Consider the following 57671-nt stretch of genomic DNA (forward strand, 5'->3'; position numbering starts at 1 on the left):
AGGGAATAATTAAGACTCTTGAGTTGCACTTACATAATATCTGGTACGAACATTATGAAGTTAGGCTTTTAAAATCACTTTCATTTCTGCAGCGACTCTATCCACTTTTCCTAAGCCTATAATAACTTGCAGACCACCTTTACCCATTGGAACCACTGCAATGGCACCAAGAGATTTAAGTTTGTCGCTATCAGCAAGGCTTGAATCTTTCACGGTTAAACGTAGACGTGTAATACAGTTATCTACTTCTAGGATATTTTCTGAACCACCAATTGCTTCGATATACGCAGTGGCAACATCAGTAATGTTTTCTTCTACAGAATCATCTTTATTCATGTCTTCACCACGACCCGGAGTTAGGAAGTTGAACTTCTTAATCGCAAATCTAAATATAGTGTAGTAAAGAACAAAGAATACAAGACCTTGTGGAATAAGCATGTACCACTTAACCGCCAATGGATTCTGAGTTGATAAAGCGAAATCAACAAGACCTGCTGAGAAACCAAAACCTGCCATCCAATGCATACTTGCAGCGATGTATAAAGAAATACCCGTTAAGATTGCATGAATTAAATATAACCATGGAGCAAGGAACATAAAGCTGAATTCTAGAGGTTCTGTAATACCGGTAAAGAATGACGCCATTGCTGCTGCAAGCATGATAGAGAAAACAGCGGCTTTATTGCGTTCTTCTGCACAATGGTAAATAGCCAGAGCTGCACCTGGCAGACCAAACATCATGATAGGGAAGAAACCCGCTTGGTACATACCCGTTTGACCGATAACCGCAGTACCATCAGCAATAGACTGTGCACCACCTAAGAAATTTGGAATGTCGTTAATACCAACAACATCAAACCAAAATACAGGGTAAAGGGCATGGTGCATACCAACTGTAAGCATTAAACGGTTAAAGAAACCGAACAGACCAGCACCAACTGCACCCATTGATTGAAGTTGAGTACCGAAAGAGATTAGGGCGTCAAAAATGGCAGGCCATACGTATAAAAGAACGAATGATAATGCCATACCAGCAATCGATGTCAGGATAGGAACAAGACGTTTACCACTAAAGAAAGCTAATGCTTTTGGTAGTTCAACCGTTGAGTATTTGTTGTAAATTTCAGCAGAAATAATACCGACAATAATACCAACAAATTGGTTGTTGATTTTTGCGAATGCAGAAGGAACTTGATCCAATGGAATGCTTTCAAGTTGAGCAACAACCGCTGGAGATAAAAGGGTAGTAACAACAGTAAAGCAAATAAAACCCGCAAGTGCCGCTGAACCATTTTTGTCTTTACTTAAACCAAACGCAACACCAATCGCAAATAGCATTGGCATTACATCGATAATAGCGCCACCTGATTTAATTAGAAATGCAGCAAGTACGCTATTTGCGCCCCAGCCTGTTGGGTCCATCCAGTAACCAACACCCATTAAGATTGCAGCAGCAGGTAGCGTAGCGACGGGAACCATCAGCGCCTTACCTACTTTCTGCATATAACCAAGTACATTCATATTGTATTCCTTAAAGTAAAATTTCGTATTTTTTAATTTAAGGTAAGAATACAGAGGGCAAGATTAAGGAAAGGTTGTGTCAACATTAACTATTGTTAATGTTGACAGTAAGTTCTGCAATGTGTGAGTTAGATCTTGTTTATTTGCGCTGTAAATTAACCGGGGTGACCATCAACTCGTTTTTTACATAACATCGGGGCAAAGTGCCAAACAAAGAGACCAAATGCAAAGGCCCATAATACGGCTGCAATATTGATCATGTTCATCATATATTCAGGGAAAACAATTACACCAACAGATCGAATAACAGCAGCAAGGACAATAGCTGAGAAGGCCGGCCACATAACAGGACCTTTATATATTTCACGGCCAGTATGACCCATTGTCACACGTGCGATCATAGCTAAAATAACGCCTCCTAGTGCCCCAATAGCAAATAAATGAATGGCGGTATGAGAAATAAATCCATCGTCTGCGAACCCACGGATCAGTAGGCTTACAGGAATGCATAAATACCCCGCATGAAGTGACCATACTAACGGTTCACTGAGTGTTTTATTACTCTTCCAACGACCCATTCTAATTAACTGTGCAAAACCGGCTACAATCATTAAATAAGGACTGATCTCTTCCGCTGTTAATGGGAAAAAACTAAGGATAAATAGCATTGCAAGCGGGATATTACATAATGCTTCTAACCATAAAATAGGTTGTGCTTTTTCAAACTGAAAGCGACGTGCAGTAAAGAAAGGGATAACACGTGCCCCCATTACCGAAATCAGTAAGGTAAACCACCACAACATAGATTCCCAAACGGCCGCAGAAGTAAACGGCGGTAATCCTTTAATCGTGGCATAGCTAGCAAAATTGGCAGCAATAGCGACAATAAATAAAGGAATAAAGAAGAAATTACGAACGCCTTTTGTTTTAATAACACGGAATCCAACTTCATACGCGATAGCAGCAAGGAATAAGGCTTCAATACTAGAAATGATCCAAAGTGGTGTTGGTGTCCAAAAAAGAATTCTTGGTAATAACCATAACAACACAATAAAACCGAGTCGTTTATCAGAGGTTCCTTTAACACCAGTCCAGTTTTGAACTGCGCTCAACACGAACCCTGCAACAATTGCCATTGAAAACCCAAATAGCATTTCATGGACATGCCACCATAAAGCAGGAACGGTTAGCTGGCTCGGTTGACCTGTCTGAAATGCCCATACCCATACAGATACCGCAATAATTGCGTAAATGCTACCCAGTAAAAAGAAAGGGCGAAAGCCTAAACGTAAGAGTGGTGGGATTTTTTCTTCAACGGCTTTATCAGTAATATTCATGATTAATGATTCCAAAATTAGGGATACAGAAGAAGTATAACGTAAAGGGCAATTAATAACATGTATTTTTTATGCATGTTATGTTTTTAGTGACAGTCTATATGTGGTTACTTTCTTGTTTGTGACTTAATTGTTAAAAAATAGAACCTTTACTCGACAATTTAACCATCTTAGTTAAGATAACGGCATAAAATGATAAATTGGATAAAATATGAGTCAGGAAATTTATTTTGGAACAGAGAAAAAGTTCAGCTTTAAACGCAGTGCTTTGAATGCTGTTACGCGCTTACATCATATGCTTATTCCAGATCATGCAAAGAAAATGGGACGAAAATTACTATTAACACCAGTAAGAACAAAACCTAAAAATGCAGAACCTTCAGGGCTAATAAAAAGTAAGTTGAACTCACCAGAAGGAGAGCTTAGCTTGTATCAGTTGGGGTCAGGTCCTGTATGGGTGTTAGCTCATGGTTGGTCTGGTAATTCAAGTCAATATTACCCATTGATGGAGTACATTGCCTCTAAAGGTTTTACTGCCGTAGCTTTTGACCACTCTGCTCACGGTCAAAGTGAAGGCAAACATGCGCATTTACCAGCCTTTATTGAAGGACTAAATGCGGTACTTGATGAGCAATATGAAGTCGCGGGTGTTATCTCTCACAGTATGGGCACCGCTGCTGTTTTAGAGTGTCACCATATTAAATTAGATGACACACCTTTGCTTTTGATCGCTCCAGTATTGAATTACACCGAAAACTTATTCAACAGTATTGAACGTTCGGGCTATTCAATTAAGTTATTTAAAGCGATTGTTGGTGATATTGAACATCAATATCAACGAACTATCGACAGTTTTAATCCATACCAGCGATTACAACAACGCACAAGCCAGACTATTATTGTGCATGATAAAGAAGATCGATTTACGAGCTTTGATTTATCAAAATCTGCTTCTGAGCACATTGAAAATGTCACGTTATACCCAACAGAAAATCAAGGGCATGGACGAGTGATGGCAAGTGATGCGGTTATGAAAGCGTTCGATGTTTTAAATCGTATTTAATTAATACATTAAAGGCGATGCATAGAAAGTACCGTGCATCGCCGTATTTTTATCTAAATAACCATCTTTTAAGAAAAATTCTATCTACAATAAGAACGAATGAAGTAGATAGTACAACCGTCCCAAAAACTATCAAAAAATCTTTTGCTGCTAATGTTATGCCCATCATCCCTGTAATATTCAACATCACTACTACACACAATAAATGGCACACATAAATACTAAGTACATGTCTACTTAATTTAAACGTCAGCGGGTGGTTCCCTATATTAGGTCTAGATAACAACAATAAAAATAGACCGATACCTATCAATGGTGTGCCTGTTAAGAAATCATGTTGATTAAAAGGAACATGATAAGTGGTTAGCCAATACGCCTCACTAAAATGAATAACTATACCTGCCAGCAAGAGTAGTAAGGACTTTGTTGAAGATAAAGTGACATTACGCTTTCTCAGCTCAAAGCCAATCACTACCATCAACGTACTAAAGAAAGGGCCATTACGAGTAAAAAAGGGCGTCCATACCTCAGTTAATGTTTGATAACTTCCGCCCATAACGCCATAAGTATACAAGATAACCGCAACCGGAATAAGCAAAGACGATTTATTCAAATGAATGAATAATGCGATAATCGCAACCGCGATAACCAATGCAGGGATAAACCACAAATGTACCATACCGCCTTCCATTAAGGCATTTAGAGGGTTTTGAGTTAACCAATTCCAGTAACCCGTACGCTCAGCTAAGTACCCATCTGTTGCTACCCGTTGCCAATTAAATGGCATTGCTAGACATAATAGGCTCCAAACTAGCCAGATTTTGATTAATGGTGATGAGTATTTCTTAAGTGTATTGAACGGTGATATTGATAACTTAGGTTGGATCAAGTAACCAGACAGAATAAAAAAGAAGGGAACAGCAAAACGGGTCAGTTGATTAAAAGCATAACCAAAAACGGGAACATCATCGACTAATAAATAGGTCATGAAGATTTGAGAGTGCAGAGCAATAATTGCGAATAGAGCAAATAACCTTCCAAGTTCTAAGCTCGCGATTTTATGAGAGTTTTTCATTAAAAGAACATCCTTGAATTTTTGCGTAATCTACCAAGTACTTTTAACTAAATATATGCGTTAGATTAATTCGTTGAGATTTTGATACTGGTTGTTTTCATAAATGAGAGAGCTTTCACATAAAACCGTTGACCTTCCCCCTAGTGGAAGCCTTATTATCTGACTAATTCATTATTGTTGGATGTTATTTGTGTTTACTTCTTTTTCTAAATGGTTAGTAACAAGCGTTACACTGATGGCATTAGTGCTATCTAGTGTTGCTTACAGCTATCCAATGAAAATGGAAGGAATGACGATGAATACGCAGATGAATACAGCTCAAGATTCTGATGCTATGTATGACTGCATGCCTGAGCACCATTCAACGCAAAGCAATACATCAGACAATGACCCAAACAATTATATACAATGTGATACGTCATCAATGTCGATGGATAGCGGCTACCCTTGCTCTGAACAAGGCGATAGCTGTTGTAAAACCATTTGTGTTGTGTCTGTTTATGCTTTACCTATCGGGCTTACGGCCCATACTAATGCAACTGCATCCGTGATTGTATATGCTCAATATAATGAGCAAACACGTTCATTTACCTCTTCTTCGCTTTACCGCCCTCCAATCGCGTAATTTCAATTAAATCAATTCTCTAAATAAGATATTTAACGCTTATTTATCGGTTTAATCATGGCTGTGATCCGTCTTCATGCATCACGTCATTATTGGAATAATTCCATGAAAAATACATTACGTACACGCTCTAAAAAGGTGTGGTTAGCTTCAATGATCTCGCTAGTACTTTCAGGTCAAGCCTTGGCAGAAAGTCAATTGACGCAGCTTATCGAACAAGCGTTGTCTTCAGATGCAAGTCGAGATCAAATATACGCGCAATCACAAGCATTACGCTCCATTGGTATTGCAAGTTCAACGCTTGCTGATCCTACTCTTAAAGTCGGATTTGGTGGGCTACCAGTAGACAGTTTTAAGTTTGATGACGATCCAATGACCAATATTTCTGTCGGATTAATGCAGAAGTTTGGGCGAGGCTCAAGTTTAGATTTACAACAAAAGCAAACTGGGCAGCAAGCGGATGTATTGGCGATGCAAATTCAAGTTCGTGAACTCGATGTAGCAAATACAATCACCCAACTGTGGATAGAGCTAGGCTTCTTACAAAAAGCAGAGGCGATTTTGCATGAAAACCGTCAGCTATTGTCTGAAATGGAAAGATACATTAATACCAATTACGCCATTGGTAAAAGCGAAAGTCAGGATCTTCTTCAAGCACAGCTTCAGCTAACTCGACTCGATGAGAAGTTGCAAACAAATCGTCAATTACAAGGACGAATTTATGCGCAGCTTAGCGAATGGCTACCTAACTTAGCGGATCAAAAATCAAAAGAAATAACACCACTAGAGTGGTCTACCTTAGAGCGACTATTAGCGAGTAAATCACCTCAAGAAACTGAATTTTATGACTTATTAAATTCAAACCCAACCGTAAAAATGAGTGAACTCACGATCACAGCAACAAAAACAAAAGTAGATATTGCCAATGAATCTTACTCTCCTCAATTTGGTGTTGAGGTTATGTACGGTTATCGTCAAGCGAATGGAATGGGGGGGCAACCCGCCTCTGATTTAGTCAGCGCTTATTTAACGATGGACATCCCTCTGTTTACCGATAAACGTCAAGATCAAAATTATGCGGCTGCACAATATCAAGTGGGTTCTGCGAAGTCACAACGTGATGTGCTATTACGACAATTGAACGCCAAAGTGAATTCATTGTTGGTGGATAAAGTTAATTTTGAACAACGTCTTTCTCGTTACAACAATACGTTATTGCCTCAAGCAAAAGAAAGAACCAAAGCGGTAGAACGAGGTTATGAAAATAATACGGCACAATTTAATGATGTGATTTCCGCAGCCAATGATGAGCTGAGTATTGAGTTAGAGAAACAGCGTTTATTCAGTGATTTAAGTAAAACATACAGTAACTTAGCTTTTTATTTAAATGGCTTTGATTATGCCGTATCTGCACCAAAAATAACCCCGTCTGAGCATTAAGGAAGAGAATATGAAACCAGTTAAAATAGCATTACTTTCAGTTGTTATTGGCGGTGTTGTTGGTGCAGCGAGCATGAATTTATACTCGGGGCATACGATGAGCGCAATGGCGATGACGGCTCAAGAAAATAGCGCATCATCAAGCAGTGAGCCTTTGTATTGGGTTGCCCCTATGGATGCCAATTATCGCAGAGATCAGCCGGGTAAATCACCTATGGGTATGGATTTAGTGCCTGTTTATGCCGACGATGCACAAGGTGAGAAGTCACCAGCGGGCACCGTAACAATAGATCCAAGCGTGGTGAACAATTTAGGCGTAAAAAGTGCTTTTGTTGAGAAAACGATCCTGTCTCCAAATATAGATACTGTGGGTTATATCGCGTTTGATGAAAGTAAGTTGTGGCAAGTAAACGTACGTGTAGCAGGCTGGGTTGAAAAGCTAAATATCAATGCCATAGGTGAAAAGGTAAATAAGGGCGATGTGTTATTTACTCTTTACTCTCCTGAATTGGTGAAAGCACAAGAAGAGCTACTAAACGCGTATCGAACAGGTCGAAAAGGACTGGTCAAAGGCGCAAGAGAACGTTTGCAGTCATTGGGTGTGGATAAAGCTCAAGTTAATTCTATTGTTAGAAGCGGTAAAGCAAATAAAAACATAGAGATAAAAGCGATTTCAAGCGGTGTCATTGCGAGTTTAAATATTCGAGAAGGTGGCTATTTATCACCCTCTCAAATCGTTATTAGTGCAGGACCTTTAGAAAATGTATGGGTAGATGCTGAAGTTTTTGAACGTCAGGCTCACTGGTTATCTTCTGGTAATAAAGCGGTGATGACGTTAGATGCGGTCCCTGGGAAACGATGGGAAGGTGAAGTGGATTACGTTTATCCGATTTTGGATCCAAAAACACGAACCATGCGCATGCGTTTAAAATTCGATAACCAAGATGGTGTATTGAAACCAAATATGTTCGCTAATATAACCATTCACCCTAAAACAAAAGAAGAAGTATTAACGATACCTCGTCAAGCGGTCATCCGTTCAAATGGCATGGCCCGAGTGGTATTGGATGAAGGAAATGGGAAGTATCGCTCAGCCCGAGTTATTGCCGGTCGTGAAGCAGGCAATAAAGTAGAAATAGTTAAGGGATTGAAAGAAAACGATAAAGTAGTCACGTCAGCGCAATTCTTATTGGATTCTGAATCAAGCAAGACGGCAGAATTAAGCCGAATTAATGGTCCCGAAAACAGTGTTTGGATTTCTGGCAATATTACTATGCTAATGGCTGATTTTGGCATGGTTACCTTTGATCATAAAGCCGTCTCACAATGGGATTGGAAAGCGGGTGAAATTAATTTTTCGGTTGAGAAAGAGATTGATTTGGCTTCTTTTCGTGAAGGTGAAGCGGTTCAGTTTTTAGTTCAAAAAGTGAATGATGAATATCAATTGATTGAGATTGAAAAAGAAGGGGCGTTATTATGATCCCCGCCATTATTCGTTGGTCGATTAAAAATCGATTTTTAGTTCTCGTTGCGACTTTTGCTTTAGTTGTTGCAGGAATTTACAGTGTAAAGAATACACCAGTCGATGCTTTGCCTGATCTTTCAGATGTTCAAGTGATCATTAAAACCAGCTACCCAGGTCAAGCGCCTCAAGTGGTGGAAGATCAGGTGACTTACCCGTTAACTACCGCAATGCTTGCGGTTCCGGGGGCTGAAACGGTTCGTGGTTTTTCATTCTTTGGTGATTCCTATGTTTATATCATTTTTAATGATGATACCGACATGTACTGGGCGCGTTCGAGGGTGTTGGAGTATTTAAGCCAAGTTGCGCCTAGATTACCCGCAGAGGCAAAACCCACATTAGGGCCCGATGCGACAGGGGTTGGTTGGGTATACAGTTATGTATTACAAGATAAAACCGGTAAGCACGATTTAGCCGAATTACGCAGCTTGCAAGATTGGTTTTTAAAATATGAACTGCAAACGGTCGATGGCGTATCAGAAGTTGCTACGGTAGGTGGAATGGTGAAGCAATATCAGGTGGAAATTGATCCTGATAAATTGCGAGCTTATAACCTAACACTACAACAAATTAATAAAGCCATTAAAGAGGGGAATCAAGAGGCGGGCGCTTCGGTTATCGAAGTCGCGGAAGCTGAACACATGGTTCGTACATCGGGTTACTTAAGCAGTATTGAAGACATAAAATCATTGCCGCTAAAAGTAACCGATAAGGGAACGCCTTTATTGCTTGGTGATATTGCTGATATTAATCTTGGACCACAAATGCGCCGTGGTATCTCTGAATTTAATGGAGAAGGCGAAGCGGTTGGTGGCGTGATTGTCATGCGCTTTGGTGAAAATGCCAGTAACGTCATTTCGAATGTAAAAGAAAAATTGGCTCAATTACAAAAAGGCTTACCAGAAGGCGTTGAAATTAAAGCAACTTATGACCGCTCTAAACTTATTGACCATGCAGTAACAAATTTATGGGAGAAATTGGCTGAAGAGTTTATCGTCGTTGCCATTGTTTGTGCTTTATTCTTATTTCATATTCGTTCTTCGTTGGTTATTGCATTAAGTCTGCCTGTTGGGATCCTTTGTGCGTTCATTGTTATGCATTGGCAAGGAATTAATGCCAACATCATGTCATTAGGTGGTATCGCAATTGCCATTGGTGCAATGGTTGATGGTGCTATCGTAATGATAGAAAACGTTCATAAACACATAGAAAAAACACCATTAACGGACGAAAACCGTTGGCAGGTAATAGGTAAAGCGGCAGAAGAAGTTGGACCTCCACTCTTTTTCTCATTACTTATCATTACCTTAAGCTTTGTTCCTGTATTTGCATTAGAAGGCCAAGAAGGGAAGATGTTCTCCCCATTAGCCTTCACAAAAACCTTTGCAATGGCGGCTTCTGCTGGCCTAGCAATTACCTTAGTACCTGTATTAATGGGCTATTTTGTTCGAGGTAAAATATTGCCTGAGAACAAAAATCCAATAAACAAAACGCTAGTGGCACTTTACCGACCATTACTGAATTTGAGTTTACGCTTTCCAAAAACGATACTTTTGGTTGCCGTGGTCTTAATGGGATCGTCATATTATCCAATCTCTAAAATGGGCAGTGAGTTTATCCCACCATTGGATGAGGGCGACTTAATGTACATGCCAACAACCTATCCAGGAATCTCAATTGGTAAGGCGCGAGAGTTACTACAGCAAACCAATAAACTGATTAAAACCGTTCCAGAAGTCGATACCGTGTGGGGAAAAGTGGGGCGAGCAGAAACAGCAACCGATCCAGCACCATTAACAATGATAGAGACGGTTATTCAGTTCAAGCCTAAAGATGAATGGCGTGACGGTGTAACTACTGAGTCAATTAAAAAAGAGCTAGACCAATTGATTCAATTCCCTGGAATAACGAATGCGTGGGTGATGCCAATCAAAACGCGTATCGATATGCTAGCAACAGGAATTAAAACCCCAATAGGGATAAAGATAGCAGGGCCAGATCTTAACGTAATAGAAAAGATCGGCGCAGAGTTAGAACCTATTTTAAATAACGTTAAAGGAACCACCTCGGTTTATGCAGAGCGAGTCGCTGGTGGGCGTTATATAAATATCGATATAAAACGTCGCCAAGCCGCTAGATATGGCTTAAATATTAAAGACATTCAACAAGTTATATCAACAGCTGTGGGTGGAATGAATGTAGGAGAAACCATTGAAGGGTTGGAGCGTTACCCAATTAATGTTCGTTATCCACAATCGTATCGTGATTCTGTTGTTAAGTTGCAGAACTTGCCATTGATAACGGCGAACGGTGCTCGAATTGCTTTAGCTGATGTCGCTGATATTCGTTATGAAGATGGTCCACCAATGATAAAAACAGAAAATGCACGACCTAATGGTTGGGTGTTTGTAGATATTGATGGTCGAGATCTAGGCTCTTATGTGCATGAGGCTCAACAAGCTGTGCATGATCAATTGGATTTACCCGCGGGCTATTCCCTTGGTTGGTCTGGTCAATACGAATACATGGAACGAGCAAAAGAGAAATTAACGACGGTTATTCCTGTAACCATCGCGATTATTATGCTGCTTTTGTATTTAAGTTTTAAACGAGTTGGTGAAGTGTTAATCATCATGGGGACATTGCCGTTAGCTATGGTTGGCGGTCTGTGGCTAATGCACATCTTAAACTTTAATTTCTCGATTGCCGTTGGTGTTGGGTTTATTGCTTTATCCGGTGTTGCGGTTGAGATAGGTGTGATCATGTTGGTGTATTTGAATCAAGCATGGGATGAAAAACAAGCCACAGCAAAAGAAAACCACAATTCGGTAACGCAACAAGATTTAACGTTAGCCATTGGTGAGGGCGCAGGGTTACGTGTTCGTCCTGTCATGATGACAGTACTGACAGTGATTATCGGTTTAATTCCAATTATGTATGGCTCGGGTACGGGATCAGAAGTAATGCAGCGTATTGCAGCCCCAATGATTGGCGGGATGGCGTCGGCATTATTATTGACCCTAGTCGTTATCCCTGCGGTATTCAAATTATGGAAACAGCGTTTGTGTAAAGATTTTTCAGAATGAAATTTATATATAAATACGTTAAATAAATAAGAATATTAGTGATTTATGCCTGTAGTGGAATAAGTCACGTAATAAATAATTAAACAAAAAAGGAAATAAAAATGAAAAAAACAGTATTAGCAATAGCACTATCATTGGTAGCGAGTTCTGCAATGGCAGAAATGGACCACAGTAAAATGGATCACGGTTCAATGGATATGAAAGGAATGGACATGAGTAAGATGGATCATTCCAAAATGAATATGAAAGACATGGATATGAGCAAGATGGAAGGCATGTCTATGGACGATATGAATGCGGTAGGAATGCCAGCAACCGGCATGAAAGCAAATAAAGTCGTTCATGTCATTTTATCTGATGATATGAAAATTACCTTTAAAAAAGAAGTCGATATTGAACCTAATGATATCGTTCAATTTGTGATTATGAATACAGGTAAAATCGATCATGAGTTCTCAATTGGTAATGAAACCGAGCAATTAGAACACCGTGAAATGATGAAGAAAATGACATCAGGTCATGCACATGACAGTGGTAGCACAGTCACAGTTCAACCAGGTAAGGCAAAGCAAATTACGTGGCATTTCCATGGTGATAATAACGTAGAGTTTGCGTGTAATATTCCAGGGCATGCAGAAGCAGGGATGGTGAAGAAAATAACGTTATAAAAGACTGTTTTTAAGATAACAAAGCGGTAAGGTGGGTGGCCTTACCGCTTTTTTTATTGTGCCATCAAATTATAATTTGAAGAATGACAATTGTTGTTTTTGTTCTTCTGCTAATCTTGATAACTCAGAGCTTGCACTTGCACTTTGGCTAATGCCCGTGACGTTTTGATTCACAAGCTCAGACATATTAACGACATTGCGGTTAATATCTTGAGTTACTTGAGATTGCTCTTCAGCCGCAGTTGCAACTTGAGTGTTCATATCATTAATCGCATTGATAGATTCGGTAATACCAACAAGAGCATCACCTGCTTTTGCTGTTAGCTCTTTATTTAGCTCTAACATATCAAGGCTTGATTGCATGCTGTCGTTAGCTAAACCTGATTGCTCTTGAAGCGCTTCAATGATCGTTTGAATTTCTTGAGTTGATGATTGAGTACGAGCAGCAAGTAAGCGTACTTCATCAGCAACGACGGCAAAACCACGACCAGATTCACCCGCACGAGCAGCTTCGATAGCCGCATTGAGTGCAAGCAAGTTAGTTTGGTCTGAAACCCCACGAATCACTTCAACGACATTATTGATTTGTTCTGATTGCTCTTTTAGGCGATTAACAACAACAGCAGCATCAGTCAATGCTGAAGCCATTTTTTCGCTTGCTTCAGTACTTTGAGCAAAGATATCTAAACCTGCATGCGCTAATTCATTGGTTTCACGAGCTGTTTTATCAGCGGCAAGCGCATTATCACTTACGTTATCAGCAGTGCTTGATAGTTCATTGACTGCTGAAGCAACTTGTTCTATTTCGCTTAATTCTTTTTGCGAGTTTGATTCCGCTTCACTCATTACAGCGGCAAGTTCAGTAGACGCTGAAGCTACGCTTTCATTAATGTTACTTAACTCTTCAATGGTTGCTTGAAGCTGACGAGCCGTTGTATTGATGTCGTTACTCAGTTGAGCAATTTCATTATCACCATCGGCATCAGCTTGAACGGTTAAATCGCCTTCAGCTAAACGACGGATCAGTGATTGCAGCTTTTGGATAGGGTTTACGATTAACCCAGATAACCACCAAGCTGTAAGCAGTGAAATAATAAATACTGAAATGATAGTAATTGCTGCCGTATTTTTTACTTGAATGTTTCTTTCGTAGCTTTCATTCATTAGAACGTCAGAAAACTTATTTACCTGCTGAGATAGGTCATTAATGGTTTCTACCATATGGTTGCCTGTCTTGCGGTATTCAGCAATCATCGAGTCTTGAGTTACGTTGTTTGAAAGACCTTGTTCTTTACGTGTACTGAAATCGATCATTTTTTTTGTGAAATCAACGTAGGCAGAAACGCTAGCACGTACTTTTTTTGCATCACTACTGAATGTTTTTTTATCTTCGATTTCATTAAGTAATTTATCAATCGATTTTACTTCATTTTGCATTTGTACATAGTAGTTTTCTCGACGTGCCGAGTCATAAATCGCGTATACGGCACCAATACGTAATGGATACACTTGGTCATCAATTTTTGCTAGTTGATCTTTATAGAAAACAAATGAGGTTGTGTTATCTGCAATTGTGTCTTGTTCTTTTTCTAAAGTCGTTGCCGTATACCATAAAGAAGCAAAAAGAGCTAAAGCAGTAAACAGAACAGGGAGTAATATTTGTATACGAATAGATGTATTTTTAAGCGAAAATTGCATTTTCAACCTCTGGGATTTTGAGAAAAGTATAGTTAAGAACAACATCTCAATTAATATTTTGTCGAAATATAGACCTTTGTCACACTTCTGTCTAGGTCTGGTGCCTTTTTATTAAGAAATGTCAACTTTGTGGTTGATAAATGTACGATATTGATTAGTTTATCCTTGGTGGTCTTATTGTTGAAACAAATTTCTTGGTTTTTGGTGTAAAGTTGGAAAGTTTTTATTCATATGTAGGAAAGAAAGTGAAATCCAATAATGTTTTTTGTATGAGCAGGGTAAGTACATTGGAAGTGAATATCATAAATCATGAAATAAATGCTTTTCTAGCGAGTTATCGACTATTGAAAACCTTATTATTTGGATGAGAGATTTACATGAAAATACAGCAGGATTATGAAGACGTTTTTCTTATGATAATAGTTATTGAATGACTTGCTGTAAATGAAACTAAACAGGCCGAGTTTTTCATTCGTTTGAGGTGAGAAAGAAGAAATCCTCCCTAAACCAGTATAAATACGTAATGAGCGAAAGTGTGCAGTTCATTGTTATAAGTGTTTAAAAGGACAAGAGATTGACTGAAGTGTCTTTACTTTTTGTAATCATGACGACGTTCAGTTCTTTACGAAGGGATTTGTACGGTTGTCTAACTTGTGTACAGAAATGATTCCAATGTAAATCATCCGTCTTAGAACCGCATTTTTGTTCGGCCGCCATCTTTGATACAATCACGCGCTTGATTTTAGAAGGAGGGTTAAATGAAATTATTGTATTGGTTAGACGAGTGGTTGACTCACTCACGTTCAGAGCAACAAGCGCAACTACCGATGTCTGGGGGCGACTTACTTGATGATGTTTTTGTTAAGTATGAGTTTGTTGATTTGGATAAGCCATTACTGTTCACCTTTTCTCCTGCAGGGACCAATGTTCAGGAACAAGATATCAATGCTGATTTTGCCCCTTGGGGTTACCATTTAGCGCAAAAACAGCAGGTTAACATAATATCTTTCCAGCACTTGGGAAAAAGTAATTGGTTCCGCAACCGCAATTTAATCTTCTTTCTCGAACAATTAACCACTTTACTTGACCCCTTTACGTATCGTTTAGGATACGGATTGAGTCGTGGTGGTTTTGCTGTTGGTGCTTTTGCAAACTTACTAGAACTTGATCAAGTGTTGTTTTTCCACCCTGTTAGTACTAAAAATCAAGAGATTGCGCCTTGGGATGACAGATCAAGTACTGAGTTAGCACAGAAGTTTGATTGGTTAGGGGATTATCACGATCTTAATTTGGGTAAGGCAAAAGGCTACATTATTTATGACCCAACAAATAGGATAGATCGCTTACACGCCAAACGTTATCCTGAACTGACTCATCTAAGGGTCTTTGGTATGGGTCATGGTACCCACAGTACGTATTTGAATAAGTTTGGTTTTTACAAACAAGTTGCCGTGGATTTCATTCGTCACCAGAAAATTGATATTGCCCAATTTCGCCAACAAACGAAGACATTACGTTTTAAAGAAGATTATTATCAAAGGCTTAATAAGGCGAACTCTAGCTCTGAGCATCGTTTGGGATTGTTGAGTAAGGCACATAATATTCTTATCGATGAGAAGGAAGCACATGTGCAGGAACATCAGGCACAATTGGATGTACAGCCTCTTATCGATATTGCGCTTAAACATCAGGATGAACATCCACAGGATGCAATTCAACTGTTAGAAATGGCTTTGAAATTGGTTCCAGATGATCCTTTGGTAGAGCGTAAACTTAAGCAGCTGATTTAGGTTTTCACTGAGATTTCAATAATAATGGGTACCACTGTATTTGGTGGTGCCCTTATAGTTTTATTACTCAAGACTCAATTTTTACTGCTTCTGTTTTATTCTGAATTAATTTAACTCTTCAGCCATCTCTATTTCGTATATTTCATCAGCAATATCTTGTGTTTTACGCTCGATAATTGTTTGAGCATCCGCTAAGCCTTGATTATAAAACACAGGGCCAGTTTGTTTGATAATAAAATCTAACAAAAACTCACCATCAAACTGACCTAATTCCATATCGAGTTCTTGTTCAAAATAGCCTTGAAATTTGTGAATTAATTCATCTCGTTTATTTTTTGGTATCGTAATGGTGGTCATTCTCTGTCCTTAGTGGTTATGTTTTTTTTGAAGGTTATGAACGGCTTTATTGTACATTATCCACGCCATTATCCCTGCCATCGTATTACCCACTAATGCACCCATGAATACACCATGTAACCCAAACAAGGTTGAACCTAGCCATATCATCGGTAAGAAACAGGCAAAAAGTCGCAGTATAGAAATGGTTAACGCTCGCATTGAAACCCCAAGCGCATTACAAACAGACACCATCAACATACAGATACCCAAAGAACTGAGGCTGATCGGAACCCACATAAGATAGGCCTGAATAACGCTGATTACATTACTGTCAGTGCTTAATAGGTTTGCTAAGGGTTTGGCTACAATGAATAACAAGATAGCAAGGCCGATCTGCCACGTTAATACAAACTTAGCGGCAATACGGATCAGCTTTTGAATATCATCGAACTGTTTAGCGCCTAGCATCTTTCCGACCATTGGTGGAATCGACATGGTTAACGCAAGTACAACAACAATAGCAAAAAATTCGATACGAGAAGCCATTGCCCAACCAGCAACCGCCGCTGCGCCAAATCCTGCAATGATTTTAGTCGCCATCATTGAAGAGAGTGGTGGCAATAATTGGCTCATCATCGCGGGTGACATAACAGCATTCAATTCTTTAATCGATTGAGCGATTGGCAGATCATGCCAAGAAAAAGAAATCCAATGACGTTTGAAAATAGAAGGAAGAATAATACAAAAGCCAATACTGAAAGAAAGGATCGTTGCCCACGCCGCGCCGTTTAACCCGAGATCAAAATGAAAAATAAAAATAGGGTCTAAAATCATGTTTAATATACTGGTGATTACCATCATTAAACCGGGTAACTTGGTGTCTCCGTTTGCTCTACACACACTGTAAGCAAAGTAAATCATAGCACCAGTCCAACAGCTTGCTAACCAAACCGGCCAGTAGCTATCAATAACGGGGAAAACATCGGCTTGTGCTCCCAGCAACGAGAGAATAGGCCCACGAGAAAACCAAATAATCAAGCACATAGTGAATACCATTACGGCACCCAAAATTATGACTAATCCACCTAATTGTTTTGCTTTTTGAGGTTGTTGGGCGCCAAGAACTCGCGCAATAACGGCTGTCGTTGCTATGCCTAACCCAACTTGCAGACCAATAATTACCATTTGTAATGGCATGGTAAACCCTTGAGCGGCAAGAGGAAGAATACCTAGTTGTCCAATGAAGGCACTGTCGACTAATTGAAAGCTCATTAAAGAAAGTACACCAAACATCATTGGCCATGTCATTTGAAAAAGCTGTTTTGAAAGAGATGGGGTTGGCATGATTATGAGGTGCTCAGTAAGTATTGATTGGTCATTGTACTGATTATAGAGCAAGACACAAATTCAGAAAGAAGATAGTAGAAAAAAGCCCTTATTAGCGAATCGACTTCGGTTTAAATAAGGGCTAAGTTTATCTGTTATTTATAAAATCAAATACTTGGCAATAATGATTCAGGCATTAGTTGATTGTATGTAGCCTCTAGCAATAGGGCGTTTGCTTTGGCAATGTCTGGTGCGAAATAACGGTCTTTGTCATAAAAATCGACACGTTCACGCAGCATAGCTTTTGCTTGTTCTATTTTTTCTGAGCTTTTGTTTGGAGCTCTGAAATCTAACCCTTGAGCCGAAGCGAGCAGTTCGACGGCTAATATCCCGCGTGTATTTTCGGCCATATCCCCTAAACGACGGGCTGCAAAGGTTGCCATTGATACGTGATCTTCTTGGTTTGCAGACGTTGGTAAACTATCAACAGAAGCCGGGTGAGCAAGGCTTTTGTTTTCACTGGCTAATGCCGCTGCGGTGACTTGCGCGATCATGAAACCTGAGTTTACTCCGCCGTTATCCACTAAAAATGGCGGTAATTTACTTAACCCACTGTCAATGAGGAGTGCCATTCGACGTTCAGACAAACTGCCAATTTCTGCAATGGCTAACGCTAGATTATCCGCAGCCATTGCGACAGGCTCTGCATGAAAGTTACCGCCAGAGATAATGTCGCCATCTTCTGCGAAGACTAAAGGATTATCCGATACAGAGTTTGATTCTATCTCTAATGTATCGGCAGAGTTTCTGATCTGTTGTAAACACGCGCCCATCACTTGAGGCTGACAACGCAGTGAATAGGGGTCTTGTACTCGTTCACAGCATTGATGTGATAAACCAATCTCACTATTTTGTGCTAACAAATGACGATAGCCTAATGCAGCGTCCATTTGACTACGATGCCCACGAACACGGTGAATTCTTGGGTCAAACGGTTTACGGCTGCCTAATGCGGCCTCAACCGTCATTGCTCCACAGACCGTTGCGGCGGCATATAAATCTTCGGCAGCGAATAAGCCTTCTAGAGCAAACGCAGTAGAGGCTTGAGTTCCGTTCAGTAGTGCTAATCCTTCTTTTGGTGCGAGTGTTATTGGATCTAACTTTGCGATTTCTAAGGCTCTTTTACCTGAAATCACTTCGCCTTTATAACGGGCTTCACCTTCGCCCAATAAAACAGTACTCATGTGAGCTAAAGGGGCGAGATCGCCAGAGGCACCAACAGACCCCTTTTTAGGAATGCAGGGATAGACTTCAGAGTTAACTAATTGAATTAATGCATTTACCACCAGTGGGCGAATGCCTGAGTATCCGCGAGAAAGGCTGTTTACTTTCAGGGCAATCATTAACCGAACGGTTGCGTCGTCCATGAATTGACCAATACCCGCAGCATGCGACAGAACAATACTGCGTTGCAGTGTTTCTAGATCTTCTTCTGCAATACAGGTATTGGCGAGCAACCCAAACCCGGTATTAATGCCATAAACGGTTTTACCGTCTCGGATCACTTGAGCCACCACCTCGGCACTGGTGATCATATCGGGTAAAGCGTCTGGATGAAGTGAAAGTTGAGTAGGGTGACGGCTAACTTCACGTAACTGTTTTAGAGATAACTTGCCTGGAATAATTTCTAATGAATACATAGTTCGTTTCTCGTTATGGTTGTGATACCAACTCGTGCAGCTAGGTTGGTATTCTTTATAATTATTTTTAATGTAGGGTTTATTGCTACTTATTTTGGTTCAGATAGCATAGGTAAATCTAAGTTTTGTTCTTTAGCACAATTGATTGCGATGTCATAACCCGCATCCGCATGGCGCATAACCCCTGTTGCTGGGTCATTATGTAGGACTCGGTTAACTCGTTCTGCTGCATCATCGGTACCATCACAAACAATAACCATGCCTGAATGTTGAGAGAACCCCATGCCAACGCCACCCCCATGATGAAGTGATACCCAAGTCGCACCCGATGCGGTGTTAAGTAGGGCGTTTAGCAGTGGCCAATCGGATACGGCATCAGAGCCATCCATCATACCTTCTGTTTCACGGTTTGGACTGGCAACAGAACCTGAGTCAAGATGATCTCGACCAATGACAATCGGTGCTTTTAATTCTCCATTTTTTACCATTTCGTTGAAAGCTTTACCGAGACGAGCACGATCTTTTAAGCCAACCCAACAAATACGAGCCGGTAATCCTTGGAACTGGATACGTTCACGCGCCATATCAAGCCAATTGTGCAAATGCGGATTGTCAGGAATAAGCTCTTTTACTTTTTGATCGGTTTTGTAGATGTCTTCTGGATCGCCAGAAAGTGCCGCCCAACGGAAAGGCCCGATGCCTTCACAAAAAAGCGGACGAATATAAGCAGGCACAAATCCTGGGAAATCAAACGCATTAGCCACGCCTTCTTCTAATGCCATTTGACGAATGTTGTTACCATAATCTACCGTTGCTGATCCTGATTTCTGTAAATCAAGCATAGCTTGGACTTGAATCGCCATGGATTTTTTAGCTGCGATAACGACTGCAGGTTCGTCTTTTAAGCGCATTTCTGCCGCCTGTTCCATTGACCAACCTTGCGGTAAGTAGCCATTGAGGGGATCATGAGCGGACGTTTGGTCGGTGGTAATATCAGGTACAATACCGCGTTGAACGATATCGGCATACACATCGGCGGCATTACCTAATAAGCCAACAGACACGGGTGTACCAGACTGTTTTGATTCTTCTATTATTGCCAATGCTTCGTCTAATGTGGTGGCTTTGCGATCCACATAACCTGTGCGTAAGCGATAATCGATACGTGATTCATCACACTCAACAGCAAGCATTGAAAATCCAGCCATGGTTGCAGCGAGAGGTTGCGCGCCACCCATACCACCAAGGCCGCCAGTTAATACCCACCGACCTGCGGCTTTACCATCAAAGTGCTGACGAGCCATAGCAATGAACGTTTCGTAAGTGCCTTGAACAATGCCTTGAGAGCCAATGTAGATCCAACTGCCTGCCGTCATTTGGCCATACATCATCAAGCCTTGTTTATCGAGCTCGTTAAAGTGCTCCCAATTGGCCCAGTGAGGAACTAAATTGGAATTTGCAATGAGTACACGGGGCGCATTGGTGTGAGTTTTAAATACACCGACAGGTTTTCCTGATTGCACAAGCAAGGTTTCATCGTCTTCAAGGCGGGTTAGCACTTCTACAATTTTGTCGTAACATTGCCAATTTCTCGCTGCACGACCAATACCACCATATACCACTAACGCATGAGGGTGCTCAGCGACGTCTGGGTGTAAGTTATTCATTAACATACGAAGTGGGGCTTCGGTTAACCAAGACTTCGCCGTTAATGCAGTGCCTGTTGGTGCGATAATAGTCCGAGATTCATCTAGTCGAGGATTAGACGATGAGGTGTGTGTCATTGTTGCTCTCCTTGCTGTGATAGGCCGAGGCCATTATTTGTGGTTTTCATGCCACGGGCGATAGTCCAAGCTAACCTTGCGGCTAAGCGTGCGGTTTGATTATCAATGTCAAAGTTTGGGTTGTATTCGGCCAGTTCAGCCAAACGTAATTTAGATCGGCCTTTATGAGTTGAAGCCGATAAAATATCGACAATAAGCGATTCTATAATCTCGAATGGCACACCTCTTACCGCCGGCGCACTAACCCCTGGGGCGACTGAGGCAGGAAAAACATCAATGTCGATAGTGAGATAGAGGTAATCGTTGTTCGCGATAAAGTCAGTTAACGCCTGCTTAACGTGAGATAAATTAGAATGGGTTAATTCGGTATCATCAAAATAAAGCACACCAAGCTCGTCTGCTTTTTGATAAAGGGCTTGTGTATTACTGCCACGATTTAGCCCTAAACAGGCATAATTAAATGGCCAATCGTTAGCGTCACAATATTGAGCGATTTGATGAAATGGAGTACCAGAGCTACCAATACGTTGATGCGATAATTGATCTGACTTGTCATTCGATGTTGGCGGATTTCTTAGATCAAAATGGGCATCAAAATTAATGATCCCAATGCGTGGAGGGTTATCCTTTTCAGGCGTTCTCTTCTGTTTTAAATGACGTGCAAGCCCTTGGAATGATCCCCATGCCACTTCATGACCACCGCCAAAAACAATGACTTGCTGTTGATTGGACAGGGCGTGTTCAACCGAGTCACCAAGTTGTTGCTGCGCTAACTCAAGATTGTCGTCATCACAATATACGTCACCGCCATCAAAAACAGAGCCTTGATGGTGCCAAGCGAGATTCGCTAATGCACGGCGGATCGCTTGCGGTGCAAAATAAGCACCAACACGACCTTTGTTGCGAGAAACACCTTCGTCACACGCAAAGCCAATAAGAGTGATCCCATCGTGAGATGAGTGAGTTAAAGGGGTTATTTTTTGATGCCAACGTAAACCGAGTTCGCCATCTTCAAGGTCAACTCTGCCATGCCAAACGGACATATCAATCGTATGATTATCTTTCATGAGTTCCCTTAATTATAAAAAATGTCACCATTAACCACTCTGGCAATAAGATCAGGAACGCCTAAGCGATAAGAGAGCTCGGCGGGTGAATCCAATTGCCACAATGCAAAGTCAGCCTCCATGCCGACAGATATTTGTCCACGAGAGCTTTGTAAGCCAAGGGCTTGAGCTGCATTACAGGTAACACCGCGCAGAGCTTCTTCTGGGGTTAATCTGAACAAGGTGCAGGCCATGTTCATCATCATCCGTAAAGAGGCGATTGGAGACGTGCCGGGGTTAAAGTCTGTCGAAATCGCCATTGGTACATGGTGTTTACGTAATAAGTCGATGGGTGGCAGCTGTGTTTCTCGCAAAAAATAAAATGCACCGGGAAGAAGTGTGGCAACGGTACGATGTTTAGCTAAAGACTTAACCCCATCGTCATCAAGGTATTCAATATGGTCAACAGAGTCTGCGCCCATTGAGGCGGCTAAGGCGCTGCCACCTAGGTTTGATAATTGTTCAGTGTGCCCTTTTATGCCTAATCCATGTGTTAACGCAGCATCGAAAACACGTTGACATTGTTCTACTGAAAACCCAATCCCTTCACAAAATACATCAACGTGATCCGCTAACTTTTGTTCGGCTACCGTAGGAATGATTGAGTCACAAATTAAGGTGATGTAATCGTCAGGCTTGTCTTTGTATTCAGGAGGAAGAGCGTGCGCTGCCAATAAGGTAGAGGAGACTTTCATATCTGGTAATTTAGCAATACGTTGGGCGACTCGGAGAATTTTTAGTTCATCATCAAGTGTTAAGCCATAACCCGATTTAATTTCGACAGTAGTGACGCCGTCACGTTTAAGTCCTTCTAAGCGTTGAACGGCCAAATGGTACAATTCATCTTCACTGGCCTGTCGAGTCGCGTTAACGGTCGATAAAATACCACCGCCTTGCCGTGCGATTGCTTCGTAAGGGATACCTTGTAAGCGTTGCTCAAATTCATGAGATCGGTTGCCTGCAAAAATAAGATGAGTGTGACAATCAATGAAACCCGGAGTGATTAAGGCATTACCACAATCAATAACATCAGGATGACCATGAAATATCTCGGGGCAGGAGTGGCCAACGTATTCAACTTTTCCATTCGTTACGCCTACCATTGCATCTTGGATAATTTGATAGCCATCATTTGGCGTAGACAGATCGGTTTTCATTGTGACTAGGTTAAGATTCGTAAAAATTCTATCCATGAGTATCTGCCTATGTAAATTAACGGATAAGTTAATATGTATATACAAATAAATAGACGTTTTTAATCGATAAGGCAAGATGGGTTGTAATGGAATTGTGATCAAAAGAGTAATTGTTGACCATTTTAAATCTAAATTTGAGAAGATACTCCGGTCAGTATCTTCGAGTTTTTTATACTTTAGTACGAGAGGTTAACTTGTATCTGTCTCCGGGATGGTACAAAAGAGCGACGCTAATAAGGTTATGTTCGCTCCACGTTCTGCGGTTAAGTAATAAACAAGGGATATAAGCATCCATGTCTAGTAACTCAACAATATGAGGAGAAGCAATGATGGCTTCAACAGAATGCTCAATGTCGCTTAAAGGGCAAGTTTGGACTAAATACTCGTTAGGTGTTTGTTTAGTAAAGTCTTGTTCTATATAGCTTGGTGCAAAGTTTGGATTCACCCAACGCTCTTCAATTTGAATCGGTCGATTATTCTCGTAATGAACGATTTGGGTAAAGTAAACAATGGTATTGTTTCTAACACCAATTTGAAGCGCGATGTTGCCATTGGCTTCAATTGATTGCTGAACAATTATTTTATTGGTGTAATGATTACCTCGATTACGAATTTCTGTCGCTATATTACGGATCTCCATCAACGGTGATTCGGCTTTTTTATGGCAAACAAATGTGCCTAAACGAGGAGTACGTTGTAATAAGCCTTCTGTAACTAATTCTTTTATCGCTTTATTTGCTGTCATACGACTGACTGAAAATTCATCGGCCAATTCGATCTCTGTCGGTATTTTAAAACCGACAGGCCAATCTCTGGTTTGAATTTTTTCATTCAAGTATTGTTTGATCTGTTGGTACCGAGGAAGTTGGTTCATCAGGTTCACTTATTAAATTGACTATACAAATAAAAGCAGGTTTTGAAACGACTTACAAGAAAATAATCATTCATTATTAATTTATACGGTGTAGGTAACGTTAAGCGGATGAAAAGCAAAGCCGGGAAGAGTACACTCTCTGAACATAAAGACAGAGCAGGTAACAACGTGCATTTATTAGATAGACTGACGATTCGCCTTTTTCATGATGAAAGACAAAAGCAATTTTCAGGTGATCATGCGAGGAGTTTAGGTTGGAATTCAACTGAGTCTCAGTTTTTGCGTTTTAAAACGATAGCGAATGCATTGAGCTTTGAGAATAAGCGCGTACTCGATTTAGGTTGTGGCTATGGTGATCTTAAAACCTTTTTAGACATGAGTTGCTGTGTTAAGTCGTATGTTGGGGTTGATCAACAATCAAGTTTTATTAAACAAGCTAAGAAACAGTTTGAGCTGCAAGATAATTGTGAATTTATTAAAGGGGATTTTTCTTCTAAAAAATTACCGGTAGCCGATATTGTTGTGGCGAGTGGTTCGTTAAATTATCGTGCGAGAAACAAAACCTATCATGCTAAAGTTATACGCGATATGTATGAAAAAGCGGAAGAGGCTGCCATTTTTAACTTGTTAGATAGCAAATACTTTAAAAAAAGTCGGTTATTAGAAGCTCATGATCCTAAGCAAGTGTTTAATTACTGTTTAAGTTTATGCCCAAACAGTCAGTTAATTACGGGTTATGCCGATGAGGACTTTACGATAGTCATGCGTAAGTAAATTTAGACGGCTTAGATATAAAAATGGCTAATCAAAGGATTAGCCATTGTATAATTTCAGCTTAGAAATGATTATTTAAAATCTAATAATTCCACTTCAAAAATCAGAACTGAACCCGGTTGGATAGAGCCTGCAGAGCGATTACCATAAGCTAAGTTACTTGGGATAAAGAAACGCATCTTTTGGCCAACAACCATCAATTGAACACCTTCCGTCCAACCTTTGATTACTTGTCCTAAGCCAAATTCAATTGGCTCACCACGCTCTACTGAGCTATCAAATACATTACCGTCAATTGTTGTACCGTGGTAATGCACTTTTACTTTGCTTTTTGCTGTAGGGTGCTCAGTGCCCGTACCTTCTTCAAGTACTAGGTATTGAAGTCCAGATTCTGTCGTCTTCACGCCTTCTTTAGTGGCATTTTCAGCTAAAAACGCTTCACCAATTTTGATGTTTTCTTGGGCAAGTTTTGGGTTGCTTGCAAAACGTTGAAACAGCATATAACCAAGTACGATAAGCGCAATAGTGATGATGATTTTAGACACGTTATTTCCTTATGTTTAAATAAATTACTTTTCTAATAGGTAACGGATAGTTTCAGCGATTTTCTTAGGGTCGTCATGACCACCAATTAATACGTTGTATTTACCATTAACCACAAAAGTAGGGACTGAACTGATACCTGATTGCTCAGACAGCATTTTTGCATTATCTACTTTTTGGATAAGAATATCACGTTGCTCGTCATTAAAATCGTAAGGACTTGTTAGGCCACGAGAGGTGAATGCTTTCGAGTACGCTTCTTGTTGTTGAGTTAGCGTTGTACCTTCACCCATTTGCGTTGCTGCAAATAAGTCTTCCATGAATGCATGATCTGGTGTGCCTTCAACTTGCATGTCTGCCGCGTAGTAGAACATTGCTGCTACATGCGCTGATTGGTTAAAGGTAATGTGCATTTTATAAATGTCAGTACCGGCTTCTTGGCTAATTACTGGCAAGAAATTTTCCATGTTACGGCAGTGGCCACAAGATAATGCGAAAACTTCCGTTACTGGAGCCATATTTGCACCCGCTAATTCAGCAGGAAGCACTTCGTATTGAACGCCTTCTTTTGGTTCATTACTGTCGCTACAAGCGGTTAAAAAAAGTGCAGAAGAAAGGATAAGTAGCAGTGGTTTAATGATAGATTTCATGTGAATTCTCATAGGTAATTATTTCGAATGAAAATAGCATGAATTGAGATAAGTAGAAATAAAATAGGACAACAAATGTCGTCCTATTGAGTAAATTATTGTAAAGATTTTACAGAGTTACACTTTACGTACCTGAATGATCATTCCCATTAGAGGGTGGTCAATATAGTGTGTTTCGCCACTGCGCATTTGACGCTTTTCTTTCATGCGGTATGACTTTAAAAATTCTTTTACTTCAGTTTCTGGGGTAACACTCTCTAAATGACCCAGTTGAACATCTGCGTTTGGATCTTCTTTAATCGCTAGTGAAGAGTTTTCATCGATAATGTTTGTGTCTTCGTTTACTTCAACGTCAGTGATTTCTTTTTCTTCGATTGGCGTGTTAACGATAAACTCATGCTGACCAGGGACTTTTAAGTCTAACGTTGTTTTTACATACAAATAATGTTGAACATAGACTTGCATTGTGCCATCTAACTCAAGAAGTGAGCCTGACGTGTCCGCTACTGGCTCTGTGACTTCAGTTTCAGTAATCGCCGTTTCTGATGTGTCGACTTTCTTTTCAATAGCAATGGGTGCGTTTAAAGGGGTTAAAGCTAAATCAGCCTTAGCATCTGCAATCGTACGTCCATCCGCCACAAAACGGTCTGAGAAATCTTGACCAGCTTGAATATGGAAAATAGGAGAGCGAGATGAACCACGGTCACCTTGTCGCCATGCCACATGAACCAGAGGTTTAAAACCTGCGTGGTTTTGCAGTTTGGTGTAAACATTATTTAACTTATATTGAGATAAAGACAATAGACGAGCCCCATTTTGGCTCATCATAGCACTATCGCGGTATGAGAATGCGCGCTCTAAGTTGATTGGGTCTAAAACATCAGGCCATGATTCTTGATAAGACGATGGCTCTACATTTCGCTTGAAAATGATGACTTCAACATCAAATTGGCGAGCAAATGAAGGCCAGCTTGCCAGTAAAATCAACGCGTAAATTATTTTTTTCATTCATACTCCAGTGAAGAATGCTTTTTTGTACGCCATGCGATCTGTGATCGCCATGGCTTGATTATTTTTATTTTATGTAACTATTTACTAGATTCTATTTTCGTTAAACAAATTGAGCAAGTCCATTACGTATTTAATTCGCACTTGTCTCTCTGTTAAGTCTTTTATAAATTTAATTTTAGTCGGTCCATCTAAAGCAAACCCGGTTGGGTCTTTTTGCAGTAATCCAACTAAGAACATTGGATTAATGTCTGCCGTTGGTTCAAATTCGATGTAACCGCCATTGCCGTGAGCTTCCAATTTCTTCACTTTTATCGATGCAGCAAGCATTTTAACTTCTGCGCTGATTAATAATGTTTGTGCCGCTTCAGGTAAAGAACCAAAACGGTCAATGATTTCAACTTTAAGCTCATCTAATTCGCCATTGCTTGAAACACTAGCAATACGCTTATAGAGAGACAGTCGAGTATTGACATCTGGGATGTACTCTTCTGGAATTAACGCGGGTAAACGTAATTCGACCTCGGTTTGTTCTCGTAATAAATCATCTAAAGAGGGCTCTTTGCCTTCTTTTAATGCTTCAACGGCTTGTTCTAGCATTTCCATGTAAAGCGTAAAGCCAACGGATTGGATTTGTCCACTTTGTCCATCACCCAGTAATTCACCCGCACCACGGATTTCTAAATCGTGTGTTGCTAGAGTAAAACCGGCTCCTAAGTCTTCAAGAGACGCGATAGCATCTAAACGCTTAACGGCATCTTTGCTTAGTGCTTTTGGATGAGGCGTTAGTAAATACGCATACGCTTGGTGGTGAGAACGACCAACACGCCCACGCAGTTGGTGTAATTGCGCTAGACCCAGTTTATCGGCACGTTCCATAATAATGGTATTGGCCGTTGGAACATCGATACCGGTTTCGATAATGGTCGTACAGACTAAAACATTAAAACGTTGATGATAAAAATCACCCATGATGCGCTCTAATTCACGCTCACGCATTTGACCGTGAGCCAAAGTAACTCGCGCTTCAGGGATCAGGTTTTCAATGTCTTTCGCCGCGCTTTCAATGGTCTCTACATTATTATGTAAGACATAGACTTGGCCACCACGTTTGATTTCACGAAGAATCGCTTCTTTAATGACATCATCGGCTTTTTCTCGCACGAAGGTTTTGATCGCTAAACGACGAGCTGGAGGCGTTGCGATGATAGATAAATCACGCATGCCACTCATTGCCATGTTCAAGGTTCTTGGAATTGGCGTCGCGGTTAGGGTCAGAATATCAACATCCGAACGCATTGCTTTTACTTTTTCTTTTTGACGAACGCCAAAGCGGTGTTCTTCATCCACAACCAATAAACCAAGATCATCAAATTTAATACTGTCTTGTAATAATTTGTGCGTACCGATCAGAATATCAACTTTACCTTCAGCAGTTGCCGCTAAAATTTCTTTTTGTTCTTTGGCTGATTTGAATCGAGATAATACTTCCACACGAATAGGAAAGTTAGCGAAACGGTCTCGGAAATTTTCAAAATGCTGTTGAGCAAGTAGGGTCGTAGGAACTAATACAGCCACTTGTTTTTCATTGTTTGTTGCTAAGAACGCGGCACGCATTGCGACTTCTGTTTTACCAAAGCCAACATCACCACAAACTAGACGATCCATTGCTTTTGCTTGGCACATATCAGATAAAACGTCGTTAATCGCAATTTCTTGGTCGTGCGTTTCTTCAAACGGAAAGCTTGATCTGAAATCAGCGTAAGCTTCTTTATCTTGTTTAAAGGCAAATCCAAGTTTAATGGCGCGCTTGGCGTAAACATCCAATAGCTCTGCGGCTACATCGCGGACTTTCTCTGCGGCTTTACGACGAGCTTTGCCCCATGCATCACTGCCTAGCTTACTGATTGGTGCAGAATCATCTGCGCCGGCTGAGTAACGGCTAATGAGATTAAGTGAAGACACGGGAACATACAGTTTCGTTTCGTTTAGGTACTCTAACATCATGTATTCAGCTGGCATATCACCAACATCTAATGTTTGAAGCCCCATATAACGACCAATACCGTGATCTAAGTGAACGACAGGTTGACCGACTTTTAGTTCAGCAAGGTTACGAATGATGGTATTGCTATTAACGGCTTTGTTATCACCACGTCGACGACGCTGTATTACGCGCTCACCCAGTAGGTCACTTTCACAAATAAAGGCAACACATGGGTTTTGAAGAATGAAACCACGCTCAGCAGAACCGATCACTAATGTCGCTTTGTTCTTATGCGTTACGGCGTCTTTTAAGGAATCACAAATAGAAGGTTTTAGCTTAATACGTGCTAATAATTCTAATAATGCTTCTCGGCGACCTTCTGATTCAACAGAGAAGATGACTTGGCCACTGAATTTTTCGTAGAACTGACGGAATTGAGCAAACGGTTCTTTATTCTGATGTTGAATAGCAATTTCAGGCAATTCTAATAAATCAGGATTAAAACGACCGGCTTTTTCAATCTCAGGTTCTTTCGCTAATTTGACTCGTGGATAGTGTTTGAAGAAGCCAAACATATCGGTCGTTCTTAACCACAATTCATTCACAGGAAGAAGAGGGCGAAGAGGATCAACACGACGTTGCTCGTAACGATATTCAGCATCCGCTAAGAAATCATCTGCGGCTTTTTCAATATCACCAATCGTCACTAATAACGTATTGTCTGGTAGATAATCAAATAGGGTTTCTGTTTCATCAAAAAACAGAGGTTGCCAGTATTCGATACCAGCAGGCCAAGCCCCTTTACTGATTTGTTGATAAACCGATTCTGGTTCACGGCGCGCATCAAAACGCTGACGCCAACGAATACGGAAATCTTCAATCGCTACGTCATCCGTTGGGAATTCGTGAGCAGGGAGTAGATTGATTGATTTTACTTCTTCAATCGTGCGTTGATTATCAGGGTCAAACTGACGGATGGTATCAATTTCATCATCAAAAAAGTCGATACGATAAGGCAGAGAATTTCCCATTGGGAATAAATCTAATATGGATCCTCGGCTTGCGTATTCACCATGACTCATGACTTGATCAACGTGCAAGTAGCCTGATTTTTCTAATTGCAGCTTGAGTTTATCAAACGACAGATGGTCACCTACTTTTACGACTAAGGCGTGCTTGTGCAGAAAAGATTGTGGTGATTGTCGCTGCAATAAGGTACTTACCGGAACGATTAGCGTGCCATTCTTCTGCTTAGGCAAATGATATAAGCGCGATAAGCGATCTGAAATAATGTCCTGATGCGGTGAGAAACTGTCATAAGGAAGTGTTTCCCAATCAGGAAAAACCTCGACAGACTGTTGGCTAAATTGGTTAATTTCATTTTGTAAACGAAAGGCCAATTGTGGCTCGGTAACCGCAACCACGATAGGACCAGTGTGTTGTTGCTCTATCTCTGCAATAGCAAGTGCAAGAGATGAGCCCGTTAGATTACCAACAGAGCGGGTATCATTGGCTTTTGTTGGTAATGATAATGACAGTAAATTAGTAATAGGCATCAGGATATTCAATAATTAAGTTAAGTTGCGTTCTTGAGCGCGAAGTTTTAGGATTTTTTGTTGTTGAAAGAGCGCCGCTTTTATTAGCAAATCTTGATCAATATCGCGTAGGCGATCGTAGCTCATTTCAATCATAAATCCAGAGTCTGTTTCTTGGCATAGTGTCACACTTGCATAGCAATAAATTGCCGCTGGTGGGTGCTCTAAAAACAATTTCACACGTGTGTGTTGGCCTTGAATTAGTGGTGTTTTACTTTCAAAAGTAAACTTACTTGCGCCAAACGAGGTGGTTTTATAACGATAATCTTTGTTGTCTTGTTGAATTAACAAGTAAGACAGAAGAAGGTTTAGTTTTTTGTCTTGGTTGTTCAGGTAGCTAGCAAGGCGCTTTCCATCATCTTGTTTTAAGAAAGAAAGTTCGCGTTCTGAAACATCATCAAGTGCACTGCATTCTTGTGCGACTCGAAAGGGCGCAGGGATTTCACGTTCAAACGTGTCCATGTTTGGTAATGAATCATCTACAGCAAGAGGTTCTACATTGATCGTTAGATCATAGTGAACCGAAAAGTATTCATTGTGTGACATAAACGACCCTCTATTTATTATTCTCTGATTATGGCGAAGTCAATGCGCATCAGCAAGTGTTTAATCTTAGGTAAGATAGTAAAAAAAGGAATAAATACCAGTATTTTACGTGATAGACTGTGCCCCTAAGTTGCTTGGGTATACCCATTATTATCACTATTCTAAGTGTGATTGAGAGAATTTATGTTTCATCCAGTATCAGTATTTATAGGATTACGATATTTAAGAGGACGTTCTGGCGATAGGTTCAGTCGTTTTATCTCTTATATGTCAACCGCAGGTATCACGATTGGCGTGTTATCTTTGGTGACCGTATTGTCGGTTATGAATGGGTTTGAAGGACAACTTAAAGATCGTATTTTAGGGGTGTTACCTCAAGCGGTTATTTCAAGTGAAAGCGATCAAGTTATCCCATCGGATGATGACCGAAATTACGTGGCAAGTTTGCCCCATGTGACTCAAGTTACGCCAGTCGTTCGAGGGGAAGCGATTATTCAAAGTGCGAAAGGTTTAAGCGCCGGCATGCTTGTTGGTATTGACCCAGATGAATATGATCCTATTGCCTATGAATTAATTTCTGGCAATATCCGTCAATTGGCGGCAGGAGAATACGGTATATTTCTTGGCTCGAAGCTGGCTCGTGAATTAAATGTTCGTTACGGTGATACGGTGCGAATAATGGTAACTAACGCCAGTCAATATACACCTTTAGGTCGAATTCCTAGCCAGCGCAATTTTAAAGTGGTGGGTGTATTTAATACGGGCTCGGATGTTGATGGTCAGTTAATGGTCGCAAATATTCAAGACACTGCGCGTTTAATGAAGCTTAAAAAAGGCAATATTACTGGATGGCGTTTATTTTTCGATGACCCCTTCCAAGTCACTGAATTGGCTAAATTGCCTCTAAAAAACGAGATGACATGGAGTGATTGGCGCGATCAACGCGGTGAATTATTTCAAGCGGTAAAAATGGAAAAAAATATGATGGGCTTAATGCTTGGTCTGATTGTTGCCATTGCCGCGTTTAATATCATCTCCGCTCTTATTATGGTGGTGATGGAGAAACAAGCGGAAGTCGCAATTTTAAAAACCCAAGGAATGACAAGTAACCAAGTGCTGTCTATTTTTATGGTGCAAGGAGCAAGTAGTGGTGTGATTGGATCGATTGTTGGTGGTGCATTAGGTGCATTATTTGCCAGTAACATAAATGTTATCCTTTCTACATTTGGGTTATCTTTATTTACTGTTGGTGGTTCTTTACCAGCAGAGGTTGAACCATTGCAAGTGTGTGTAGTCATTATTCTAGCCATTTTATTAAGTTTATTAGCGACCGTATTCCCATCTTATCGAGCGGCAGTCGTACAACCAGCAGAGGCATTAAGATATGAGTAACCCATTATTAGTTTGTCAGGGTATTCGTAAGGTTTACCAAGAAGGCACGATGGAAACGGAAGTGCTTAAAGGCGTTGATTTTCAAATTAATGAAAGCGAATTAGTTGCGATTGTTGGTTCGTCAGGTTCCGGTAAAAGTACATTACTTCACATTCTTGGTGCGCTTGATGATCCTACTGCGGGTACGGTGTATTTCCAAGGCAATGAATTAACGAAATTGAGTGCAAATAAGCAAGCAAAAATCCGTAACCAACATATTGGGTTTGTGTATCAATTTCATCACCTTCTTTCTGATTTCAGTGCACTAGAGAATGTAGCGATGCCGTTATTAATCGGTGGTATTAATAAGAAAGAAGCAACGAAAAGAGCGACAAAATTGCTTGAAAAAGTGGGTCTTGCTCATCGTATTGAGCACCGTCCATCTGAACTTTCTGGAGGTGAACGCCAACGTGTTGCGATTGCACGTGCCTTAGTGAATAAACCTGCTCTGGTATTAGCTGATGAACCTACCGGTAACTTGGACCATCAAACGGCATTGGATATTTATAATCTCATGCGTGAGTTGAATCAAGAGTCAGGCACTGCATTTTTAGTGGTTACTCATGATACGGCTTTGGCTGCTAAATTGGATAAGCAATTAAGCATGCAAGATGGACGTTTTATTACTGAAACGGTTCGCTCTAATCTAGTTCAAGACCAGGAGGCGTAATGTTCTCTCCGCTTTCTCTCTTTATTGGAGGTCGTTTTGCTCGAGCAAAGCAACGCAATAAAATGGTGTCGTTCATTTCAATCTCTTCAACGCTAGGCATTGCGATTGGCGTGGCGGTGATCATTATTGGTCTTTCTGCCATGAATGGATTTGAACGAGAGTTGCAGAATCGAGTGTTGTCGGTTATTCCTCATGCTGAGCTTGAAGGGGTAAAAAAACCGATCACAGATTGGCAAACTATGATGCAGCAAGCCAAGCGGCACCCTAAAGTGACAGGGGCCGCACCTTATGTTCGTTTTACTGCGTTATTAGAAAGAGGCAGTAAATTAAAAGCGGTTGAAGTGAGAGGGGTTGATCCTGTCTTGGAAACTTCAGTATCTAAGTTACCTGAATACATTAATAAAGGGGCTTGGGAGTCGTTTTCCGCGCATAAGCAAAGTGTGATTTTAGGGAAAGGCGTTGCTGATACCTTAAACGTTAATGTTGGAGATTGGATCACGGCGTTGATCCCTGACGAGAACAGCGATAAGCAATTGCGTTCACCAAAGCGTCAACGTTTGCAAGTTGTGGGATTATTGTCACTTGGTGGGCAAGTTGATCACGGTTTAGCGATTATTCCTCTGCAAGATGCACAACAATACATTAATTTAGGTAAAGCCGTTTCTGGTGTTTCTTTGCAGGTGAATGATGTATTAGAAGCACAAGACATAGTAAGAGAAGTGGGCGGAACACTAACCGAATATGTGTATTTACGTAGCTGGATTCAAAAATATGGTTATCTATACCGAGATATTCAACTTGTACGCTCAATCATGTACCTTGTGATGGTTTTAGTTATTGGGGTAGCTTGTTTTAATATCGTCTCGACGTTAATGATGGCAGTAAAAGATCGCTCTGGCGACATCGCTATTTTAAGAACAATGGGAGCAACCGATGGGTTAATTAAACGCATCTTTGTCTGCCAAGGTATCTTCTCTGGTGTGACGGGGAGTATTGCGGGCTCCTTGTTGGGATCATTAGTTGCATTGAATTTAACGCCAATGATTAAAGGGCTTGAATCTTTAGTTGGTCATCAATTCTTATCGGGTGATATCTATTTTGTTGATTTCTTACCTTCTCAATTAGTGTGGAGCGATGTGGCTATTGTAACTTGTACCGCGATTCTATTAAGTTCAATTGCGACATGGTATCCAGCCAGAAAAGCAAGTCAATTGCACCCAGCAGCGGTACTCAGCGCAAAGTAAGGCCGTTTGATTTATACAAAGGCTCCTAATTATTAGGGGCCTTTTTTATGTGAAAAGAGAAAGTGTAGCTATAATTAAACGATGAATGGTAAAGGGATTACCTACATATTGTCTTATTTTATGAGGTAATAGTATGAGTTCAAAAGTTAATAATGAAGCACTTATTTATGTTGTCGGTAACGATATTCCGATCAATAAAAATGAGATTAACTTTGTTTATGTTAATAGCATTGAAGAATTGGCACTAGAAACCCCTGCGATTTGCATCCTATCGTTATCTCCTAAAGATCAAAATAACGCCTTACTGTATTTACATACTCATTTACCGATTTGGAATGGACTTTTGTATGTATTGCAAGAGAGTTTATTGAGTCCATATTTATCTGATGGTATTTGGAATCCGTTTAATTACCAAGATCGTTGGGTATTACATCAAGAGAAGCTCGCCTTAATTCAAAAGGAACCTGCGGATAAATTACTTGCGTGGTTGTGGTTAGCTCCTCATCGCCGTTTATCTCCAATATGCCAAAGTGATCAACAAGCGATTTATAACTATCCTTTATTTAATTGTTATTCAAAAGTAGAGGACAGTCCTTATCATTATTTTCAATTAGCAGACAAAATGGGGTATCTAGAGAAAGAAAAAACACTCGATAAAATTAGATTATGTCCGTCATGCAATAGTGGGCATTTGAATTACATTGAGACTTGTCCCGCATGCAAAAGCACAAATATTGATGAAATCATTTCTCTGCATTGTTTTACATGTGGTCATATCGATAAGGAAGAAAGTTTCACCAAAAAAGAGAAACTAGAATGTTCTAATTGTTTCACTAAATTACGTCATATTGGCGTGGATTACGATAGACCATTAGAGCGCTATCATTGTGGTGATTGTCATTTATCTTTCTCTGAATCTGTCGTGAGAGTTCGTTGTTTATCTTGCTTTGTTGTCAATGAAGTTAATGACTTAGTGGTTCGTCCAATTCACGAATTTAAAATAGGAGAGCAAGTGAGTAATTTAATGATGTATGGAAGACGAGCTGTAGAACAAGAGTTAACACTCAATGGTTTGATCGATAAAACATCATTTCATAACTTACTTGTTTGGATTAATAAATTAGCGCTTAGGCATGAACAAAGTCATGTTTTACTCGGCGTGAAAGTGTCAGGGATAGAAAACTATACTCATCAATTTGGTGAAATTAAACGGTTGCAATTGATTGATACAATATCAAATAATTTTAATGGGATTTTAAGAGATACCGACATTTGTTGCCAGTATGACAATGAGATATTGTTACTTCTCATGCCAATGACACCGACAGATTCCAGTCCGATTATTGAACATAAAATTAAAGGTATTGCGGATAGCATTGAGTCGGATCTGATTGATCTTAATGTGTATATCTGGTCTTTGCCTGACAAGCAATTACATAACAATGCTTCAGGATGGTTAGCCACGCATTTTGAGGCCATAGCTCATGGGTGAGTTTCAATATGTGCTTCATACCATTACGGGGACACTTGGCGCGTATTGGGAACTTATTCTTACGTTTATACCCATCATGTTGGTTGTTGAAGTTCCGTTAATGTTGTTTGTTTTTATTGGTGTTTTACGCTGGTCTTGGCGTGATAATCATTCGGTAGCTAATGTGTCGCCATCCATAAGCTTTGTGATCACTTGTTATAGCGAAGGTGATGGGATTACCCAAACGATTGATACACTTGCTGAACAAATATACCCCGGTGAAATTGAAATATTGATCGTTGTTGATGGGGCGAAACAGAACCCAAAGACTTATCATGCGGCGTTAAATGGGGTTTACAGACATCAATCGAGAGAAAACAGAACATTAAAAGTATTGCCTAAATGGCAAAGGGGAGGACGAGTCTCAACCTTAAATGCAGGATTAGCAGAAGCAAAAAACGATCTTGTGATTAATGTCGATGGTGATACGTCGTTTGATAATGATGTTGCACTGCGGTTTGCAAAATCGTTTTCAAATCCTAATGTGATTGCGTGTGGTGGCGCATTACGAGTTCGTAATCGTGATGAGAGTTTTTGGACTAAGATGCAAGCATTAGAATACATGATGTCGATGCAAACCAGTAAAACAGGAATGGCGACATGGGGATTACTTAATAATATATCGGGCGCGTTTGGGGCATTTCGTCGCTCTATTATCAAACAAGTTGGAGGGTGGGATACGCATACCGCAGAAGATCTGGATCTGACGATGAGGTTAAAACAATATAAAGGTCGTTATCGCAATATTGAATTGGATTTTTCTCCCAAAGCGATTGGTCATACCGATGTTCCGGAAACATTCACAGGATTAATGTCACAACGACTACGTTGGGATGGTGACTTACTCTTTATTTATCTTCGTAAGCATAAACAAGGGCTTACTCCTAAATTACTTGGATGGGGCAGTTTTTTATATACGTTGGTTTATGGAGTGCTTCAAGCTGTTCTTCTGCCTTTATTGATCACATTATTTAATTTTTATCTTTTTCTTTCTTTTCCAAATACCGTTGTATTCGCTGTTTTCAGTTGTTTATACGTTATCTATTTATTTTTTATCGCGCTCACTTTTCTTGTTTATCTTTGTCTTATTTCTGAAAGAGTAAAAGAAGACAGAGAAATGCTGTTGTGGTTAATGATCTATCCTTTTTATGCATTATTTATGAGATTTGTTACTGCATTTTCAATGGTTAATGAAATTGTTAGACGGAGTCACGAAGAGTCGAGTATGGCTCCGTGGTGGGTACTTAAACGAGGTAAAAGGTTTTAATTATCATGAAAGTTAAATTTCACTTAGATAAAAACAAAAAACCGACCACCGACAATGGCATGAAAGTAATGTATGGCGGAGCAAAGCGTGGTGGCTACCGTATTCGATGGTATTTTATTTTAGCTGTTATCTTAAGTCCAATTTTCATCATGGGGTATACGTTTTTAAAGCCGTATTTATTTATCGTCGCTCCAGGGATTATCACAACGGGTCCCGTAACGTTAACCGCAGCTCAAGATGGCATCGTAAAAATGATAGAAGTTGAAGACAGTGAATTTGTACTCTTTGATCAAACACTTATGCAATTGGACGATCCAATATTAGAAAAAGACATCTTTTTTATAAAAGAAGAGTTGATGCAATTGAATGCCTTTCAAAGTGAGAACACAGAAGAGGACTTATCTCCTTATTTTACGGCAATTAAAGCCGCAAAATATAATCTGAAAAAAATAACGAAGATAAAATTGAATTATGACCAGTACGCTAACGAGGGAAAAGTGTCTCAGGTTGATTATGCCGCTATTATTGGTATATATAATGCGTCTCAAACTTCATTAACTAGTGCCTATATTGCTCTAAATCAAGCTAAAATTGCGGATAAGCAAAGACAGTTAGCCGGTGGCGTTGCTCAGGTAACTCGTGCATTAAATCAAAATTTGACCACGAAACTAAATCAATTAGATACGCTTACCGTAAAAGCACCTTATATGGGATTAGTGATTGATATTAATACGTTGGTAGGGCAAAGAGTGAGCATAGGAGATCCCTTAGTCACGATTTCACCTGATGTCGCCCCATTTGTTATTAGCTATTTAGATCCAAAGCATATTGATAAGGCAAAGCTCGGAACCGAAGTGATGGTGACACTACCTAATGGAAAGAAGGTGAAAGCAAGGGTGTCTTTTTCTATTGGGTTAACCTCAAAAGTTCCGCCTCAATTAGCAAAACCTTTTGAAGGAGCTAAAGCATTATTAAAAGTGAAGATAACCTTTTTAGGCGGATTACTTGAAGGAGAGTGGGTTGAAGGGATGCCCGTTGAAGTGTCTTTTTAGATCAAATTATACTCTTGAGCGAATAAGAATGATGATGATTTGATTTCACATCGGTTTTACCTATTAATAAAATAGTTAGAAATGATTAGCATTCTTAAGATATACTTTTTACTATACTTGCTCACTTGATTTGTATCGGATAGTAAAATAATGGCAATCTCAGACTACAATACAATCGTAATTTTTGGTGCTTCTGGTGATCTTACTTATCGTAAGCTTATTCCTGCCTTGTATCACCTGTATGCTAGCAATCAATTACCAGCGTCGTTTTCTATTCTTGGTGTAAGTCGTACTCAGTATGATGACGATTCATATCGAGAGAAGTTGAAACAATCATTGCAAGAAATGGAAAAAACCGATCCTGCAACGTTAACGGCATTCTGTGAACACCTTCATTACCAAGCAATTAATACTTCTGATAAAGCAGACTATGGCCTGTTGGTAACCAAATTAGATGAAATTGCAGATAAATATCAAATAAAAGAACGAAATACGCTTTTCTATTTAGCAACGCCTCCAAGCTTGTACGGTGTTATCCCTGCATGTTTAGCGGCTCATGGCCTTAATGATGAATCAAATGGTTGGAAACGTCTTATCATTGAAAAGCCGTTTGGTTATGATTTGGAATCTGCGTTACAGCTGGGTAAAGAAATTCATAAGCATTTTGAAGAGCATCAAATTTACCGTATCGATCATTACTTAGGCAAAGAAACCGTACAGAACTTATTAGTATTGCGTTTTTCAAACATTATGTTTGAGCCATTATGGAACCGAAATTTCATTGAGTATGTTGAGATCACGGGCGCAGAATCTCTTGGTGTTGAAGAGCGTGGTGGTTATTACGATGGCTCTGGTGCAATGCGTGATATGTTCCAAAACCATTTGCTACAAGTGCTTGCAATGGTTGGTATGGAATCGCCTTCAGCTATTAACGCCGATTCTATGCGTGATGAAATAGCGAAAGTGCTGCAAAGTTTACAACCAATTTCTGAAGATGACTTACGAAACAACCTCGTTTTAGGTCAGTACACTGAATCAGAAGTTCGAGGGAATTTATTACCAAGCTACCGTGATGAACATGGGGTTGATGATAATTCTCGTACTGAAACGTATGTTGGTTTGAAAATGTTTATTAATAATTGGCGTTGGAATGGGGTTCCATTCTATGTCCGTACCGGTAAACGTCTTCCTACTCGTGTGACTGAAGTTGTTATACATTTCAAGAAAACACCACACCCTGTTTTTTCTAAAGATGCACCTGAAAACAAATTGGTTATTCGTATTCAACCAGATGAAGGCATTCAAATGCGTTTCGGCTTAAAAGAGCCGGGTTCTGGTTTTAAAGTAAAAGATGTTTCGATGGATTTTCATTATCAATCGCTAGCAGAAACAAACATGCTGACAGCGTATGAACGTTTGCTGATGGATGCACTAAATGGTGACGCGACTTTGTTTGCTCGCAGTGACGCCGTTAATGCATGTTGGAAGTTTGTACAGCCAATTCTTGATTTTAAGGAAGACCCCCAATCTTTATTTGGTTACGCTTGTGGTACGTGGGGACCAAAAGAAGCTGATCAGCTGCTAGAGCGCGATGATCGAGCGTGGCGTTTTCCTTGTAAAAATTTAACCGATACGGATTATTGCGAATTATGATAAATCATCAAATTTTAGAAACACCAGAACAAGTGGTTATTAGCCTAGCTGATGAGCTAAAGAGACTGAGTGAACAAGGTAAACCTGTACATGTCTCCCTCTCTGGTGGAAGCACGCCTAAAATGTTGTTTATGTTACTTGCTACTGATAAATATGCACAAAGCATTGAGTGGCAAAACCTGAACTTTTGGTGGGGAGATGAGCGTTGTGTTTCTCCTGATGATGCCGAAAGTAACTATGGTGAAGCGAATGAACTGTTGTTTTCTCACATTGTTATCCCTAGTGAAAATATTCACCGTATCCGTGGTGAAAATACACCAGAAGAAGAAGTGATTCGTTTTTCAAAAGAAATGGCAGAGTGCATCCCAACAGAAAATGGCATTCCAGTGTTTGACTGGATTCTATTAGGTGTTGGTGCTGATGGGCATACAGCTTCTCTTTTCCCACATGTGACTGATTATAATGATTCGAATCTTGCCATTGTTGCTGTTCATCCAGAATCAGGTCAGCGTCGAGTATCTAAAACAGCCAAAGTACTAGAGGCGGCAAAACGCATCAGCTACCTTGTATTAGGCAAAGGAAAAGCAGAAATCGTACACGAAATTCACACAACACCAGCAAGTCAGCTGCCTTATCCCGCAGCAAATATCCAATCAACGTTGGGTACGACTGAGTGGTTTTTAGATTTGGACGCAGCAGCTCAAATTACTAATAAATAATGAATGCTGGAATAAACAAAGTTTAGGAGAGAAACATGAAAGGTGATATTGGTGTAATTGGTCTTGCTGTAATGGGACAAAATCTAATTCTTAATATGAATGATCACGGTTTTAAAGTGGTTGCTCATAACCGTACAGCGACAAAAGTAGACGAATTCCTAGAAGGACCAGCAAAAGACACAAATATTGTTGGTGCTTATTCATTGGAAGAACTTGTTGAGAAACTAGAAACACCACGCAAAATCATGTTAATGGTACGTGCTGGTGACGTTGTTGATACATTTATTGATAACCTTGTTCCTTTACTAGATAAAGGCGACATCATTATTGATGGTGGTAACACAAACTTCCCTGATACAAACCGCCGAGTAGCTGCACTTAAAGAAAAAGGCATTTACTTTATTGGTACAGGTGTTTCTGGTGGTGAAGAAGGTGCTCGTTTTGGTCCTTCAATTATGCCTGGTGGCTCACCAGAAGCATGGCCATTTGTTAAGCCAATCTTCCAAGCTATCTCTGCAAAAACAGATGATAATGAACCATGTTGTGATTGGGTTGGTAACGATGGTGCAGGTCACTTTGTTAAAATGGTACACAATGGCATCGAATACGGTGACATGCAGCTAATCACCGAAGCATACCAATTCATGAAAGATGGTTTAGGTATGAATCATGATGAAATGCAATCTGTGTTTACTGATTGGAACGAGACTGAGTTAAATAGCTATTTAGTCGAAATTACAGCGGATATTCTTGGTTATAAAGACGAAGATGGCGAGCCGTTAGTTGAAAAAATCCTTGATACAGCTGGCCAAAAAGGTACGGGTAAATGGACTGGTATCAATGCACTTGATATGGGCATTCCACTGACGCTGATCACTGAATCTGTCTTCGCTCGTTGCCTATCTGCACTAAAAGATCAACGTGTTGAAGCAGAGCAATTGTTTGCTAAAACAACCGTTGCAGTTGAAGGCGATAAGCAAGTATGGATTGATGCGTTACGCCAAGCGTTACTTGCATCTAAGATTATTTCTTATGCTCAAGGTTTCATGTTAATGCGTGAAGCGTCAAATGAAAATGGCTGGGATCTAAATTACGGTAATGTCGCGTTAATGTGGCGTGGCGGTTGTATTATCCGTTCTGCTTTCTTGGGCAATATTCGTGATGCATACGATACGGATGCTGAACTGTCGTTCTTAGGTTCAGATGTTTACTTTAAGACTATTTTAGAAAACAGCCTAACTGCATGGCGTAAAGTTGCTTCTAAATCCATGGAAGTGGGAATCCCAATGCCTTGTATGACATCGGCATTAACGTTCTTAGATGGCTATACAACAGCCCGCTTACCAGCTAACTTGCTGCAAGCACAGCGTGATTATTTTGGTGCTCATACTTATGAACGCTTAGATAAACCAAGAGGCGAGTTCTTCCATACTAATTGGACTGGTAAAGGTGGCGATGTTTCGTCAACAACTTATAACTCTTAGTCTGTATTATGTATAAATGAAAAAGCCCTTAACTTGTGATGAGTTAAGGGCTTTTTTTTAATAGAGGCGTTTTCGGTATTTTTTAATAAAATAGCTACTTAAAAAACTGCCGATAGCAAGAGCGAGAGTAATTACTGGTGCGGCCATTAATACCATTGTTACGATTTTTGAAATGCGCTCAGGTAAGAAAGATAATGAATATCCAAAGCCTGTTAGCAGTAAAATCCAAATGATGGCACTAATCCACGCAAAATAATGAAAGCGTCGTACTTGCTTCATCCGTAAGCCCATCATTAATGGAAGCAGAGGGCGAACAACCGGAATAAAGCGCGCAATAAATAATGCTAATAATCCGTGTTTTGATAATAAATTATCAACGGTTTGTAGTCGATTTTCTGGCACTGCGTTTATCCATGTTTGAATCATTGGAAACTTATGCAACCAACGACCTTGAATAAAAGCCAATTGACTGCCAATGGCTGCTGCCATGATAAGTCCAGTGACGATGACAGGGTAGCTAATTACATTTGCTGCAGCAAGAGATCCAGCAAGGATGACGACACTATCACAAGGGAGTGGGGCAGCAGGGATAAATGCGCTTTCTAGCCAAATGAATAAAATAAGGCAGAAGTAAATCATTGCAGCACTACTTGGATTTTGTAGTATTGCAAAATCTTGTTGCCAAAGGGCGGTTAAAATAGAAAGAAATGAATCAAACATCGCCATTCTCCAGACGAAATTCAAGTAGTTAGCTTGTTGGGTAAGAAAGATCGAGAGTAAGGTAAGTGGTTGATAAAGTCACTATAAATTTTCACTGTCATAAAAAGTTCACATAAATATGTGATTTATGTTTGTTATCTCAAAAAAATCAAATCGCGACACGATATTTTGGCTAGATTTAGTTATCAATAGGTTTGATTTTTTTATGTGAGTGTTAAAAATGCCATGATCTTAAAAATGTACTTACTAGACGAAGTTTAAATACAAAGTGGGATTAATAATTAATGTAATTATGTTGTTTTATTTGAAAATAAATATATATATGACAGTTTGCAATTAAATAAACGCTTGTTTTTTGTGCTTAATCTTGAGTCTAAGTATTATAAATATAATTTACATTGTAATTTATGTAATAAACTATTGATTTAACTATAATTTGATTGGTGTTTTAATTAAGGTATATTTATAAACAAAGATGGTTCTATATTCAAGATCTAGTTAAGTACAAATAAAAGCACAGTAAATAGTAATGAATAAATAACAACCACTATAATGTTATTCTTAGGGTCGTATTTATGAATAAAGTACATGTTACGACGTTGCTGATCAGTATTTTTCTCCCTGCATCAGCCAAAATAACACTTTTTATTGATAGCATGAGCTATTTTCAAGAATCAGAGAGACTTGCGTGAAATCTTAACTCAGCAACTTCATGTTACCTCTCGACATTTTTCTTTACTGAGAGGATATCTGGTGATGATCTTACCTCATTAACTTATTCATTAAGCAGTGATCAATTATCTGATCGTGCGGGGGGGAGCTTTGTGAGTACGATGTATATTGGTCTTGGTTATTCATTTTAAGTTGCTTACTGTGTTGTGATTTTTCAGTTACAACCTTTTGTATAATGTCAGTCGTTTAAATAATTAAATTATGGTTATGTATGAGAAAAAACATTAGATTCTATGACGATCTTCACTTCCCTAAAGGGTTTAATAGAAAAGGATTTACAGTGAAAGAAGCTGAAGTCCTAAACTACCATGGAGTCACGATGAAAGGGCTTTTAAATGGCTCTTTAATACCGAATAGTAGTGTAGAAAAACAATTTATTGATGATGTTAAAGGTGGGAATAAAGAGGCATCACTGTTTGTAAAATGCTGGTTGAAATATATAGACTTAAGTACAACGAAAACCAAGTTACATACATTATGTGGCAACCCATACGAAAATTAGGTTGGTTCCATTCTTAATTCGTTTATTGTTTATATATTGTTATAAACGAAGTTAAATAGAGTGGTATTTAATAAAGTAAGACATAATGATCTTATGTAAGATATATTCCCACACAAAACTGTTACGGTGTAACTTGAGTCTGAATTATTGCAGTAGTGTTACTAAATATCGTTCTTTTTAAGGCAAAAGACTTAACGGTTTTTATTTTAATTTCATTGAATGGTTAATATAATTAAATATGTTTTAATTTATTCTATTATCCTTATTTTTTACTAGTAAGTTATTGACATTAAACGTAAATAGGTTTATTTATGTTGAGTATATATTAGGTGATTATTAAGTGAGTAATATATGATTGTTAAACTTAATGAAATCTATTGGAATCCGATATCAAAAAAATTATACGATTCTTTAGATGATGCTGTTAGTTGTAAAAATGAATACGGTTCAACGACACCTCTAGTTTCGTCAATTTTGAATTTATTGATTCAAGAATACCCTTTAGTTTGTAAAAATGAAAATATAAAAAATATTTTATGGGGTACACAATGGATATCAAATGAAAGTATCCCTCAATTAATTAAACGAACTAGAGTTGCGATTAAAGATATAGATAGAGATGTTATAGAGAATATTAAAGGAAATGGATACAAAATAAATAAAGTAGAGAAAATTTCGTTACAGGTAGATATTCAAGAAGATGATATAGATGTATTAGTAGAAGAAGAGCCTAAAAAATTAGTAGAACCATTAAGAATAACTAAAGATATTAATGAAAGAAAAAGCATCATCATACTTGGTTTTTCAATACTTATGTTCTCATTATCTAGTATTTCTTTAATTTATTGTATTGAGAAGCATGTCTTTTTTGATTTAGTACCATTAAGTGAAATCACAAAGATGAAGGATTTTAGCTTTACTCCATTGTCGGAAGACAAATTCATACTAAAATCAAAGAAACAAGAGTGTGAACTTGATATAACTAATAAAATAGCTCGGTGTACGATATAAACTATGAAAATAAGAATTTCAAAAATATTACTATTAATTAGTATTATTAATCTATTGATAATCGTTGTATGGCATCAATTCTATAAAGTAGAGCTTATTGGTACTATTGCGATTAATGAAAACAATGTTAAATACGTTAAATACGTTAAATATCTAGATTCTGTTGATATTTTAAATACTCATTATAGTGATGATGCTTCTGTGTCATCGATAAGTGATGCCAGTAAATTTATTGTTGACTATGATTTATCTCAGGGACAACTTTATGCATATGACGGCACGAATTACTATATATTAAATATATACTCATTAGGTGATTCTTGCTTTGTTACCCTACCAACAGCGAGTAAAAACCTGAAAAAAATAGGATTTTTTTGTACATATAATAATTAATTTTACCATAACTCATTCATTTCATTAGTTTTATGGTCTAATAATTAATTACAAACGATTGTAATTAATTATAATTTGAGTTTTACCTTAATTCCTGTAAATTCCGGCTTATTGGTGATGAGCTAAATATAACTTTAGTATCATCTCGTAAGAGTCTTTTTATCTAAGGTATTTACTTGATTTCTAATTGTTCATTTTTATATCAGCCAAAAATCCAGTGTGGAAATATAATTGGCGTAGAAGCTTTGTTACGAGTCCCTGGGACCTCAAATATAGAGAACTATGTCTCTATGATTACTAATAAGCCTTTATTTGATTTATCTGTTATTACAAAAGTGCTTGAAGACAGAAGACTCTATCATTCTAATGTAGGGCTTAGTTTTCCTGTATCCATTAATATTTCTATCCAAAGTTTAGAATCTGATTTTTTTATTCATGAGATGTTTAAAATTTTAGAAAATGAAGAGGATATTACGTTAGAGATTACAGAAAATGATGATTATTTATCTTTAATCAAAGTTAAAGAGTCAATGGATTTACTCAAGTCACTCGGCATTAAATTTTCTTTAGATGATTTTGGTAAAGGTTTTTCTGATATAGAACATGTATTATCATTAGAGTTTAATGAAATAAAAATCGATGGTTCATTAATAAAAAATATAGAGAACGATTTTTATAATTATAGACACCTAAAATATATTCTTGATGAACTTGAAGATATAAATAATTTTCATTTAGTGGTAGAGCGGGTTGAAAACAAACAACAATTTGATTTAATTGAATCATTTGGTAAGAAAGTAACATATCAAGGGTTCTTTTTTTCTAAACCATTACCGTTACTAGATATAAAAATAACGAATAAACAACAGGTTAATACATGCTTTGTTAATGATAAACTTGTTTTAGAAAAACGGTTATATGATTTAATAAAATGTAGTGATGCAACCGAATGTGAAATATTAATCAATGACATTCATGAGATTGATAATTTTAATAATTTAGGATCTCGAGTTTCGGAGTGTTTAAGTGTACCTGAAATAAAAGAAAATTTGATTAAAAAATACAATAAATTATCGATCAGTTCAAGCAGCCCAGAAATATTATTTTTCAAATCGTACTTAAACTGTATGAGCCGACTGGTTATTATTCGAGATTCAGAAGGTAATGCGTTATTTAATAACCAAGCACATATTGATTTTATGGGAACGGACTTGGTTGGTATGCCGTTATCTGATGTATATGAAACTTTTGGTCAATATAAAGGCTGTATTACTCTTGATAAGAATTTGATTGAATCGAAATCAAATTTTTTTACGGTAAGAGAATCGGTTGATTTTAATGGTAAAGTGAAATCGTACTATACATTTAGACAGAAAATTAACCATTACGGTAAAATATTAGTAATCACGATTGTTTATGATGAAGATGATAGGGATACATTCCCTCAAGACACTTTAACCGGTTGTTTTGATAGAACAATTTTAAATAGTTATTATATGAACAATTTTAATATGGTTGCTTTTATTGATTTAGATGGTTTTAAGAAAATTAATGATAATTTTAGCCATCAGTTTGGAGATGATTGTTTAAGCCAATTTGTAATGTATTTAAAAAATGAGCTAAGAGAAGAAGATCTAATTATTCGTTATGGTGGTGATGAGTTTTTAATTTTCACCAAATGGGATGATATTGATATGTTTGAAAGCAGACTTAATTTAATTAGACACAAAATAGAGCGGTTATTTAAATTTAATGATATCGATGTTTCTTTTTCTTATGGAATAGATAATTTATCTAAAGGGATTGAATCTGCTATAAATTGTGCAGACAAAAAAATGTACATTAATAAAAGTAGAAATAATTTGAATAAATCTCTTTAAAATAAATTAAGTAGTATATATGTTATTTAAATGGAAAAATGTTGTAATCATTCCTTTAAGTATGGTTTATCTTTATATAGGTTATGTTTTATTTACTTTCAGTAATTCTATTACTGAAAGTGAAAATAAGCATAATATGGCTTATCTTTTAGGTAAGTATGAAAGTGAAATCTTAATAAAAGTTAATGAATATCTGACTCTGTCTCAAGTATACAAGTATTTGATATATTCAGACAATGAAAGTATATCCGAAGATAATTTTAATATTATAGCAAATAATTTAATAACAGATTTTTGTGCTATAAAAAGTTTGCAATTAGCCCCAGGTGGTTTTGTCCAGTATGCTTACCCTAAAAAAGGGAATGAAAAGGTATACATAGATTTATTTTCGGATGAAAAAAGAAGAGAAGATGCTATTTTCTCTAGAGATAATCGTATCAGTATGATGTCAGAACCCCTTGAACTCTTTCAAGGCGGATCTGGGCTGATTATAAGAACGCCTGTTTTTATTGGAAATGAATTTAATGATTTTTGGGGGTTTAGCATTGTTATATTAGACCTAAATAAATTCATTAACACTCTATCTTTAAATGATTTGTCTCGTGATGGATTTAATTATAAATTAAGTTTTTTAGATAAAAATAAAAATACAGTCGAAGTTATTAGTGAATCAACAAGAGATACGTTAAATAATAGTATTAATCATCAATTTTCTGTTTTAAATCAAAAATGGATACTATCAGTAAGTTCGAATGACGGTTGGATTGATCCTATTGAATATAGATATAAGGTGTATTTGATTTTTTTCTTTGTATTCGCATTATCTATAATAAGTTATATGCTTATTAATTTATTAGAACAAAAGAAAAAAATGTATCGACTTTCTTATATTGACCCTCTTACTGGTCTCTACAATAGACGATCTTTTGATGAAAATGCAAATAACTTATTTAAAGACTCTATATTATATTTTTCTGATCTTAATGGATTTAAAAGCATCAATGATTCTTATGGGCATGAAGTCGGCGATCTTTTACTTGTTGAAGTATCCAAAAGAATGTCATTACTTATAAAGGACAAAGGATGTGCTTTTCGCTTAGGTGGTGATGAATTTGCCATATTTATAAAAAAAAAAGAAGTAGAGGATATTTCTTTTTTTAAAGATAAAATATTACGTTCGATCTGTGAACCTATGATAATCAATGGGTTGAGTGTAATTATAGGTATTAGTATTGGTTATAGTATTTTTCCTTATGATGGCGAAAATAAGGATGAATTAATACGAATCGCCGACGAAAGAATGTATGAAATGAAATTTAAAGAAAAATAATAATTATCACATTGGTTAGGGTGTTAATGCTATGAGTATAGAAATTGAAAATATAGTTCCTGTTTATGTTATTGGTGACTCCAAATTGATATATGGAAGCGGTATTGATGTTATTCATATTGAAAATATAGAAGAATTGTTTGTTCACAAACCGGCTATTTGTGTTTTGTCATTACCAGTAGAAGAGCAAGATAAAGCGTTAGAATATTTACACTCGAAATTACTAATATGGAATTGGTATGTATACGTTTTAGATACCAGTTCATTAAGTGATTCTTTATCCGATGGTCTTTGGATACCGACAAATGTTATCGAGAAATGGAAATTACATCAAGCTAAGTTATCTCTTATAAAAGAAGAACCTATAGATAAATTATTAGCTTGGCTTTGGTTAGGTAATAATCGACGCCTAACGCCTTTTTGCGATAGTCGTAGACAAGAATTATATTATTATCCTTTAGTCAGTTGTTATGCGGGAGATGAGAGTAATTCGAATCATTATCTTCAGCTAGAGACGAAAAGAGGGTATTTAAATAAAGAATTAACGATCGATAGAATTCGATTATGTCCTACATGTCATAGTGGTCATCAAAATTATATTGAAACGTGCCCTTCATGCAAAAGCGTTGATATTGAAGAGGTCGTTTCATTACATTGTTTCACTTGTGGGCATGTAGGAAAACAAGATCAATTCACGCATCGTGGCAAATTAGAGTGTCCTACGTGCCTAACGCAATTACGCCATATTGGTGTCGACTATGACCGCCCACTAGAAAATTACAAATGCTTAGATTGTGACCACACATTCTCTGAATCTATCGCTAGAGTACGGTGTTTATCTTGTTCTGATAGTAATGAAATTGATGATCTGATAACTCGTCATATCAGTACATTTAAAGCGGGTGAACAAGTTAAAAATTTAATGATGTACGGTCATCACTCTCTTAACCAAGAGTTATCTCTGAATGGATTAATCGATGGTGATTCATTCCATAACTTATTAGTGTGGATAAATAAATTAGCGATTAGGCATAAACATACTCATATTTTATTAGGCATCAAATTATCTGGGATTGAGCTGTATTCAAATAAATTTGGTGAAATTAAGTTATTACAATTGATTAACCAAATATCTAATGACCTAAATGATATTTTACGAGATACGGATATTTGCTGCCAATATCGCTCAGACATGATTTTGTTATTGATACCAATGACTCCTATTGATTCTTTATCTGTTTTACAGAAAAAAGTGGAGATGATTGCAAATAAAATAGAGTCTGAATTAGTTATTCTAAATGTACATATCTGGCCTTTACCTGATATGTCATTGAATAATGAGGCTTCTTTATGGCTAATTGATAAACTCGGTGTCATTGAGTAATGAGTGAATTTGAATACGTTTTCCGTTCTATTTTTGGGATGCTTAGTCATAATTTGGAGTTGTTTTTTGTCTTTTTTCCAATGATGATCATGATTGAATTGCCGTTATTTATTTTGGTTGCTTCTGGTGTCTTTCGTTGGTCATGGAGTGCTGATAACAGTGAACCAACAGTCTTTCCCTCAATAAGTTTTATCATTACTTGTTATGGTGAAGGTGATGCGATTAGGCAAACGATTGATACGCTAGTTGAGCAAATATACCCCAACAATATTGAAATATTAATTGTGGTTGATGGTGCAAAACAGAATCAAGACACTTACCAAGCCGCTTTAGAGGGAGAACATAGACACCATTCTCATAAAATGAGGTTGGTAAGGGTTGTGCCAAAATGGCAAAGAGGCGGACGGGTTTCTACCTTAAATGCGGGTTTATCTGAAGCTAAAAACGAATTAGTTATTAACGTTGATGGTGATACTTCGTTTGATAATGATATGGCATGGAAAATGGCCAAGCAATTTTCAGATCCAAATGTACTCGCATCTGGTGGGGCACTCCGTGTACGCAACTGGGATGCTAATTTTTTGACTCGAATGCAATCTCTTGAATACATGATGTCAATGCAAACTGGAAAAACGGGAATGAGTAATTGGGGCGTATTAAATAACATCTCAGGTGCTTTTGGGGCATTTCGAATTAATGTAATTAAGCAAGTGGGAGGCTGGGATACTCACACCGCTGAAGATCTTGATTTGACCATGCGCTTAAAACAATACAAAGGGCGTCACCCAAACAGTCGATTAGCATTTACGCCTCATGCTGTTGGACATACCGATGCTCCTGATACATTGAAAATATTAATAATGCAGCGTTTGCGTTGGGATGGAGATCTACTTTTTTTATTTTTGAGAAAGCATAAACAAGGATTAAACCCAAGATTATTAGGTTGGGGTAATTTTATTTATACGCTAGTGTATGGGATATTACAAAATGTGGTATTACCGTTATTAATGATTATCTTTAGCCTATATATGGTGATCACTTATCCCATGAGCGTCGTATTATCAATGTTAATGTGTATATATCTGGTTTATATAACATTCATTTTTTTTACTTTTATGATTTATATTGGTTTAGTCTCAGAACGAACTAAAGACGATATTAAGTTGGCTATTTGGTTACCAATATATCCGTTGTATGCATTATTTATGAGAATGATTACTGCATTTTCAATGATTAATGAGATAACGAGAAGAAGTCATGAAGAGTCAAGTATGGCCCCATGGTGGGTTCTTAAACGTGGAAAACGGTTTTAGACATTATGAAAGTTCAATTTCACTTAGAAAAAAATAAACAACCAACAACGGATAATGGGATGAAGGTATTATATGGTAATGCAAAAAGAAGTGGTTATCGTATACGTTGGTATGCCATTTTAGCATTGGTATTAAGTCCAATATTGGCGATGTTATATTACTTTTTTCAACAATATGTATTAACTATTGCACCTGGTATCATCACGACAGAACCTGTGATATTAACTGCATCTCAAGATGCAGTCGTTGAATCCATTAATATAAAAGAAGGTGATGAGGTTTCAAGTAATCAATTTTTAATGGAGTTAAAAGATTCTGCTTTAGATAATGACATCATTTTTTTAAGACATGAATTGAAAAAAATAAATGTTAATAACAAAATTAAAAAAGATAACTTAACATCTTATACTCTAGCAATAGATAATGCTAAGTCTAGTTTTGTTAATATAAATAGAATAAAAATTAATTATGATAAATATATAAAAGAAGGAAAAGTATCTCAGGTTGATTACGCTGCTATTCTTGGGATGTATAGTAATGCTCAGAATTTAATAACAAATGCTAATATAATGTATACGAAAGCTAAAATTGATGATAATCAAAGGGATATTGCAGGTGCCATCGCTGGAGTAATTCGAAATTTAAATAAAGAATTAGTGACTAAATTAAGTCAATATGATTCTCTTTTTATACGTTCACCTTACATTGGTAATATTGTTGAAATTAATGCAGTCATAGGGCAAAGAGTTAAAGAGGGGGATTATTTAGCAACAGTTTCATCAAAAGTCCCCCCATTTGTCATTGCGTATTTAAACCCAAAATACATCGATAAAGCAAAAGAGGGCTCATTCGTCACCATTATTTTACCAAGTGGAGTTCGCCTAAAAGGAGAAGTATCTCTGGCGATTAAAACGGCATCGAAATTACCAACCCAGTTAGCTAAACCTTTTGAAGGCACTAAGGCTCTACTTAAAGTAAAGGTTAATATTATCAATGATTTGAGTAGTAGTTCTTGGGTTGAGGGGATGCCGGTTAATGTCTCGTTTTAGTTAATTATAATAATATAATTAAGCGGTAATCCTCTGTAATTAATTATAATTGGTAATGTAAAGTATTGATCATTAACATTACTCTTGTTGATTAACACGCTTGTGTATTTTTATACTCTACCTAAGAGTAGGCTTATGCCATTAAAATAATAATAATTATGGAATAATAAAATAATGAAAATAGATTATGATTTTCTAATAAATAAAATATCAGATTCATGTGAAGTATTAGAGTTTGCAGTTAAAAAAGATCCTTTACTTATGATAAAGAATGAAAGTTCAATCATTAAATTAACTGAATTGAATGAGTGGTTAATCAATGAATTGACTCATTCTAAATTTAGAAATGAAAATAATGAAAGAATAATCACAGAATGTATTAAGTTTAAAAATATACTTAATAATTTGAAGGTTAGTTAAATATATAAATAACATAATTGTTTAATTTACGGGTTTTACGTAGCATGACCAATTTAATTTAAGTAAGGTAAAAGGTTTAGTAAATGAAAAACATTTCATTAAGAAGTAAAATATTATTCTTAGTCGCATTTAATGCAACTGGTCTATTTGTGGCATTAAATATAATTTATATGAATTATGTTGATAATGATAAGACCGAGCAATTTTTATTTAGACAAGTGATTGAATCATCAGAAATATTTAACTCATTTGAAAAGAAGTTAATTTCTTTAAGAAGAGCAGACTTAGCGCTTATATCTATTAGATTTGAAAACGATAATGATATCAAAGAACGTGATCAATTAATTTATGACATGAACTCTCTTTTAGATTCATATCGAACTTTTGATTTAGATGTAATAAGAAAAGAAAAATCAAGATTAGATACGTTAAATAATGAAATTAACACTTATATTAAATACATTAACGAAATAAAAAGTAATAGAACATCTGAACCAAGAAATAAATTAGTGAGTGACAGCCTTGTCGTTTTTAGTGAAATAAACAATAATATTAATGAATTATCCACTAAGATTGATGTTTTCTTAGAAGACTATAGACAAAATTCAAAACAAGAACGTTTAGATACATTATATTTTGCTATGTTTATTATTATCACCATAATATTCATTTCTATCGTGAGTGGGTTCTATATATCGAGAGACCTAAATCGTCGTATTGCTCTCATTAATACTTCGTTGGAGCGATTTATTACTTTAGACCTTCGTAACGGAAAAGTGTGTGATTTTATTGATAGTAAAGATTTTGTGAATGATGAAATCGGTAGCATCATGATATCTATACGATCTTTCCGATTAAAAATAGTTACTGTGATTAATGCTGTTAAAGAGAGTATTGAGGTAAGTAATGACGCTTTTGAGTTAATGAACAAACAATCGATAGAAAATGAGAAGGCAATAACACAGCAGCTTAATTCTGTCGATATGTTAGCGACAGCTATTAACGAAATGCAGTGTGCATCAAATGAGATTGCTAATAATATTAGTAATTCTGCTAACTTTACAACGGATGCATCTAAAGAATGTAACCAAACTAAGCAAATAGTTTCGGATACCTCTGAGTTTATTAGTGTCGCATCGACCGAAATTGATGAATGTAATGTGCTGATTTCTGAGTTACGTAACGACAGTAATAAAATCACCAGTGTGTTAGATATGATCAGTAACATTGCAGATCAAACAAACTTGCTCGCATTAAATGCGGCTATCGAAGCAGCAAGAGCTGGTGAGCAGGGAAGAGGCTTTGCAGTCGTTGCTGATGAGGTAAGGGTGTTAGCTCAAAAGACACAACATTCTACGATTGAAATTAATCAAATTATTTCTAACTTACAATCTAAAACACTCGATGTAAGTGAGAAAATGGAATTAAGTCAGAATACAATTAAAGAATGTGTTGATAAGTCTGTGGTATCGAGAAGAAATATTGAAATTGTAGATAATAACCTAAATTCTATTTCAGATATGAGTCATCAGATTTCAACAGCAAGTGAAGAGCAAACTTGTGTCATTGAAGAAATTAACGGGAATGCGGTAAACGTAAGAGATATGTCTCAAGTTTGTATGGAGATTTCAAATGTGATTTCTGAGCAAGTTGAAAGCATGAACGAGAGTATTTCTTCGTTATCAAAAAACATAGACCAGTTTACTTTGTAGATTAACCAATAAGAGCTTAGAGTGAATCTAAGCTCTTATTCATTTATTATGATGAACTGTCAATAATTAACCGTCACTTATCCAATAAAGCTAATGTACGCTTGCAGAATGATTAAGTTAGTTATATCAATGAAGAAGGCTCCGACAATTGGAACCACCATAAAGGCTTGAGGGGAAGGGCCGAATCGAGACACTAATGATCCCATATTCATAACCGCTGTTGGTGTTGCTCCTAATCCAAATCCACAATGACCACCTACCATTACCGCTGCATCATAGTTTGATCCCATCACCCTGAAGGTTACAAAGTAAGAGAAAAGCGCTAAGACCACCGTTTGAACGGATAAGATAATCAAGAAAGGAATGGCAAGGTCAAAAATATTCCACAATTTTAAGCTCATTAATGCCATTGCTAAGAAAAGTGATAAACAAACCGTACCCAAAATATCTACGGTTATCGTATCAATTTTGTGGATTTTAGTCACTTCCGTTAGGTTCGTGATGAAAACACCGATAAATAAAGCGTAAACAAAATCAGGAATTTTAAGCCAAGAAATACCAAAACTATCCACAAAATTACTGAGGTGCTCAGAACCGACAACACAAAGGAGTAATATGAATAACGTCTCGATGACTTTTTTAGAGGTTACTTTATCTTCTTCTCTTTCATTATAAGTGACTAATTCAGGAAAACGAGCATGAGTATCTGTACCTACGCCGTATTCAGACTCTAATTTGTGTTTATGAATTAATTTTTGAGCGATTGGACTCCCGATCAAACCCCCCATAATCAAACCAAAAGTCGCTGATGCCATAGCAAGCTCTAAGGTGTTTAAATTATACGTGTCAGCAAAGGTCTGAGACCAAGCTGCACCGGTTCCATGGCCGCCTGATAATGTGATTGAACCAGCAATAAGTCCCATCAGAGGGTCCAACCCCATTGCGGTTGCTAAACTAACACCAACGGCATTTTGAATTAAAATATAGAAAGACGCGACGGCTAAGAATAAGAAGACTTTAGATCCCCCCTTAAGCAGTTGTGTGTAATTGGCTGCCAATCCTACGGTACTAAAAAACATAAGCATGAATATGTTTTGCAATGGTAATGAGAACTCAAGACTTATCCCTTGAAAATGCAAAAGGGTAATAGCAAAAGCAACAATTAATCCACCGACGATAGGTTCTGGTATGTTGTATTTCTTAAATAAGTTAATTTTTGAATTAATGAAATGACCAAGAAAAAGCACAGCGATAGCAATCAAGAACGATTCTAAAGCGCCAATAGATAAAGTGTTTGTCATAGTGTCTCGAGGTATGGTTATTAACCAATAGGTGTTGGGTATGAACGATCGAGATTATGATAAGTTATTGATAAAGTCACTATAAATTTTCACTGTCATAAAAAGTTCATATATCTAATTTGAGTTATGATTAAGAGGAGGATTTATTCTGCTCGATATGAAAGTAAAGAGGGGGGGGCTGAGTAATAAATAAAAAGGCTGAATGAGAAAATCATTCAGCCTTTCTTGTAAGCACATTATAGTGCGAATATTTTAATTACGTTGTAACTTAACCAATAAAGCTAATGTAAGTTTGTAGAATAATTAAGTTCACTATATCAATAAAGAAAGCGCCAACAATTGGAACCACCATAAAGGCTTGTGGCGATGGACCAAAGCGAGACACTAAAGAGCCCATATTCATCACTGCTGTTGGTGTTGCTCCTAATCCAAAGCCACAATGGCCACCAGCCATAACAGCGGCGTCATAGTTTGACCCCATGACTCTGAAAGTGACAAAGTAAGAGAAGAAAGCAAGAACAACGGTTTGAACTGATAAAATAATAAGAAGTGGAATCGCAAGATCAAAGATGTTCCACAATTTTAAACTCATTAATGCCATTGCTAAGAACAGAGCCAACGAAACAGTGCCTAGGATATCAACGGTTTCAGTATCAATCTTATGGATTTTTGTTACTTCAGTAATATTAGTGATGAAAACACCAATAAATAAAGCGTAAACAAAATCAGGGATTTTAAGCCAAGCAATATCAAAGCTGCCTACAAAATCACTTAAATGGCCGGCACCTACAACACAAATGAGTAGAATGAATAAGGTTTCGGTCACTTTTTTTGCGGTCACTTTTTCTTCTTCTCGTTCATTGTAAGTGACGAGTTCAGGAAAGCGGGTATGGGTATCCACACCGGTGCCATATTCTGATTCTAATTTATGTTTATGAATCAATTTTTGTGCAATCGGGCTACCGATTAAGCCACCCATGACCAAACCAAAGGTCGCAGATGCCATTGCTAGCTCTAGCGTGTTTAGATGATAAGTTTCAGCAAACGTTTGGGACCAAGCAGCACCCGTACCGTGACCACCAGATAACGTGATCGAACCAGCAATAAGACCCATTAATGGATTTAAGCCCATAGCACTTGCTAAGCTAACACCAACTGCATTTTGAATAATGATATAGAAAGAGGCAACAGCAAGGAATAAGAATACCTTTGTTCCGCCTTTTATCAGTTGTGTATAGTTCGCTGCTAAACCGACAGTACTGAAGAACATCAACATGAATGTACTTTGTAGCGGCAATGAAAACTCAAGATTAATCCCTTGAAAATGCAAAGCGGTAATAGCAAAAGCGACGATTAATCCGCCAACAATGGGTTCTGGAATGTTGTATTTCTTAAAAAACACAACTTTAGAGTTGATTAGGTGGCCTAGAAAAAGTACGGCGATGGCAATTAAAAAAGATTCTAGTGCGCCGATAGATAGAGTGTTTGTCATAGTACCTCGAAGTTCAAATATCAAACCAATAGGCTGTCCTAGTAATACGAAAGTACGAGAATAAATTAAAAATTTATGTATTTAAATTCACTTACTGGATTGATATTGTTTAATTTCAGGAGCGGATA

The 57671-nt window shown here is 37.9% G+C and carries 46 protein-coding genes; 27 read left to right on the top strand and 19 right to left on the bottom strand.

Annotated features, from left to right (window positions below; all coding sequences use genetic code 11):
• Positions 1-60: 60 nt before the first annotated feature.
• Together nagE and A6E04_RS19475 are read right to left on the bottom strand one after the other, a co-directional pair.
• Positions 61-1521, bottom strand: coding sequence for an N-acetylglucosamine-specific PTS transporter subunit IIBC (gene nagE / locus A6E04_RS19470; RefSeq protein WP_012552024.1), 1461 nt, complete (start codon positions 1519-1521; stop codon positions 61-63).
• A 155-nt stretch (positions 1522-1676) separates the two neighbouring features.
• Positions 1677-2861 (bottom strand): NnrS family protein, encoded by a 1185-nt coding sequence (locus A6E04_RS19475; RefSeq protein ID WP_065612238.1) that lies wholly within the window; start codon positions 2859-2861, stop codon positions 1677-1679.
• Positions 2862-3069: 208 nt separating this feature from the next.
• Here A6E04_RS19475 and A6E04_RS19480 point away from each other — a divergent pair, with 208 nt between their 5' ends.
• Positions 3070-3921 carry an alpha/beta fold hydrolase gene (locus A6E04_RS19480; RefSeq protein ID WP_017023144.1) on the top strand — a complete coding sequence of 284 codons (852 nt, stop codon included), beginning with the start codon at positions 3070-3072 and terminating at the stop codon, positions 3919-3921.
• 49 nt (positions 3922-3970) lie between these two features.
• Here the strand turns inward: A6E04_RS19480 and A6E04_RS19485 are convergent, their stop codons facing one another.
• Positions 3971-4996: an acyltransferase family protein gene (locus tag A6E04_RS19485; RefSeq protein ID WP_065612153.1), complete on the bottom strand. Its 1026-nt coding sequence runs from the start codon at positions 4994-4996 to the stop codon at positions 3971-3973.
• Between the two features lie 181 nt (positions 4997-5177).
• On the opposite strand from A6E04_RS19485, the gene A6E04_RS19490 reads away from it, so the two are divergent.
• The 5 genes from A6E04_RS19490 to copI all read left to right on the top strand — a co-directional run bounded on the left by A6E04_RS19490 (position 5178) and on the right by copI (position 12337).
• Positions 5178-5621 carry a hypothetical protein gene (locus tag A6E04_RS19490; RefSeq protein WP_244886298.1) on the top strand — a complete coding sequence of 148 codons (444 nt, stop codon included), beginning with the start codon at positions 5178-5180 and terminating at the stop codon, positions 5619-5621.
• Positions 5622-5726: 105 nt separating this feature from the next.
• Positions 5727-7061 carry a TolC family protein gene (locus A6E04_RS19495; RefSeq protein ID WP_065612154.1) on the top strand — a complete coding sequence of 445 codons (1335 nt, stop codon included), beginning with the start codon at positions 5727-5729 and terminating at the stop codon, positions 7059-7061.
• 10 nt (positions 7062-7071) lie between these two features.
• A complete protein-coding gene (locus A6E04_RS19500; protein ID WP_065612155.1) occupies positions 7072-8541 on the top strand; it encodes an efflux RND transporter periplasmic adaptor subunit in 1470 nt (489 codons plus the stop codon).
• Positions 8538-11669 (top strand): efflux RND transporter permease subunit, encoded by a 3132-nt coding sequence (locus tag A6E04_RS19505; RefSeq protein WP_065612156.1) that lies wholly within the window; start codon positions 8538-8540, stop codon positions 11667-11669. Before A6E04_RS19500 ends, A6E04_RS19505 begins: the two co-directional genes overlap by 4 nt.
• 101 nt (positions 11670-11770) lie before the next feature.
• Positions 11771-12337, top strand: coding sequence for a copper-resistant cuproprotein CopI (gene copI / locus A6E04_RS19510; protein WP_065612157.1), 567 nt, complete (start codon positions 11771-11773; stop codon positions 12335-12337).
• Between the two features lie 69 nt (positions 12338-12406).
• On the opposite strand, the gene A6E04_RS19515 is transcribed toward copI, so the two are convergent.
• Positions 12407-14035, bottom strand: a complete 1629-nt coding sequence (locus A6E04_RS19515; RefSeq protein ID WP_065612158.1) for a methyl-accepting chemotaxis protein — start codon at positions 14033-14035, stop codon at positions 12407-12409.
• Between the two features lie 758 nt (positions 14036-14793).
• On the opposite strand from A6E04_RS19515, the gene A6E04_RS19520 reads away from it, so the two are divergent.
• Positions 14794-15825 (top strand): hypothetical protein, encoded by a 1032-nt coding sequence (locus tag A6E04_RS19520; protein ID WP_012552014.1) that lies wholly within the window; start codon positions 14794-14796, stop codon positions 15823-15825.
• Positions 15826-15930: 105 nt separating this feature from the next.
• Here A6E04_RS19520 and A6E04_RS19525 read toward each other — a convergent pair whose 3' ends face one another.
• The 7 genes from A6E04_RS19525 to hutC form a co-directional block, all read right to left on the bottom strand.
• A complete protein-coding gene (locus tag A6E04_RS19525) occupies positions 15931-16182 on the bottom strand; it encodes a DUF2164 domain-containing protein (RefSeq protein WP_012552013.1) in 252 nt (83 codons plus the stop codon).
• A gap of 9 nt (positions 16183-16191) precedes the next feature.
• Positions 16192-17508 carry an MATE family efflux transporter gene (locus tag A6E04_RS19530; protein ID WP_065612159.1) on the bottom strand — a complete coding sequence of 439 codons (1317 nt, stop codon included), beginning with the start codon at positions 17506-17508 and terminating at the stop codon, positions 16192-16194.
• Between the two features lie 149 nt (positions 17509-17657).
• A complete protein-coding gene (gene hutH, locus A6E04_RS19535; RefSeq protein ID WP_065612160.1) occupies positions 17658-19190 on the bottom strand; it encodes a histidine ammonia-lyase in 1533 nt (510 codons plus the stop codon).
• Between the two features lie 89 nt (positions 19191-19279).
• Positions 19280-20974, bottom strand: coding sequence for a urocanate hydratase (hutU, locus tag A6E04_RS19540; RefSeq protein WP_065612161.1), 1695 nt, complete (start codon positions 20972-20974; stop codon positions 19280-19282).
• Complete coding sequence (hutG, locus tag A6E04_RS19545) at positions 20971-22041, bottom strand: formimidoylglutamase (protein ID WP_065612162.1); 1071 nt, start codon at positions 22039-22041, stop codon at positions 20971-20973. The genes hutU and hutG overlap by 4 nt, the downstream gene beginning before the upstream one ends.
• An 8-nt stretch (positions 22042-22049) precedes the next feature.
• The gene (gene hutI, locus A6E04_RS19550) at positions 22050-23273 is read right to left on the bottom strand and encodes an imidazolonepropionase (protein WP_065612163.1); all 1224 of its coding nucleotides are present in this window, start codon (positions 23271-23273) and stop codon (positions 22050-22052) included.
• Between the two features lie 172 nt (positions 23274-23445).
• Complete coding sequence (gene hutC, locus A6E04_RS19555; RefSeq protein ID WP_065612164.1) at positions 23446-24150, bottom strand: histidine utilization transcriptional repressor HutC; 705 nt, start codon at positions 24148-24150, stop codon at positions 23446-23448.
• A gap of 108 nt (positions 24151-24258) precedes the next feature.
• Between hutC and A6E04_RS19560 the strand changes: the two genes are divergently transcribed.
• Positions 24259-24924 carry a class I SAM-dependent methyltransferase gene (locus A6E04_RS19560; RefSeq protein WP_017023159.1) on the top strand — a complete coding sequence of 222 codons (666 nt, stop codon included), beginning with the start codon at positions 24259-24261 and terminating at the stop codon, positions 24922-24924.
• A gap of 71 nt (positions 24925-24995) precedes the next feature.
• Here the strand turns inward: A6E04_RS19560 and bamJ are convergent, their stop codons facing one another.
• The 5 genes from bamJ to A6E04_RS19585 all read right to left on the bottom strand — a co-directional run bounded on the left by bamJ (position 24996) and on the right by A6E04_RS19585 (position 31253).
• Positions 24996-25469: a BamJ family beta-barrel-assembly machinery protein gene (bamJ, locus tag A6E04_RS19565; RefSeq protein ID WP_012552006.1), complete on the bottom strand. Its 474-nt coding sequence runs from the start codon at positions 25467-25469 to the stop codon at positions 24996-24998.
• Between the two features lie 24 nt (positions 25470-25493).
• Positions 25494-26117, bottom strand: a complete 624-nt coding sequence (locus tag A6E04_RS19570; RefSeq protein WP_065612165.1) for a thiol:disulfide interchange protein DsbA/DsbL — start codon at positions 26115-26117, stop codon at positions 25494-25496.
• Positions 26118-26234: 117 nt separating this feature from the next.
• On the bottom strand, positions 26235-27125 hold the full coding sequence (locus tag A6E04_RS19575) for a peptidoglycan binding protein CsiV (RefSeq protein WP_065612166.1): 891 nt from the start codon (positions 27123-27125) through the stop codon (positions 26235-26237).
• A gap of 87 nt (positions 27126-27212) precedes the next feature.
• Positions 27213-30668: a transcription-repair coupling factor gene (mfd, locus tag A6E04_RS19580; protein ID WP_065612167.1), complete on the bottom strand. Its 3456-nt coding sequence runs from the start codon at positions 30666-30668 to the stop codon at positions 27213-27215.
• A 15-nt stretch (positions 30669-30683) separates the two neighbouring features.
• On the bottom strand, positions 30684-31253 hold the full coding sequence (locus tag A6E04_RS19585; RefSeq protein WP_023603981.1) for a hypothetical protein: 570 nt from the start codon (positions 31251-31253) through the stop codon (positions 30684-30686).
• 183 nt (positions 31254-31436) lie between these two features.
• Between A6E04_RS19585 and lolC the strand changes: the two genes are divergently transcribed.
• From lolC to gnd, 9 genes are all read left to right on the top strand, one after another.
• Complete coding sequence (gene lolC, locus A6E04_RS19590; RefSeq protein WP_065612168.1) at positions 31437-32645, top strand: lipoprotein-releasing ABC transporter permease subunit LolC; 1209 nt, start codon at positions 31437-31439, stop codon at positions 32643-32645.
• Positions 32638-33354 (top strand): lipoprotein-releasing ABC transporter ATP-binding protein LolD, encoded by a 717-nt coding sequence (gene lolD, locus A6E04_RS19595; protein ID WP_017023165.1) that lies wholly within the window; start codon positions 32638-32640, stop codon positions 33352-33354. Before lolC ends, lolD begins: the two co-directional genes overlap by 8 nt.
• A complete protein-coding gene (gene lolE, locus A6E04_RS19600) occupies positions 33354-34598 on the top strand; it encodes a lipoprotein-releasing ABC transporter permease subunit LolE (protein WP_065612169.1) in 1245 nt (414 codons plus the stop codon). The genes lolD and lolE overlap by 1 nt, the downstream gene beginning before the upstream one ends.
• A gap of 133 nt (positions 34599-34731) precedes the next feature.
• Positions 34732-36090 carry a TackOD1 domain-containing metal-binding protein gene (locus A6E04_RS19605; protein WP_065612170.1) on the top strand — a complete coding sequence of 453 codons (1359 nt, stop codon included), beginning with the start codon at positions 34732-34734 and terminating at the stop codon, positions 36088-36090.
• The gene (locus A6E04_RS19610; protein WP_065612171.1) at positions 36083-37396 is read left to right on the top strand and encodes a glycosyltransferase family 2 protein; all 1314 of its coding nucleotides are present in this window, start codon (positions 36083-36085) and stop codon (positions 37394-37396) included. The genes A6E04_RS19605 and A6E04_RS19610 overlap by 8 nt, the downstream gene beginning before the upstream one ends.
• A gap of 5 nt (positions 37397-37401) precedes the next feature.
• Positions 37402-38448, top strand: a complete 1047-nt coding sequence (locus tag A6E04_RS19615; RefSeq protein ID WP_017023169.1) for an HlyD family secretion protein — start codon at positions 37402-37404, stop codon at positions 38446-38448.
• Positions 38449-38598: 150 nt separating this feature from the next.
• Complete coding sequence (gene zwf, locus A6E04_RS19620) at positions 38599-40101, top strand: glucose-6-phosphate dehydrogenase (protein WP_017023170.1); 1503 nt, start codon at positions 38599-38601, stop codon at positions 40099-40101.
• Positions 40098-40820: a 6-phosphogluconolactonase gene (gene pgl / locus A6E04_RS19625; protein WP_017023171.1), complete on the top strand. Its 723-nt coding sequence runs from the start codon at positions 40098-40100 to the stop codon at positions 40818-40820. The genes zwf and pgl overlap by 4 nt, the downstream gene beginning before the upstream one ends.
• Before the next feature lie 35 nt (positions 40821-40855).
• Positions 40856-42304 carry a decarboxylating NADP(+)-dependent phosphogluconate dehydrogenase gene (gene gnd, locus A6E04_RS19630; RefSeq protein WP_012551993.1) on the top strand — a complete coding sequence of 483 codons (1449 nt, stop codon included), beginning with the start codon at positions 40856-40858 and terminating at the stop codon, positions 42302-42304.
• A gap of 57 nt (positions 42305-42361) precedes the next feature.
• Here the strand turns inward: gnd and A6E04_RS19635 are convergent, their stop codons facing one another.
• Positions 42362-43024 carry a DedA family protein gene (locus tag A6E04_RS19635; RefSeq protein WP_065612172.1) on the bottom strand — a complete coding sequence of 221 codons (663 nt, stop codon included), beginning with the start codon at positions 43022-43024 and terminating at the stop codon, positions 42362-42364.
• A gap of 943 nt (positions 43025-43967) precedes the next feature.
• Here A6E04_RS19635 and A6E04_RS19640 point away from each other — a divergent pair.
• The 10 genes from A6E04_RS19640 to A6E04_RS19685 all read left to right on the top strand — a co-directional run bounded on the left by A6E04_RS19640 (position 43968) and on the right by A6E04_RS19685 (position 54750).
• Positions 43968-44258, top strand: a complete 291-nt coding sequence (locus tag A6E04_RS19640; protein ID WP_065612173.1) for a MaoP family protein — start codon at positions 43968-43970, stop codon at positions 44256-44258.
• A gap of 351 nt (positions 44259-44609) precedes the next feature.
• A complete protein-coding gene (locus tag A6E04_RS19645) occupies positions 44610-45269 on the top strand; it encodes a winged helix-turn-helix domain-containing protein (protein ID WP_017023174.1) in 660 nt (219 codons plus the stop codon).
• A 3-nt stretch (positions 45270-45272) separates the two neighbouring features.
• On the top strand, positions 45273-45662 hold the full coding sequence (locus tag A6E04_RS19650) for a hypothetical protein (RefSeq protein ID WP_017023175.1): 390 nt from the start codon (positions 45273-45275) through the stop codon (positions 45660-45662).
• Positions 45663-45838: 176 nt separating this feature from the next.
• On the top strand, positions 45839-47542 hold the full coding sequence (locus tag A6E04_RS19655) for a bifunctional diguanylate cyclase/phosphodiesterase (RefSeq protein WP_065612174.1): 1704 nt from the start codon (positions 45839-45841) through the stop codon (positions 47540-47542).
• Positions 47543-47561: 19 nt separating this feature from the next.
• Positions 47562-48872, top strand: a complete 1311-nt coding sequence (locus A6E04_RS19660; protein ID WP_065612175.1) for a sensor domain-containing diguanylate cyclase — start codon at positions 47562-47564, stop codon at positions 48870-48872.
• Positions 48873-48903: 31 nt separating this feature from the next.
• Positions 48904-50256 carry a TackOD1 domain-containing metal-binding protein gene (locus tag A6E04_RS19665; protein WP_065612176.1) on the top strand — a complete coding sequence of 451 codons (1353 nt, stop codon included), beginning with the start codon at positions 48904-48906 and terminating at the stop codon, positions 50254-50256.
• On the top strand, positions 50256-51569 hold the full coding sequence (locus A6E04_RS19670) for a glycosyltransferase family 2 protein (RefSeq protein WP_017023179.1): 1314 nt from the start codon (positions 50256-50258) through the stop codon (positions 51567-51569). The genes A6E04_RS19665 and A6E04_RS19670 overlap by 1 nt, the downstream gene beginning before the upstream one ends.
• A gap of 5 nt (positions 51570-51574) precedes the next feature.
• Positions 51575-52618 (top strand): HlyD family secretion protein, encoded by a 1044-nt coding sequence (locus tag A6E04_RS19675; protein ID WP_065612177.1) that lies wholly within the window; start codon positions 51575-51577, stop codon positions 52616-52618.
• 174 nt (positions 52619-52792) lie between these two features.
• Positions 52793-53038, top strand: a complete 246-nt coding sequence (locus A6E04_RS19680; RefSeq protein ID WP_065612178.1) for a hypothetical protein — start codon at positions 52793-52795, stop codon at positions 53036-53038.
• An 83-nt stretch (positions 53039-53121) separates the two neighbouring features.
• Complete coding sequence (locus tag A6E04_RS19685) at positions 53122-54750, top strand: methyl-accepting chemotaxis protein (RefSeq protein ID WP_065612179.1); 1629 nt, start codon at positions 53122-53124, stop codon at positions 54748-54750.
• A 77-nt stretch (positions 54751-54827) separates the two neighbouring features.
• Here the strand turns inward: A6E04_RS19685 and gltS (A6E04_RS19690) are convergent, their stop codons facing one another.
• The gene (gene gltS, locus A6E04_RS19690; RefSeq protein ID WP_017023183.1) at positions 54828-56051 is read right to left on the bottom strand and encodes a sodium/glutamate symporter; all 1224 of its coding nucleotides are present in this window, start codon (positions 56049-56051) and stop codon (positions 54828-54830) included.
• Between the two features lie 268 nt (positions 56052-56319).
• Complete coding sequence (gene gltS, locus A6E04_RS19695) at positions 56320-57543, bottom strand: sodium/glutamate symporter (protein WP_012551984.1); 1224 nt, start codon at positions 57541-57543, stop codon at positions 56320-56322.
• Positions 57544-57671: the final 128 nt, after the last annotated feature.

This window comes from Aliivibrio logei (assembly GCF_001691055.1).
GTDB lineage: Bacteria > Pseudomonadota > Gammaproteobacteria > Enterobacterales > Vibrionaceae > Aliivibrio > Aliivibrio salmonicida.

Coding starts and splice junctions, on each gene's coding strand:
- A6E04_RS19585 (WP_023603981.1), bottom strand. CDS start 31,253: ATGTCACACAATGAATACTTTTCGGTTCACTATGATCTAACGATCAAT.
- nagE (WP_012552024.1), bottom strand. CDS start 1,521: ATGAATGTACTTGGTTATATGCAGAAAGTAGGTAAGGCGCTGATGGTT.
- A6E04_RS19635 (WP_065612172.1), bottom strand. CDS start 43,024: ATGTTTGATTCATTTCTTTCTATTTTAACCGCCCTTTGGCAACAAGAT.
- A6E04_RS19660 (WP_065612175.1), top strand. CDS start 47,562: ATGTTATTTAAATGGAAAAATGTTGTAATCATTCCTTTAAGTATGGTT.
- A6E04_RS19675 (WP_065612177.1), top strand. CDS start 51,575: ATGAAAGTTCAATTTCACTTAGAAAAAAATAAACAACCAACAACGGAT.
- A6E04_RS19570 (WP_065612165.1), bottom strand. CDS start 26,117: ATGAAATCTATCATTAAACCACTGCTACTTATCCTTTCTTCTGCACTT.
- lolC (WP_065612168.1), top strand. CDS start 31,437: ATGTTTCATCCAGTATCAGTATTTATAGGATTACGATATTTAAGAGGA.
- gltS (WP_017023183.1), bottom strand. CDS start 56,051: ATGACAAACACTTTATCTATTGGCGCTTTAGAATCGTTCTTGATTGCT.
- hutH (WP_065612160.1), bottom strand. CDS start 19,190: ATGTATTCATTAGAAATTATTCCAGGCAAGTTATCTCTAAAACAGTTA.
- A6E04_RS19645 (WP_017023174.1), top strand. CDS start 44,610: ATGATTGTTAAACTTAATGAAATCTATTGGAATCCGATATCAAAAAAA.
- A6E04_RS19615 (WP_017023169.1), top strand. CDS start 37,402: ATGAAAGTTAAATTTCACTTAGATAAAAACAAAAAACCGACCACCGAC.
- hutU (WP_065612161.1), bottom strand. CDS start 20,974: ATGACACACACCTCATCGTCTAATCCTCGACTAGATGAATCTCGGACT.
- gltS (WP_012551984.1), bottom strand. CDS start 57,543: ATGACAAACACTCTATCTATCGGCGCACTAGAATCTTTTTTAATTGCC.
- A6E04_RS19560 (WP_017023159.1), top strand. CDS start 24,259: ATGAAAAGCAAAGCCGGGAAGAGTACACTCTCTGAACATAAAGACAGA.
- copI (WP_065612157.1), top strand. CDS start 11,771: ATGAAAAAAACAGTATTAGCAATAGCACTATCATTGGTAGCGAGTTCT.
- A6E04_RS19525 (WP_012552013.1), bottom strand. CDS start 16,182: ATGACCACCATTACGATACCAAAAAATAAACGAGATGAATTAATTCAC.
- A6E04_RS19490 (WP_244886298.1), top strand. CDS start 5,178: ATGTTATTTGTGTTTACTTCTTTTTCTAAATGGTTAGTAACAAGCGTT.
- A6E04_RS19500 (WP_065612155.1), top strand. CDS start 7,072: ATGAAACCAGTTAAAATAGCATTACTTTCAGTTGTTATTGGCGGTGTT.
- hutC (WP_065612164.1), bottom strand. CDS start 24,150: ATGAACCAACTTCCTCGGTACCAACAGATCAAACAATACTTGAATGAA.
- A6E04_RS19575 (WP_065612166.1), bottom strand. CDS start 27,125: ATGAAAAAAATAATTTACGCGTTGATTTTACTGGCAAGCTGGCCTTCA.
- A6E04_RS19495 (WP_065612154.1), top strand. CDS start 5,727: ATGAAAAATACATTACGTACACGCTCTAAAAAGGTGTGGTTAGCTTCA.
- A6E04_RS19665 (WP_065612176.1), top strand. CDS start 48,904: ATGAGTATAGAAATTGAAAATATAGTTCCTGTTTATGTTATTGGTGAC.
- zwf (WP_017023170.1), top strand. CDS start 38,599: ATGGCAATCTCAGACTACAATACAATCGTAATTTTTGGTGCTTCTGGT.
- A6E04_RS19680 (WP_065612178.1), top strand. CDS start 52,793: ATGAAAATAGATTATGATTTTCTAATAAATAAAATATCAGATTCATGT.
- A6E04_RS19520 (WP_012552014.1), top strand. CDS start 14,794: ATGAAATTATTGTATTGGTTAGACGAGTGGTTGACTCACTCACGTTCA.
- hutI (WP_065612163.1), bottom strand. CDS start 23,273: ATGGATAGAATTTTTACGAATCTTAACCTAGTCACAATGAAAACCGAT.
- lolE (WP_065612169.1), top strand. CDS start 33,354: ATGTTCTCTCCGCTTTCTCTCTTTATTGGAGGTCGTTTTGCTCGAGCA.
- lolD (WP_017023165.1), top strand. CDS start 32,638: ATGAGTAACCCATTATTAGTTTGTCAGGGTATTCGTAAGGTTTACCAA.
- A6E04_RS19480 (WP_017023144.1), top strand. CDS start 3,070: ATGAGTCAGGAAATTTATTTTGGAACAGAGAAAAAGTTCAGCTTTAAA.
- A6E04_RS19605 (WP_065612170.1), top strand. CDS start 34,732: ATGAGTTCAAAAGTTAATAATGAAGCACTTATTTATGTTGTCGGTAAC.
- A6E04_RS19530 (WP_065612159.1), bottom strand. CDS start 17,508: ATGCCAACCCCATCTCTTTCAAAACAGCTTTTTCAAATGACATGGCCA.
- A6E04_RS19685 (WP_065612179.1), top strand. CDS start 53,122: ATGAAAAACATTTCATTAAGAAGTAAAATATTATTCTTAGTCGCATTT.
- A6E04_RS19670 (WP_017023179.1), top strand. CDS start 50,256: ATGAGTGAATTTGAATACGTTTTCCGTTCTATTTTTGGGATGCTTAGT.
- A6E04_RS19640 (WP_065612173.1), top strand. CDS start 43,968: ATGAGAAAAAACATTAGATTCTATGACGATCTTCACTTCCCTAAAGGG.
- A6E04_RS19650 (WP_017023175.1), top strand. CDS start 45,273: ATGAAAATAAGAATTTCAAAAATATTACTATTAATTAGTATTATTAAT.
- pgl (WP_017023171.1), top strand. CDS start 40,098: ATGATAAATCATCAAATTTTAGAAACACCAGAACAAGTGGTTATTAGC.
- A6E04_RS19485 (WP_065612153.1), bottom strand. CDS start 4,996: ATGAAAAACTCTCATAAAATCGCGAGCTTAGAACTTGGAAGGTTATTT.
- mfd (WP_065612167.1), bottom strand. CDS start 30,668: ATGCCTATTACTAATTTACTGTCATTATCATTACCAACAAAAGCCAAT.
- A6E04_RS19610 (WP_065612171.1), top strand. CDS start 36,083: ATGGGTGAGTTTCAATATGTGCTTCATACCATTACGGGGACACTTGGC.
- gnd (WP_012551993.1), top strand. CDS start 40,856: ATGAAAGGTGATATTGGTGTAATTGGTCTTGCTGTAATGGGACAAAAT.
- A6E04_RS19505 (WP_065612156.1), top strand. CDS start 8,538: ATGATCCCCGCCATTATTCGTTGGTCGATTAAAAATCGATTTTTAGTT.
- hutG (WP_065612162.1), bottom strand. CDS start 22,041: ATGAAAGATAATCATACGATTGATATGTCCGTTTGGCATGGCAGAGTT.
- A6E04_RS19515 (WP_065612158.1), bottom strand. CDS start 14,035: ATGCAATTTTCGCTTAAAAATACATCTATTCGTATACAAATATTACTC.